General features: G+C 70.8%; 51 protein-coding genes (2 of these 51 cut by a window edge). 20 read left to right on the forward strand and 31 right to left on the reverse strand.

Annotation, left to right across the window (positions count from 1 at the left end; all coding sequences use genetic code 11):
- Nucleotides 1-416 carry the 3' portion of an AfsR/SARP family transcriptional regulator gene (locus tag ACZ470_RS26055; RefSeq protein WP_468430938.1) on the forward strand. 2869 nt of this gene lie to the left of the window's left edge, so only the last 416 of its 3285 coding nucleotides appear in the window; its start codon lies beyond the left edge, outside the window; its stop codon occupies nt 414-416.
- Here ACZ470_RS26055 and ACZ470_RS26060 read toward each other — a convergent pair whose 3' ends face one another.
- The 3 genes from ACZ470_RS26060 to panB all read right to left on the reverse strand — a co-directional run bounded on the left by ACZ470_RS26060 (nt 417) and on the right by panB (nt 3381).
- The gene (locus ACZ470_RS26060; RefSeq protein ID WP_468430940.1) at nt 417-1235 is read right to left on the reverse strand and encodes an ABC transporter permease; all 819 of its coding nucleotides are present in this window, start codon (nt 1233-1235) and stop codon (nt 417-419) included.
- Complete coding sequence (locus tag ACZ470_RS26065; protein ID WP_468430942.1) at nt 1232-2239, reverse strand: ATP-binding cassette domain-containing protein; 1008 nt, start codon at nt 2237-2239, stop codon at nt 1232-1234. Before ACZ470_RS26065 ends, ACZ470_RS26060 begins: the two co-directional genes overlap by 4 nt.
- 257 nt (nt 2240-2496) lie before the next feature.
- On the reverse strand, nt 2497-3381 hold the full coding sequence (panB, locus tag ACZ470_RS26070; protein WP_468430944.1) for a 3-methyl-2-oxobutanoate hydroxymethyltransferase: 885 nt from the start codon (nt 3379-3381) through the stop codon (nt 2497-2499).
- 209 nt (nt 3382-3590) lie between these two features.
- On the opposite strand from panB, the gene ACZ470_RS26075 reads away from it, so the two are divergent.
- The 4 genes from ACZ470_RS26075 (at nt 3591) to ACZ470_RS26090 (ending at nt 8454) form a co-directional block, all read left to right on the forward strand.
- Nucleotides 3591-5183 (forward strand): MFS transporter, encoded by a 1593-nt coding sequence (locus tag ACZ470_RS26075; RefSeq protein ID WP_468430946.1) that lies wholly within the window; start codon nt 3591-3593, stop codon nt 5181-5183.
- A 75-nt stretch (nt 5184-5258) separates the two neighbouring features.
- On the forward strand, nt 5259-5879 hold the full coding sequence (locus tag ACZ470_RS26080; protein WP_468430948.1) for a TetR/AcrR family transcriptional regulator: 621 nt from the start codon (nt 5259-5261) through the stop codon (nt 5877-5879).
- Between the two features lie 183 nt (nt 5880-6062).
- Complete coding sequence (locus tag ACZ470_RS26085) at nt 6063-7115, forward strand: endonuclease/exonuclease/phosphatase family protein (RefSeq protein ID WP_468430950.1); 1053 nt, start codon at nt 6063-6065, stop codon at nt 7113-7115.
- 112 nt (nt 7116-7227) lie between these two features.
- Nucleotides 7228-8454, forward strand: coding sequence for an MFS transporter (locus ACZ470_RS26090; RefSeq protein WP_468430952.1), 1227 nt, complete (start codon nt 7228-7230; stop codon nt 8452-8454).
- Between the two features lie 596 nt (nt 8455-9050).
- Here ACZ470_RS26090 and ACZ470_RS26095 read toward each other — a convergent pair.
- From ACZ470_RS26095 to ACZ470_RS26105, 3 genes are read right to left on the reverse strand one after another with little or no spacing between them, the layout of a single operon-like run.
- Nucleotides 9051-10838 (reverse strand): NAD+ synthase, encoded by a 1788-nt coding sequence (locus ACZ470_RS26095; RefSeq protein ID WP_468430954.1) that lies wholly within the window; start codon nt 10836-10838, stop codon nt 9051-9053.
- A 59-nt stretch (nt 10839-10897) separates the two neighbouring features.
- Nucleotides 10898-11527 carry a DUF305 domain-containing protein gene (locus tag ACZ470_RS26100; protein ID WP_468430956.1) on the reverse strand — a complete coding sequence of 210 codons (630 nt, stop codon included), beginning with the start codon at nt 11525-11527 and terminating at the stop codon, nt 10898-10900.
- Complete coding sequence (locus ACZ470_RS26105) at nt 11524-12186, reverse strand: DUF3105 domain-containing protein (protein WP_468430958.1); 663 nt, start codon at nt 12184-12186, stop codon at nt 11524-11526. Before ACZ470_RS26105 ends, ACZ470_RS26100 begins: the two co-directional genes overlap by 4 nt.
- 170 nt (nt 12187-12356) lie before the next feature.
- On the opposite strand from ACZ470_RS26105, the gene ACZ470_RS26110 reads away from it, so the two are divergent.
- From ACZ470_RS26110 to ACZ470_RS26120, 3 genes are all read left to right on the forward strand, one after another.
- The gene (locus ACZ470_RS26110; protein WP_468430959.1) at nt 12357-12800 is read left to right on the forward strand and encodes an RrF2 family transcriptional regulator; all 444 of its coding nucleotides are present in this window, start codon (nt 12357-12359) and stop codon (nt 12798-12800) included.
- Between the two features lie 306 nt (nt 12801-13106).
- Complete coding sequence (locus ACZ470_RS26115; RefSeq protein WP_468430960.1) at nt 13107-14468, forward strand: glutamine synthetase family protein; 1362 nt, start codon at nt 13107-13109, stop codon at nt 14466-14468.
- 586 nt (nt 14469-15054) lie between these two features.
- Nucleotides 15055-16620, forward strand: coding sequence for a pectate lyase family protein (locus ACZ470_RS26120; RefSeq protein WP_468430962.1), 1566 nt, complete (start codon nt 15055-15057; stop codon nt 16618-16620).
- Nucleotides 16621-16695: 75 nt separating this feature from the next.
- Here ACZ470_RS26120 and ACZ470_RS26125 read toward each other — a convergent pair whose 3' ends face one another.
- Genes ACZ470_RS26125 through ACZ470_RS26140 form a run of 4 tightly spaced genes read right to left on the reverse strand, consistent with a single transcriptional unit; the run spans nt 16696 to nt 18396 of the window.
- Nucleotides 16696-17130 carry a type II toxin-antitoxin system VapC family toxin gene (locus ACZ470_RS26125; protein WP_468430964.1) on the reverse strand — a complete coding sequence of 145 codons (435 nt, stop codon included), beginning with the start codon at nt 17128-17130 and terminating at the stop codon, nt 16696-16698.
- Nucleotides 17131-17382 (reverse strand): ribbon-helix-helix domain-containing protein, encoded by a 252-nt coding sequence (locus tag ACZ470_RS26130; RefSeq protein ID WP_468430966.1) that lies wholly within the window; start codon nt 17380-17382, stop codon nt 17131-17133.
- A 26-nt stretch (nt 17383-17408) separates the two neighbouring features.
- Entirely contained in the window at nt 17409-17849 is a 441-nt protein-coding gene (locus ACZ470_RS26135; RefSeq protein ID WP_468430967.1) for a VOC family protein, read from the reverse strand.
- A gap of 37 nt (nt 17850-17886) precedes the next feature.
- Complete coding sequence (locus ACZ470_RS26140; RefSeq protein WP_468430968.1) at nt 17887-18396, reverse strand: pyridoxamine 5'-phosphate oxidase family protein; 510 nt, start codon at nt 18394-18396, stop codon at nt 17887-17889.
- A 182-nt stretch (nt 18397-18578) separates the two neighbouring features.
- Between ACZ470_RS26140 and ACZ470_RS26145 the strand changes: the two genes are divergently transcribed.
- Nucleotides 18579-21578 carry a bifunctional [glutamine synthetase] adenylyltransferase/[glutamine synthetase]-adenylyl-L-tyrosine phosphorylase gene (locus ACZ470_RS26145; protein ID WP_468430970.1) on the forward strand — a complete coding sequence of 1000 codons (3000 nt, stop codon included), beginning with the start codon at nt 18579-18581 and terminating at the stop codon, nt 21576-21578.
- Nucleotides 21579-21588: 10 nt separating this feature from the next.
- On the opposite strand, the gene ACZ470_RS26150 is transcribed toward ACZ470_RS26145, so the two are convergent.
- Together ACZ470_RS26150 and ACZ470_RS26155 are read right to left on the reverse strand one after the other, a co-directional pair.
- Nucleotides 21589-22497: a phosphatase PAP2 family protein gene (locus ACZ470_RS26150; RefSeq protein WP_468430972.1), complete on the reverse strand. Its 909-nt coding sequence runs from the start codon at nt 22495-22497 to the stop codon at nt 21589-21591.
- Nucleotides 22498-22629: 132 nt separating this feature from the next.
- Nucleotides 22630-23664, reverse strand: coding sequence for a LacI family DNA-binding transcriptional regulator (locus tag ACZ470_RS26155; RefSeq protein ID WP_311644709.1), 1035 nt, complete (start codon nt 23662-23664; stop codon nt 22630-22632).
- Between the two features lie 419 nt (nt 23665-24083).
- Here ACZ470_RS26155 and ACZ470_RS26160 point away from each other — a divergent pair, with 419 nt between their 5' ends.
- From ACZ470_RS26160 to ACZ470_RS26190, 7 genes are all read left to right on the forward strand, one after another.
- Nucleotides 24084-25355 (forward strand): extracellular solute-binding protein, encoded by a 1272-nt coding sequence (locus ACZ470_RS26160; protein WP_468430974.1) that lies wholly within the window; start codon nt 24084-24086, stop codon nt 25353-25355.
- A 97-nt stretch (nt 25356-25452) separates the two neighbouring features.
- A complete protein-coding gene (locus ACZ470_RS26165; protein WP_468430976.1) occupies nt 25453-26457 on the forward strand; it encodes a carbohydrate ABC transporter permease in 1005 nt (334 codons plus the stop codon).
- 13 nt (nt 26458-26470) lie between these two features.
- On the forward strand, nt 26471-27382 hold the full coding sequence (locus ACZ470_RS26170; protein ID WP_468430978.1) for a sugar ABC transporter permease: 912 nt from the start codon (nt 26471-26473) through the stop codon (nt 27380-27382).
- A gap of 203 nt (nt 27383-27585) precedes the next feature.
- The gene (locus tag ACZ470_RS26175; protein WP_468430980.1) at nt 27586-29277 is read left to right on the forward strand and encodes a glycoside hydrolase family 13 protein; all 1692 of its coding nucleotides are present in this window, start codon (nt 27586-27588) and stop codon (nt 29275-29277) included.
- Nucleotides 29278-29445: 168 nt separating this feature from the next.
- On the forward strand, nt 29446-30819 hold the full coding sequence (locus ACZ470_RS26180) for an alpha-amylase (RefSeq protein WP_468430982.1): 1374 nt from the start codon (nt 29446-29448) through the stop codon (nt 30817-30819).
- 204 nt (nt 30820-31023) lie between these two features.
- Entirely contained in the window at nt 31024-36435 is a 5412-nt protein-coding gene (gene pulA, locus ACZ470_RS26185; RefSeq protein ID WP_468430984.1) for a pullulanase-type alpha-1,6-glucosidase, read from the forward strand.
- Nucleotides 36436-36490: 55 nt separating this feature from the next.
- Entirely contained in the window at nt 36491-36847 is a 357-nt protein-coding gene (locus ACZ470_RS26190; protein WP_468430986.1) for a 5-carboxymethyl-2-hydroxymuconate Delta-isomerase, read from the forward strand.
- Between the two features lie 5 nt (nt 36848-36852).
- On the opposite strand, the gene ACZ470_RS26195 is transcribed toward ACZ470_RS26190, so the two are convergent.
- The 3 genes from ACZ470_RS26195 to ACZ470_RS26205 all read right to left on the reverse strand — a co-directional run bounded on the left by ACZ470_RS26195 (nt 36853) and on the right by ACZ470_RS26205 (nt 40077).
- Nucleotides 36853-37548, reverse strand: coding sequence for a TetR/AcrR family transcriptional regulator (locus tag ACZ470_RS26195; protein WP_468430988.1), 696 nt, complete (start codon nt 37546-37548; stop codon nt 36853-36855).
- 65 nt (nt 37549-37613) lie between these two features.
- Complete coding sequence (locus ACZ470_RS26200) at nt 37614-39518, reverse strand: hypothetical protein (protein ID WP_468431045.1); 1905 nt, start codon at nt 39516-39518, stop codon at nt 37614-37616.
- Between the two features lie 46 nt (nt 39519-39564).
- A complete protein-coding gene (locus tag ACZ470_RS26205) occupies nt 39565-40077 on the reverse strand; it encodes a tetratricopeptide repeat protein (RefSeq protein ID WP_468430990.1) in 513 nt (170 codons plus the stop codon).
- Nucleotides 40078-40225: 148 nt separating this feature from the next.
- On the opposite strand from ACZ470_RS26205, the gene ACZ470_RS26210 reads away from it, so the two are divergent.
- A complete protein-coding gene (locus ACZ470_RS26210; protein ID WP_468430992.1) occupies nt 40226-40657 on the forward strand; it encodes a hypothetical protein in 432 nt (143 codons plus the stop codon).
- Nucleotides 40658-40733: 76 nt separating this feature from the next.
- On the opposite strand, the gene ACZ470_RS26215 is transcribed toward ACZ470_RS26210, so the two are convergent.
- The 9 genes from ACZ470_RS26215 to ACZ470_RS26255 form a co-directional block, all read right to left on the reverse strand.
- Complete coding sequence (locus ACZ470_RS26215) at nt 40734-42281, reverse strand: DUF1996 domain-containing protein (protein ID WP_468430993.1); 1548 nt, start codon at nt 42279-42281, stop codon at nt 40734-40736.
- A 218-nt stretch (nt 42282-42499) separates the two neighbouring features.
- A complete protein-coding gene (locus ACZ470_RS26220) occupies nt 42500-43153 on the reverse strand; it encodes a response regulator (protein ID WP_468430995.1) in 654 nt (217 codons plus the stop codon).
- On the reverse strand, nt 43138-44403 hold the full coding sequence (locus ACZ470_RS26225) for a sensor histidine kinase (RefSeq protein ID WP_468430997.1): 1266 nt from the start codon (nt 44401-44403) through the stop codon (nt 43138-43140). Before ACZ470_RS26225 ends, ACZ470_RS26220 begins: the two co-directional genes overlap by 16 nt.
- Nucleotides 44404-44480: 77 nt before the next feature.
- Nucleotides 44481-45482, reverse strand: coding sequence for an NAD-dependent epimerase/dehydratase family protein (locus tag ACZ470_RS26230; protein WP_468430998.1), 1002 nt, complete (start codon nt 45480-45482; stop codon nt 44481-44483).
- Nucleotides 45483-45554: 72 nt separating this feature from the next.
- Entirely contained in the window at nt 45555-46115 is a 561-nt protein-coding gene (locus ACZ470_RS26235) for a winged helix-turn-helix domain-containing protein (RefSeq protein WP_468431000.1), read from the reverse strand.
- 83 nt (nt 46116-46198) lie between these two features.
- Entirely contained in the window at nt 46199-46321 is a 123-nt protein-coding gene (locus ACZ470_RS26240) for a hypothetical protein (RefSeq protein WP_468431002.1), read from the reverse strand.
- Nucleotides 46322-46396: 75 nt separating this feature from the next.
- Nucleotides 46397-47425: a glutamine synthetase gene (glnII, locus tag ACZ470_RS26245; protein ID WP_468431004.1), complete on the reverse strand. Its 1029-nt coding sequence runs from the start codon at nt 47423-47425 to the stop codon at nt 46397-46399.
- A 265-nt stretch (nt 47426-47690) separates the two neighbouring features.
- The gene (locus ACZ470_RS26250) at nt 47691-48356 is read right to left on the reverse strand and encodes an RlpA-like double-psi beta-barrel domain-containing protein (protein WP_468431005.1); all 666 of its coding nucleotides are present in this window, start codon (nt 48354-48356) and stop codon (nt 47691-47693) included.
- 110 nt (nt 48357-48466) lie between these two features.
- Nucleotides 48467-48826, reverse strand: coding sequence for an arsenate reductase family protein (locus ACZ470_RS26255; protein WP_468431007.1), 360 nt, complete (start codon nt 48824-48826; stop codon nt 48467-48469).
- Between the two features lie 232 nt (nt 48827-49058).
- Here ACZ470_RS26255 and ACZ470_RS26260 point away from each other — a divergent pair, with 232 nt between their 5' ends.
- Nucleotides 49059-49373 (forward strand): hypothetical protein, encoded by a 315-nt coding sequence (locus ACZ470_RS26260; protein ID WP_468431009.1) that lies wholly within the window; start codon nt 49059-49061, stop codon nt 49371-49373.
- 25 nt (nt 49374-49398) lie between these two features.
- Here the strand turns inward: ACZ470_RS26260 and ACZ470_RS26265 are convergent, their stop codons facing one another.
- The 3 genes from ACZ470_RS26265 to glnA all read right to left on the reverse strand — a co-directional run bounded on the left by ACZ470_RS26265 (nt 49399) and on the right by glnA (nt 52657).
- On the reverse strand, nt 49399-50790 hold the full coding sequence (locus tag ACZ470_RS26265; RefSeq protein WP_468431011.1) for a HEAT repeat domain-containing protein: 1392 nt from the start codon (nt 50788-50790) through the stop codon (nt 49399-49401).
- Between the two features lie 69 nt (nt 50791-50859).
- Complete coding sequence (locus ACZ470_RS26270; protein ID WP_190162157.1) at nt 50860-51117, reverse strand: SCO2583/SCO2584 N-terminal domain-containing protein; 258 nt, start codon at nt 51115-51117, stop codon at nt 50860-50862.
- Between the two features lie 130 nt (nt 51118-51247).
- Entirely contained in the window at nt 51248-52657 is a 1410-nt protein-coding gene (gene glnA, locus ACZ470_RS26275; protein WP_468431013.1) for a type I glutamate--ammonia ligase, read from the reverse strand.
- Between the two features lie 210 nt (nt 52658-52867).
- Between glnA and ACZ470_RS26280 the strand changes: the two genes are divergently transcribed.
- Nucleotides 52868-53338: an RDD family protein gene (locus ACZ470_RS26280; RefSeq protein WP_468431015.1), complete on the forward strand. Its 471-nt coding sequence runs from the start codon at nt 52868-52870 to the stop codon at nt 53336-53338.
- Between the two features lie 81 nt (nt 53339-53419).
- Here the strand turns inward: ACZ470_RS26280 and ACZ470_RS26285 are convergent, their stop codons facing one another.
- The 4 genes from ACZ470_RS26285 to lipB form a co-directional block, all read right to left on the reverse strand.
- Nucleotides 53420-54124: a DUF4191 domain-containing protein gene (locus ACZ470_RS26285; protein WP_468431017.1), complete on the reverse strand. Its 705-nt coding sequence runs from the start codon at nt 54122-54124 to the stop codon at nt 53420-53422.
- 37 nt (nt 54125-54161) lie between these two features.
- Nucleotides 54162-54374 (reverse strand): SCO2195 family GlnR-regulated protein, encoded by a 213-nt coding sequence (locus ACZ470_RS26290; protein WP_468431018.1) that lies wholly within the window; start codon nt 54372-54374, stop codon nt 54162-54164.
- 292 nt (nt 54375-54666) lie between these two features.
- The gene (gene lipA, locus ACZ470_RS26295; protein ID WP_451837018.1) at nt 54667-55632 is read right to left on the reverse strand and encodes a lipoyl synthase; all 966 of its coding nucleotides are present in this window, start codon (nt 55630-55632) and stop codon (nt 54667-54669) included.
- A 166-nt stretch (nt 55633-55798) separates the two neighbouring features.
- On the reverse strand, nt 55799-56596 hold the full coding sequence (lipB, locus tag ACZ470_RS26300) for a lipoyl(octanoyl) transferase LipB (RefSeq protein WP_468431020.1): 798 nt from the start codon (nt 56594-56596) through the stop codon (nt 55799-55801).
- 288 nt (nt 56597-56884) lie between these two features.
- Between lipB and ACZ470_RS26305 the strand changes: the two genes are divergently transcribed.
- Nucleotides 56885-57671, forward strand: partial view of a regulator gene (locus tag ACZ470_RS26305; protein WP_468431022.1) — the 5' portion only. 680 nt of this gene lie beyond the right edge of the window; only the first 787 of its 1467 coding nucleotides appear in the window; the start codon lies at nt 56885-56887; its stop codon lies beyond the right edge, outside the window.

The following is a 57671-nucleotide window of genomic DNA, read 5'->3' on the forward strand; positions in this document are numbered from 1 at the left end:
TCGCGCACTACGTCGTCTTCGACGCGTTCATCCTCGGCGCCGAGGGCTGGCTGGAGGTGGCCGACGGCAACGACGAGCAGGCCATGGTCCTCATCCGCGAGGCGCTCCGGCAGGCGGGCGATCCGCTGTCCGCCGCCATCGCACCCCATATGCGCTCGGCGTACCTCACCCTGGGCGCCGCCGCGCTCGTCGGACTCGACGGCGGGCGGCACGCCCGGGACGCGGCCCGCTGCATCGGCGCCGCCGACTCCTGGCTGCCGCCCGAACACCACGCCGGGAGCGTGGAACGCGAGATGCGCCGGCGCGCCGAGGAGCGCACCCGGGCGGCACTCGGCGACACGGAGTACGAGACCGCGTACGCCGAGGGCGCCGGCCTCTCCCCGGACGAGGCCGCCGCCCTGCTCGGACCGGAGTGATCAGCTCTTCGTACGGAACTTGTGGATCGCGACCGGGGCCATCACCGCGGTGATGCCCACCGACCAGGCCAGCGTCATCCACAGGTCGTGGGCGACCGGGCCGCCCACCATCAGCCCGCGAGCCGCGTCCGCCAGCGCGGACAGCGGATTGACCTGGGTGAAGGACTCCAGCCAGCCCGGCATCGACTGCGTCGGCGCGAAGATCGACGAGCCGAACTGGAGCGGCATCAGCACCAGGAAGCCCATGGCCTGCACCGACTGCGCGTTCTTCATCACCACACCCAGCGTGAGGAAGATCCACATCAGCGCCGAACCGAACACGGCGGACAGTCCCACGGCGGCGAACAGCCCCGGCCAGTTGTTGATGTCGAAGCCGACGAGCACACCGACGACCATCAGGATCGCGGTGGCGATCAGCATCCGCACCATCTCGACCGAGATCTTCGCGAACAGCACCGAGCCACGCCCGATCGGCAGCGACCGGAAGCGGTCCATGACCCCGGTGTTGAAGTCCTGGTTGAACCCGGTGCCCACCCCTTGGGCCATGTTCATGCCCATCATGGCCATCAGGCCGGGCACGATGTACTGCACGTACGCCTCCTGCCCGCCGCCCAGCGACTGCCCGATCGAGCCGCCGAAGACGTAGACGAACAGCAGGGTGAAGACGATCGGGAACAGCACGGCGTCGAACATCGACTCCGGGTCCTGCCGGATCCACAGCAGATTCCGGCGCACCAGCGCCCCGGTGTGCCGCACATGGGCACGCAACGGGATGCGCGCGTCCGCGCGGAGGTCGGTGGTGACAGTGGTGGCAGTCATACGGTGACGACCTCCTCGTGGGTCTCGGCGGGCACGGCGTCCTGCGGGGCACTGGCGCGGTGGCCGGTGAGGGACAGGAACACCTCGTCGAGGCTGGGCAGTTCGGTGGTGATGGAGCTGAGGGTGATGCCGCGCGCGGTGACCGCGCCGACCACGGCGGTCAGCTGCTCGTCGCTGAGCACCGGCACGAGCACGGCACCCCGCTCGGTGTCCACGGTGGTCGTGGCGAGCCCGGTGATGCCCAGCTCGTCGAGGGCGCCGGCCAGCGGCCGCAGCTGGAGCGGGTCGGCCGGGCGGATCCGCAGCGTACGGCCGCCGACCTTGGCCTTGAGCTCCTCGATGCCGCCGCTCGCGATGACCTTGCCCCGGTCCACGACGGTCAGCTCGGAGGCGAGCTGCTCGGCCTCCTCCATGTACTGGGTGGTCAGCAGCACGGTCACCCCGTCCCCGACCAGCCGCTTGACCTCGTCCCACACCTCGTTGCGGGTACGGGGGTCCAGTCCCGTGGTCGGCTCGTCCAGGTACAGCACGGCCGGGCGGCCGATCATCGAGGCGGCCAGGTCCAGCCGCCGCCGCATACCACCGGAGTACGTGGCCGCGGGCCGCCGTGCCGCGTCGGTGAGGGAGAACCGCTCCAGCAGCTCGTCGGCGCGGGCCCGTGCCTCCTTGCGGGACAGGTCGAGCAGCCGCCCGATCAGATACAGGTTCTCCCAGCCCGGAAGCTTCTCGTCCACGGAGGCGTACTGCCCGGTCAGCCCGATCACCCGGCGCAGCTGCCGGGGCTGGCGGACCACGTCGTACCCGGCGACGGTGGCCTGCCCGGCGGTCGGCGTGAGAAGGGTGGACAGAATCCGTACGAGGGTGGTCTTCCCGGCCCCGTTCGGCCCGAGGACCCCCATCACGGTGCCCTCCCGCACATCCAGATCGACCCCGTCCAGCGCCTTGGTCCCGCCGTAGTGCTTGACCAGCCCCCGCACGGTGACGGCCATGTCATTTCGCGTCATGCCCCCGACTCTGCCGCCCCCCACCGACAAACCCCCGACATCCCACCGACACGGGCGCCACCGCGGGCAGCCGCATGCCGCGTCAGCCGCGGGCAGTCGTCCGCAGGGCGGCACGGGTGGGCGCGACGGCACCCCGTAAGCGCCGGGATGCGCGAACACCCCCCGTCCAGCCCGGACATGCGCCGGCCCCGCTGACGGGGGAAGATCAGCGGGGCCGGCAGGTGGTGCGGCAGTGGCTCAGCGGCAGCAAGAGCTGCTCAGTGCACGGAGTGCGCCTCCTCCGGGAAGGCGCCGCCCACCACATCCTCGGCGAACGCCTTGGCCGCCCCACTCATCACCGCACGCAGATCCGCGTACTGCTTGACGAACTTCGGCACACGCCCACCCGTCAGCCCCAGCATGTCGGTCCACACCAACACCTGCGCGTCCGTCCGGGGCCCGGCCCCGATCCCGACGGTCGGGATGTGCAGCACCCGCGTCACCTCGGCCGCCAGCTCCGCCGGCACCAGCTCCAGCACCACGGCGAACGCCCCCGCGTCCTGCACGGCCTTCGCGTCCCGCAGCAGTTGCTGGGCCGCCTCCTCGCCACGCCCCTGCACCCGGTACCCCATGGCGTTCACCGACTGCGGGGTCAGCCCGATGTGGGCCATCACCGGAATCCCGGACTCCACCAGCAGCTCGATCTGCCGGTGCGACCGTTCGCCGCCCTCCAGCTTCACGGCGCCGACACCGGCCTCCTTCACCAGCCGGGTCGCCGAGCGCAGCGCCTGCACCGGACCCTCCTGATAGGAGCCGAAGGGCAGGTCGCCCACGATCAGCGCGCGCGAGGTCCCGCGCACGACCGCCGCCGACAGCATGGTCATCTCGTCGAGGGTGACGGGCACGGTGGTCTCGTACCCGAGGTGGCAGTTGCCGGCCGAGTCACCGACGAGCATCACCGGGATACCGGCCTCGTCGAACACGGACGCGGTCATCGCGTCGTACGCGGTGAGCATGGGCCACTTCTCGCCGCGCTCCTTGGCGGCGGCGATGTCACGGACAGTGATACGGCGCGAGCCCTTGCCCCCGTACAGCGTCCTGCCGTCGGAGGAGGAGGAAGAACCGGATGCCGTCCCGGTCTGGGCAGCCGAAAGCTGCGTCATGGAACCGTCTCCCAACATGTCATCTCGAGGCGCCCTTACGGCGTCCCCGGACCACGTCCATGGTGGCACCTCGCCCGGACGAGGGCCAGAGGCCCCCTTGTGAGTTCCACCCCGCGAGCCCCCGACACCACACAAAGTCCCGGCAAGTTCTGGGCAAAGGATTTCCGATACGAGACGGTCTCGTATCGGAAATAGCTAGCCTGGGCCGCATGACTTCTCCTGCCGCCGCCCCTGCCCACCGGGTCCCGGAGGCCGTGCACCGGCGCCGCTGGGCGATCCTCGGCGTGCTGATGCTGAGCCTGCTGATCGTCGTACTCGACAACTCGATCCTGAACGTCGCCATCAAGACGATCTCCACCCCGGCCCCCACCGGCCTGGGCGCCACGCAGAGCGAGCTGGAGTGGGCGATCAACGCCTACACGCTCGTCTTCGCCGGGCTGCTCTTCAGCGCGGGGCTGCTGGGTGACCGGCTCGGCCGCAAGAAGGTGCTGATAGGCGGCCTGATCGTGTTCGGCATCGGCTCGGCGCTCGCCGCGTTCTCCGGCACCCCGGCCGAGCTGATCGGCTTCCGCGCGGTGATGGGTCTCGGCGCGGCCTTCGTCATGCCGGCCACCCTGGCCGTCCTGATGAACGTCTTCGAACGCGACGAGCAGCCGAAGGCCATCGGCATCTGGGCGGGCGGTGTGGGCCTCGCCATCGCCATCGGCCCGATCACCGGCGGAGTCCTCCTGGACCACTTCTGGTGGGGCTCGGTCTTCCTCATCAACGTGCCGATCGTCGTCCTCGCCGTGGCCCTGATGCTGTGGCTGGTCCCCGACTCCCGCGACCCCAGCCCCGGCCGGATCGACCCCGTCGGCGTCGTCCTGTCCGTGGCCGGTCTGGTCCTGCTGGTCTACGGCATCATCAAGGGCGGCCAGCTCGCCGACTTCACCGACGCCACCGTGCTGTCGACCATCGGCGCCGGTCTCGCCGTACTCGCCGCCTTCGTGGTGTTCGAGAAGCGCAGCGACCACCCGTCCATCGACATCACCTACTTCAGGAACAAGGTCTTCTCCGCCGCGATCGCCGCGATCGCGCTGGTCTTCTTCGCGCTGATGGGCGTGACGTTCTTCGCGGTGTTCTACACCCAGAGCGTGCGCGGCTACTCGCCGCTGGAGACCGGACTGCTGATGCTGCCGCTCGCCGCCGCGCAGATGATCTTCGCGCCACGGGCCCGACTCCTGGTGGACCGCTTCGGCAACAAGGCGACCACGACCGCCGGTCTGGTGGTGCTCGCCGCGATGCTGGCCGCGTTCGCCACCCTGGACGCGGACACGCCCATCTGGATCCTGGAGGTCGTCTTCTTCCTCATGGGCGCCGGTATGGCGCACGTCATGACGCCGGTCAGCGTCGTCGTCATGCAGGCGCTGCCGCGCGAGAAGGCGGGCTCGGCCTCCGCGCTGAGCAACACCTTCCGCCAGGTCGGCGGCGCGCTCGGCATCGCCGTACTCGGCTCGGTGCTGTCCACCGCCTACCGCACCGGCGTCGAGGACGAGCTCGGCCTGCTGCCGCCCGGCGCACGCCACGCCGCCGGCGAGTCCATCGAGGCCACCCTGGCCGTGGCGGACCGGCTGGGCGCGCGGGGCGAGCCCCTGGTCGGCGCGGCCAACGACGCGTTCCTGCACGCCATGCACGTCACAGCGTTGTGGGGAGCGGGCGTGGCGGTCCTGGGAGCGATCGTGGTCGCCGTGTTCCTGCCCGGCCGGGGACCCGCGTCCGAAGACGACGAGAAGGAACAGGAATTGGTGTCGGCGGCGGACTGAGAACCCCCGCGTGGTGGATCGTCCGCACCGCCCGACCGGGGAGAATCGTCCCAGCCGACCGGAAGGACCGACGACGTGAGCCTGGCCGACACCGACCCCCGGCAGGACGGTCCCGCGCGGGGCCGCCCCCGCAGCGAGGCGGTCGAACGCGCCATCATCGAGGGAGTGATGAAGCTCCTGGAGGACGGGGTGCCCCTCGCGGAGCTCTCCATCGAGCGCATCGCCCGCACCGCCGGTGTCGGCAAGGCCACCATCTACCGCCGCTGGAGCGGCAAGGAACAGCTCCTCGTCGACGTCCTGCGGGCCGCCGAGCCCCCGGACCCGGAACTCCCCGGCACGTCCATGCGCGACGACCTCGTCGTCCTGCTGGAGTCCCTGCGACGGCGCGGTCTGGCCGGGCGGACCTCCGCGATCCTGCACAACGTGCGCGCCCAGATGAAGAGCAGCCCGAACCTCTGGGCCGCGTACCACGACACCGTCATCCTGCCGCGCCGCCGGCTCGGCCTGGAGGTGCTGCGCCGGGGCCGGGAGAACGGCGAACTGCGCGCCGACGTGGACATCGAACTGCTCAACGACATCGTCGTGGGCCCGGTCCTCGTACGCACCGTCCTGCGCCCCGACTCCGAACTCCCGGACGACCTCGCCGAACAGGTCGTCGACACACTTCTCCAGGGCCTACGCCCCGTCAACGGCTGATCCCCGTGTGCGCGTTTCGTCACAGAGGACACTTTTCGCGCCCCCGTCCGGAACTCCCCGGGCGTCCCCGCACGTCCTCGCCCCCGTACGGCCGCCGAGGGGCGGCGGGAACGGAACCGATCATCCCCTAGTGTCTTACGGACACGGGGTGACGGTGTGCACGGCAGGTTGTGAGGCGACGGTATGGCGCAGCAGGCGTACATCACGGAGACGGACAACGGCGGCTCGGGGCCCGAGCGCCCGCCAACCCGGTTCCGGCGCCTGTCCGACCGCGTCACCAGGGGCTGGCGCGGCGACCGCGGCATCTGGCGCCGAGGGCTGGTCCTGGCCGCCTGCTCGGCCCTGACGGCCCTGGTCATGGCGGCCCATACCCACGTCCCGAACGCGATCGGCAACCTGGGCAGCCTGGTCGACACCTTCCTGCCCTGGCTGGGCCTGCTGATCCCGGTCCTGCTGGTCCTCGGCCTGATCCGGAAGTCGGCGACGGCACTGATCGCGACGATCCTGCCCGCGGCCGTCTGGCTGAACCTCTTCGGCGGCCTGCTCACCGACAAGACCGCGACGGGCGGCGACCTCACGGTGGCGACGCACAACGTCAACGCCGACAACCCGGACCCGTCCGCCACCGCCCGTGACGTGGCCGCCTCGGGCGCGGACGTGCTGGCCCTGGAGGAGCTGAAGGCGTCGGCGGTCCCGACGTACGAGCGGGCGCTGAAGTCGACGTACAAGCACCACGCGGTGGTCGGCACGGTGGGGCTGTGGAGCAAGTACCCGCTGAGCGATGTGAAGGCGGTCGACATCCGCCTCGGCTGGAAGCGTGCGATGCGCGCGACGGTGGCCGCTCCGGCGGGCGAGGTCGCTGTCTACGTGGCGCACCTTCCCTCGGTCCGGGTGAAGCTCGAGGCCGGGTTCACGGCTCGGCAGCGCGACAAGAGCGCGGACGCGCTGGGGGAGGCGATCGCGGAGGAACCCCTGCCGAACGTCGTCCTTCTGGGCGATCTCAACGGCACGATGAACGACCGCGCCCTGAAGGCGGTCACCTCCCAGATGCGCTCCACCCAGGGGGCCGTGGGCAGCGGGTTCGGCTTCAGCTGGCCGGCGTCGTTCCCGATGGCGCGGATCGACCAGATCATGGTCAAGGGCGCCGAACCGGAGAGCAGCTGGACCCTCCCGGCCACGGCGAGCGACCACCTCCCCATCGCCGCCCGTGTGAGGGTCACCACACCGGACGACTGAAAACCGCAGGTCAGCCGCCTTCTCGTCACTCACTCGTCACTCAATGGAATACCGGACCTGAGAGGCTTTGTTCCGACCGTGAACATATTGTCTTCGAAAGGTCCGCACTTCCATGCCCCTGGCCCTGCTCGCCCTTGCCGTGGGTGCCTTCGGCATCGGTACCACCGAGTTCGTGATGATGGGGCTGCTCCCCGACGTCGCTGACGACCTGGGCATATCCCTCCCCAGCGCGGGCCACCTGGTCTCGGCGTACGCCCTTGGCGTGGTCGTCGGCGCTCCGCTCCTGGCCGCCGCCACGGCGCGACTGCCCCGCCGCACGGTCCTGATCGCCCTCATGGCCCTCTTCGTGGCGGGCAACGCCCTCTCGGCGTTCGCGCCCGACCACCACTGGCTCCTGGCCGCCCGCTTCCTCAGCGGCCTGCCGCACGGCGCCTTCTTCGGCGTGGGAGCGGTGGTCGCCACGACCATGGCGGCCCCGGAACGCAAGGCCCGTTCGGTCTCCCTGATGTTCCTCGGCCTGACCATGGCCAACGTCGCGGGCGTCCCCGTGGCCACGCTGATGGGCCAGCACTTCGGCTGGCGCGCCACCTTCCTCGCGGTCAGCGCCATCGGCCTGGTGGCGATAGGGTCCCTGGCCCTCCTGATCCCCCGGGACCACACCCCCGCCCCCCGGTCCGCCCTCCGCGGCGAACTGGCCGCCCTGCGCTCGCTCCCGGTCTGGCTGGCCCTGGGGACGACGGTCGCGGGCTTCGGGGCGCTCTTCGCGGCGTACAGCTACATCACGCCGATGCTGACCGAGTCCGCGGGGTACGCCGACACGAGTGTGACGCTGCTGCTGGCGCTGTTCGGCGTGGGCGCGACGGCCGGCAACCTCCTGGGCGGCCGGCTGGCCGACCACTCCCTGCGCGGGACGCTGTTCGGCGGCCTGGCGTCGCTGACGGCGATCCTGGCGCTGTTCCCGCTGCTGATGCGGGCGGAGGCCGGTGCGGCTCTCGCGGTGACCGTGCTGGGCACGGCGGCGTTCGTGACGGGGTCGCCGTTGCAGCTGATGGTGATGGAGAAGGCGTCGGCGGCGCCGTCGCTGGCCTCGTCGGCCAATCAGGCGGCGTTCAACCTGGCGAACGCGGGCGGGGCGTGGATCGGGGGTCTGGCCCTGGCGGCCGGCTTCGGCGTGACGTCGCCGGCGGTCGCGGGGGCGGTGCTGGCCGCGTTCGGTGTGGGCGTGGCGGGGGTCGCGTACGCGGTGGACCGCAGGGCGGTGCCGGTGGGGGGCCGCGAGCGGGTGGTCGCGGGGCGCGTACCGGAACGTACGGCGGCGGACGCGGGGCGTGTGGGGTAACCCGGCGGGTGGTCTGCGCGGCCCGGCGCGTTATGCGGTGCTCCGCGTGGGCGTGGGCCGGGGGTGGGTTCGCGCGGCCCGGCGCCGTGCGGGGTGCTCCGCGTGGGTGTGGGCCGGGGGTGGGTTCGCGCGGCCCGGCGCTTCCGGGGTGCCGTCGCGCCCACCCGTGCCGCCCCAGCGGCACGACTGCCCGCGGAGAGCGCGGCATGCGACTGCCCGCGGAGGGCGCGGCGTGCGGCTGCCCGCGGCTGACGCGCCAGGCGGCTGACCGCGGAGAGTGGGGCAAGCGGCCGCCTGCCGAGAACGGCGGGCGACTGGCCGCGGAGGGTGGGGCAGGTGGCTGGTCGCGGTGAGCGGCATGCGGTCGGCCGCAGCCGGCGGAGACGGATGGTCGCCGACGGCGGGGAGGGGACGGGGCGGGGGTGGCCGCCCGCAGTGGCTGGCGCGTCCGCGCCCCGCACCCCTCCAAGAAACGTGATGCGCGCCAGTCCGAGGACGGACACCCCCGACCCGGCCCCGCCCCACCCACCGGGCCGGTGGCGCTCAGACGCGAACCCCGACGGCGCCCCCGCCCCGCCCACCGGGGCCGGGGCCGCTCAGACGCGGACCCCCTCGCGCCAGCCGTTCGTGATCGGTAGGCGGCGGTCCTTTCCGAAGCCCTTCGGGGAGATCTTCGTGCCCGGCGGATACTGCCGCCGCTTGTACTCCGCCCGGTCCACCATCCGCAGCGTCTTCTCGACCAGCTCCCGATCGAACCCGGCCGCGACGATCTCGTCGGCCCCCCGGTCCCGGTCCACGTACAGCGCCAGAATCGCGTCCAGCACCGGATAGTCCGGCAGCGAGTCCGTGTCCACCTGCCCCGGCCGCAACTCCGCACTCGGCGGCTTGGTGATCGAGTTCTCCGGGATCGGCGGGGTCTGCCCGCGCTCCCGAGCCGCCCGGTTCCGCCACTCAGCCAACCGGAACACCGACGTCTTGTACACGTCCTTGATCGGCCCGTACGCCCCCACGGAGTCCCCGTACAGCGTCGAGTACCCCACCGCCAGCTCCGACTTGTTCCCCGGCGCCAGCACGATGTGCCCCTCCTGGTTGGAGATCGCCATCAGCAGCGTCCCCCGCAACCGGGACTGGAGATTCTCCTCAGCCAGCCCCGTCAGCCCCAGAGCCCCCATATACGCATCGAACATCGGCTCGATCGACACCGTCCGATAGTTCAGCCCCGTCCGCCGCGCCAGCTCCGCCGCGTCGCCCTTCGAGTGCTCGGACGAGTACTTCGACGGCATCGACACGCCGTACACGTTCTCCGCCCCCACCGCGTCACACGCGATGGACGCCACCAGCGCCGAGTCGATCCCCCCGGACAACCCGATCAGCACCGACCGGAACCCGTTCTTCTGGACATACGCCCGCAGCCCCACCACCAGCGCGGAGTACACCTCTTCGTCATCGTCGAGCCGAGACGCGTACCCCCCGGCCAACTCGGCCAACTCGGCGGATTCGGCGGACTCGGCGTCGTACGCGGGCCCAGGAGCCTCCGACACGACCACCCGATCGATCCGCAGCCCGTCGTCGACGACCCCCACCGGCGCGTCCGCCTCCGCCGCCGGAAGCTCGAGGTCCAGCACCACGCACGCCTCGCTGAACTGCGGCGCGCGCGCCACCACCGCACCGTCGCGGTCGACGACGATCGAGTCCCCGTCGAAGACGAGCTCGTCCTGTCCGCCCATCATCGCGAGATACGCGGTGGTGCACCCGGCCTCCTGCGCCCGCTTGCGCACCAGCTCGAGCCGGGTGTCGTCCTTGTCCCGCTCGTACGGCGAGGCGTTGATCGAGACGAGCAGCCCGGCCTTCGCGGACCGGGCGGCCGGCACCCGCCCCCCGTCCTGCCACAGGTCCTCACAGATGGCCAGGGCGACATCGACCCCGCGCACCCGCACCACCGGCATGGAGTCGCCGGGCACGAAGTACCGGAACTCGTCGAAGACGCCGTAGTTCGGCAGGTGGTGCTTGGCGAAGCTGAGCACCACCTCACCCCCGTACAGCACGGCGCCCGCGTTCTGCGGCGCACCTGCGGGCTGCCCGTACTTCGGCTGGGCGGCGGCGCTGCGGTCGAGGTACCCGACGATCACCGGAAGATCCCCGAACCCCTCCTCGGCGAGCCGCGCGGCCAGCGAGTTCAGCGCCGCCCGGGACGCTTCCACGAACGACGACCGGAGGGCGAGGTCCTCGACGGGATACCCGGTCAGCGCCATCTCGGGGAACGCCACGAGGTGCGCTCCCTGCTCGGCGGAGTGCCGGGTCCAGCGGACAATCGTTTCGGCGTTACCGACGAGGTCACCGACACGCGAGTCGATCTGATTCAGGGCGAGACGTAGTTGAGGCACGGGCCCAGTGTAATCGTCAAAACGACACGATGCCCGGACGGGCCGTCCCGCACCCGGCGCTAGGCGCCCGGGTCGGCCCCCGCTCCCCGCTCCTCCAGCATCCCGGCCATCAGTTCGATCTCGGACTCCTGCCCCTCGACCATCCCCCGCGCGAGCCGCTTCTCGACCCCCACCTCACAGGCACGCACACACCCCTGGGCCATGTGCACCCCGCCCTTGTGATGAGCCGTCATGAGCTGGAGATAGAAGACCTCGGCCCGCTTCCCGTCCAGCTCTCCCAGCCGCTTCATCTCCGCGTTGGTCGCCATCCCCGGCATCAGCGCCCCGTCCTTGCCGGAGGCCATGTCACCCATGCCCATCCAGGTCATCGGCGGGTCCGAGGACACCTTGGGCAGCTCCCACAAGTCGAGCCAGCCCAACAGCATGCCCCGCTGGTTGGCCTGCGTCTGGGCGATGTCGTAGGCGAGCCGCCGGACCTCCTCGTCGTCCGTCCGGTCCCGCACGATGTACGACATCTCGACGGCCTGCTGATGGTGCACGGCCATGTCCCGGGCGAACCCGGCATCGGCGGAGTCGGCCGAGGGAACGGAGTCCGACGACCCCTCGTCCCCGGCGACCGCGTAAGTGATCGCCCCGGCCGCGACGAGTGCGGTCGCCGCGGCCCCCGCGATCAGCCCCACCTGCCTCACTTGGCCAGCCCGTTGGTGCAGGCGGCCCCCGGCTCCGGCGTCTGCTCCCCCTGGACGAACTTCTCGAGGAACGCGTCGAGATTCGGGTCGTCCGCCCCGGTCACCGTCCGCTGATGCCCCCACGCGGTCAGCGTGATCGGGTCCTTCTGGCCGTCCACCGGGCTCATCAGCGTGTACGGGGTCTTCTTCACCTTCGCCGCGAGCGCGTCGACGTCCGCCTTCTCGGCATCGGCGTTGTACGTGACCCACACGGCTCCGTGCTCCAGCGAGTGCACGGCGTTGGCGTTGTTGATCTCGTCGGTGTAGACGTCCCCGTTGCAGTTCATCCACACCGGGTGGTGGTCACCGCCCACCGGGGGTGAGACGGCATAGTTCACCGACTTGGTCACGTGGTTGCGCCCCAGCTCGCCCTCCCACTTCCGCACACCGTCCTTGCCCGTGACGAACTTGCCCGAGTTCTTCGAGTCGGCGGCCGCGCCGCCGTCGTCGTCGGACTGCGACTGGACGAGCACCACACCGCCGACGACGAGACCGGCGACGACCACCACACTGGCGGCGATGGTGAGGATCCGGGCGCGGCGCTCGCGGGCCTTCTCGGCGCGCCGCATCTCCTCTATGCGCGCCGTACGTGCCGCGCTGCTCTTCTTGGCGGAGCCCATGGGGAATGCCCTTCGGAGGGGGAAGTGGGACGAACGGGTGAGCTGATCGTAATGGGGAAGACGGGACGAGCCGTAGAGGGCGCCAAAAACAAGGCAACCGCCGAGAACGGCACCTCGACAACCGCCCCGAAAAGTTGAATCCAGGATGCGCATTAAATACCCTCTCGGCCATGCGGCTGCTCCGCTCCACAGACCTGGCCCTGCGCGTCCTCATGCGCCTCGCCGTGGCCGGCGACTCCACCCCCACGACGCGGGACGTCGCGCATGCCATGGACGTGCAGTACACGCACGCCGCGAAGGTCGTCTCCGAGTTGCAGCACATGGGCCTGCTCACGGCCCGCCGGGGCCGGGGAGGCGGTCTGGCCCTCACGGAGGACGGCCGCACCGCCTCGGTGGGCGCCGTGGTCCGGGCCTTCGAGGGCGAGGGCGACGTCGTCGACTGCGAGGGCACGCCCACCTCGTCACCGTGCCCGCTGAGCTCCGGCTGCCGACTGCGCGGCGCCCTGCGCCGGGCCCAGGAGGCGTTCTTCGCCACACTGGATCCGGTGACGATGGAGGACCTCGTCACCGACCCCACCGGCGCCCTGCTCCTGGGAATCCCCACGCGGCCGTAAGGTGACCCGCGATGACCCGCGATGGCCCGCGGGAAACCCGTAGAATCCCGCACAAATCCACCAAGACCCGCCCGCCCGAGGGCCGACCGTTACGGATCCCGACCCGAACAGGCAAGATGGGCCCCAGAGCGGTACACCTGTCGTGTGCGAGGCGTTCAGGCCATGGCCAGTCGGCCGATCGAGGTCGGCAACGCGTATGAAACGCTGGTGTGGTGGGATGCCCGTGTGACCGCTCGGTAGCCCGCCCGCCTCCCGTGGCGCGGGCGCGGACAGGCGGCCTGACCGGCAAGGATGGGGAAGCGGAAGATGGACAAGCAGCAGGAGTTCGTGCTCCGGACGTTGGAGGAGCGCGACATCCGGTTCGTGCGCCTGTGGTTCACCGACGTGCTGGGCTTCCTGAAGTCCGTGGCCGTCGCCCCCGCCGAGCTCGAGCAGGCGTTCGACGAGGGGATCGGCTTCGACGGCTCCGCCATCGAGGGCTTCGCCCGGGTGTACGAGTCCGACATGATCGCCAAGCCGGACCCGTCGACGTTCCAGATCCTCCCCTGGCGCGCCGAGGCCCCCGGCACGGCCCGTATGTTCTGCGACATCCTGATGCCGGACGGCTCCCCGTCCTTCGCGGACCCGCGCTACGTCCTCAAGCGGGCCCTCGCCCGCACCTCCGACCTGGGCTTCACCTTCTACACCCACCCGGAGATCGAGTTCTTCCTGCTGAAGGACAAGCCGCTCGACGGCAGCCGCCCGACCCCGGCCGACAACTCCGGCTACTTCGACCACACCCCGCAGAACGTCGGGATGGACTTCCGCCGCCAGGCGATCACGATGCTGGAGTCGATGGGCATCTCGGTGGAGTTCTCCCACCACGAGGGCGCCCCCGGCCAGCAGGAGATCGACCTCCGCTACGCGGACGCGCTCTCCACGGCGGACAACATCATGACGTTCCGCCTGGTGATGAAGCAGGTGGCCCTGGAACAGGGTGTTCAGGCGACCTTTATGCCGAAACCGTTCTCCGAGCACCCGGGCTCCGGCATGCACACCCATCTCTCCCTCTTCGAGGGCGACCGCAACGCGTTCTACGAGTCCGGCGCGGAGTACCAGCTCTCCAAGGTCGGCCGCTCCTTCATCGCGGGCCTGCTGCGGCACGCGGCGGAGATCTCGGCGGTGACCAACCAGTGGGTCAACTCGTACAAGCGCATCTGGGGCGGCACGGAGCGCACGGCGGGCGCCGGCGGCGAGGCCCCCTCGTACATCTGCTGGGGCCACAACAACCGCTCGGCCCTGGTCCGCGTGCCCATGTACAAGCCAGGCAAGACCGGCTCGGCCCGCGTCGAGGTCCGCTCGATCGACTCCGGCGCCAACCCGTACCTGACCTACGCCGTCCTCCTCGCCGCCGGCCTCAAGGGCATCGAGGAGGGCTACGAGCTCCCGCCGGGCGCCGAGGACGACGTGTGGGCCCTCTCGGACGCGGAGCGCCGCGCGCTCGGCATCGAGCCGCTGCCGCAGAACCTGGGCGAGGCGCTGACCCTGATGGAGCGCAGCGACCTGGTCGCCGAGACCCTCGGCGAGCACGTCTTCGACTTCTTCCTGCGCAACAAGAAGCAGGAGTGGGAGGAGTACCGCTCCGAGGTCACGGCCTTCGAACTCCGCAAGAACCTGCCGGTGCTGTAGGCGCAGGGCAGAACGTTTCATCGCTGGACCGGCTACGGGGGCCGACGGTCATGACCGTCGGCCCCCGTAGCGTCTCACTGCTCCCGGGCCGTCCGACGCCGGAGTGACCTGCTCACGTCGGCCGTCATCTGCCGGACGGCCATGAATGAGCGTCTGGACGTACTGCCGCTGATCATCGTCACGCGCGGACGCCACGAGTGGCTGTAAAGGCTGTCCACTGTCCACGGCTTTCCGGGCCCGAGGCGTCGATGCTCGGCATCAGGTGCGGTTACACCGCTGACGGTTCTCCGACTCCTGGCGCACAGTGCCCCGGGGGCAGACGGTCACTGACCGTCGGTCCCCGGCTGCCGTGCGCGTCCGCCCCGCACTAAACCGGCAGCTAACCGGAATCCAGATTTCCGTAACTGCGCAGAACCTTGCCAGCCCCTCGAACGTGGCTCTACTGTCGCGACGAACAAACAGAAAGCGCTTTCTCGCCGATGGGTCGGCCCACCCCGCCACCCCTCATCGGTCGTACTGACATGCCCATGACATGCGATGCCGGAGGCGGAACGCCCGGCACATGAGGACGAAAGGCGAGACGAGAATGAGACGATCAGTCGCAGTGCGGCTCTCCGCGCTATTGGCCACGGGAGCACTCGCGGCCGCGACCGGCGTGGCGCTGTCCACGTCCACGGCATCCGCCGCGACCGGCGGTGTCACCGGCTATGCGACGCAGAACGGCGGCACCACCGGCGGGGCGGGCGGGCAGACGGTCCGTGCCACCACCGGCACCGCGATCCACCAGGCGCTGTGCAGCCGGGCCAGCAGGTCGACCCCGATCGTCATCCAGGTCGAGGGCACCATCAACCACGGCAACACCAGCCAGGTGTCGGGCGGCAGTTGCAGCACCGCCGCCGACAAGATCGAGCTCAAGCAGATCAGCAACGTCACGATCGTCGGCGTGGGCAACGGCGCCGTCTTCGACCAGCTGGGCATCCACATCCGGGAGTCCAGCAACATCATCATCCAGAACGTGACCATCCGGAACGTCAAGAAGTCGGGCTCGCCCACGTCGAACGGCGGCGACGCCATCGGCATGGAAAGCGGTGTCCGCAACGTCTGGGTGGACCACACCACGCTGGAGGCGTCCGGCGGTGAGTCGGAGGGCTTCGACGGCCTCTTCGACATGAAGGACAACACCCAGTACGTGACGCTGTCCTACAGCACCCTGCGCAACTCCGGCCGCGGCGGTCTCATCGGCTCCAGCGAGAGCGACACCTCGAACGGCTACGTCACGTTCCACCACAACCTGTACGAGAACATCGACTCCCGTACGCCCCTGCTGCGCGGCGGCATCTCGCACATCTACAACAACCACTACAAGAACCTGAACGAGTCCGGCATCAACTCCCGTGCCGGCGCCCGCGCGAAGGTGGACAACAACTACTTCGAGGACTCCAAGGACGTCCTCGGCACCTTCTACACCGACGCGGCCGGCTACTGGCAGGTCAGCGGCAACATCTTCGACAACGTGACCTGGTCCTCGCGCAGCGGCGACAACAACCCCGCGGGCCCGAACCCCACGTCGAACACCTCGGTGAGCATCCCGTACGCGTACACCCTCGACGCGGCCAACTGCGTGCCGAGCGTCGTGAGCCAGACGGCGGGCGCCAACAAGGGCCTGAAGGTCTCCGACGGCAGCTGCACCCCGCAGACCCCGGACCCGACCGACCCCGACCCGACCGACCCGGACCCCACGGACCCCGACCCGGACCCGACCGACCCGGACCCCACTGACCCGCCCACCGGCACCAACCTCAGCCTCGGTGCGGGCTCCGACGGCACCTCCAAGGCGGACGGCACGAGCTACGGCAACGTCCGTGACGGCAACATGAGCACCTACTGGTCGCCGTCCGGCTCGACCGGATCCGTCTCGATCAAGTGGGGCTCCGCCACCACCGTCTCCAAGATCAACATCCGCCTCGCCTCGGGCTCCGGCACCATCGGCGCCTACCGCGTCATCAACCACGACACGGGCGCCGTCCTGGCCTCCGGCAGCGGAGCGGGCGTCATCGGCTTCTCGCCGACCTCCCTGAGCAAGATCACGTTCCAGATCACCAGCGCCTCGGGCACCCCGAGGATCGCCGAGTTCGAGACGTACGCGAGCTGACCCGCGGTCGGGGGTCGTCCTTTGGGACGGCCCCCGGACGCGGTTGGCCCCGCGCGTCGTCTCGGAACCGCGCCGTTACAGATCATCCGGCAGAAGCCGGAACGCCGTGTGTGCGGTGAGTGGGCGAATGGCGCGGAAGTCCTTCCGGTCGAGCGTGAGCACGGCGTCCGTCGCGTACTCGCGGGCCATGACCGCGATCACCGAGTCGGTCAGGTCGAGGGCGAGACCCCGGTACCTGCGCTGAACGATCCTGGCGTCCGCGAGCAGGTCGACATGCGCGTCACCGAGGACGTAGCGTCCAGTTTTGGCCTGTGCCACGACCGAGTCCATGACCTGTCCCGCGGCATCCTTGCCGAACCGGCGGCTCAGCAGGTGGTCCAGTTCGGCCAGCACGAGTTGGGGGATCACCAGCAGACCGGCGGTGTCCATCACATGGCGGGCCGTCTTGTGTTCGGGGCAGCTGCGATCGACGGAGGCGATGACCCCCGACGTGTCGGCGATGGCGATCACCTACGAGGCCTCGTTCCAGTGGCCGAAGCCCGTCTCGCCCAGTATTTCGTCACCTCGCTCCGCGAAAGTGGCGTCGCCGCTGTCGAAGACGGGAAGCCCCGCGGGCTCCTCCCAGACACGGTTGCGGGCGATGGCGAGGTGGACGCCCTCACGAATTAGCTCGGCTTCGCTGATCCCTCTCCGCGCAGCCGTGGCCTTGAGGTCGTGGAGGTCGTCTTCCTCGAGGTAGACCGTCGTTCGCTTGAGACCCATGACCGTATGGTACCCCTGCCATACGATTACGCGCCCGCCAGATCCCCCAGCACCCTGTGCAGCGGCTCCGTGGCCCGCCGCCGGTACTCCTGGACCGCCCAGCCGTTGCCGTCCGGGTCCGTGAAGTACATGAACGTGGCGCCGTCGGACTCCGCGTACCGGACCGGTTCGGAGACCTCCAAACCCCGTTCGACCAGTTCCGCGTGGGCCGCCTCGATGTCGGCGACACACAGCTGGAGCCCCTGGTAGGAACCGGGGGCCGGGGTGGGTCCCGGGGTCATCTCCCAGATGCGGTCGCCGAGGGCGATCGAGCAGCCGGAGCCGGGCGGGGTCAGCTGGACGATGCGCATGCCCGGCATGACCTCCTGGTCGATGTCGACGTGGAAGCCGACCTTGTCCCGGTAGAAGTCCCTGGCCCGGTCGATGTCGCTCACCGGCAGCGGGATCACTTCGAGGGTCACGTCCATGGAACTCCTCCGGCTCCTTCGTCGAGGACGGGCGGGGTCACGCGAACCGCCATCGGGTCTGGCTGAACGGCTCCCCCTTACCGAACCCGAATACGGTCCGCGGCGCCACCGAGAACACGACAGCGTGCCCCGGACCGTGATGGAAGTACCCGTCCCGGACCTCGAAGTGCCAGAAACTGCCGTACTTCGCCTCCCACTCCGCCGCCAGCTCGCGCAGCCGCGCGTCGTCGGCGACCCGCACCGCCTCGCCCTCCACCACCACGTCGTAGCCCTTGTTCCAGATGTTCGTGCCGGTCGTCAGCACGACGTGCGGGTTCTCCGCCAGGTTGCGGGCCTTGCGCTCGTCGGGGCCGGTGCAGAAGTGCAGCGCGCCGGCCGACCAGACCGCCGGGAGCGGGGTGACATGGGGGCGGCCGTCCGGGCGGACCGTGGAGATCCAGAACAGTTCCGCCCCGGCGAGCAGCCGCTCCGTCTCCGACCAGGGCGGCGCCTCGGCCTCCGGGGCGCTGTAACCCGGGTCGAGTCGGGTCTCGGGGGTGTCGCTCATCGGACCTCCATGTCCGGTCGTCCCGTACGTGCCGTCCTTCCATCAGACCCCGTCCGCCGCCGGAACTCATCGCGGGCCGTCCCGGGGCCGCGCACACGTACTCCGGATAGGCTCATGGCCGTACGACCCTGATCCGAGGCATGTGCACCAGGCACAGGCGCGAGGCACGAGGGAGGCCGGGGATGACGTCGGCGCCGGGGCGCAGGAGCAGTACCTTCACGCGGCTGCTGCGGCACGGCTTCACCGATCCGTCCGCCGCCGAGCGGCTCCTCGACAGCGCGGAACTGGCGCCCGTACGCAACGACCCCGTCCTGCTGGACGCCCTCGGCGCGACCGCCGACCCCGATCTCGCGCTGCACGGGCTGGTACGGCTGCTGGAGGCGCAGCACGGCGCCACCGCCCGCCAGGAGCTGCTGGACACCCTGATAGCCGCCAAGCCGCTGCGGGACCGGCTGCTTGGGGTGCTCGGCGCCTCCGCCGCGCTCGCCGACCACCTGGCCCGACACCCGAGCGACTGGCAGGCCCTCGTCACCTACGAGCCGCGCGACCTGCACCCGGGCATCGAGGAGTTCGAACGGGGTCTCGCCGACGCCACCGACCCGGTCTCGCTCCGCGTCGCCTACCGCCGCTGTCTGCTGTCCATCGCCGCGCGGGACGTCTGCGGCACGATCGAGGTCGCCCAGACCGCCGCCGAGCTCGCCGACCTCGCCACCGCCACCCTGCGCGCCGCCCTCGCCCTCGCCGGGGCCGCGGCGCCCGGGGACGCCGCCCTGTGCCGGCTCGCGGTGATCGCGATGGGCAAGTGCGGCGGACACGAGCTGAACTACGTCTCCGACGTCGACGTCATCTTCGTCGGCGAGGCGGCCGACGGCGCCGACGAGGACAAGGCGCTGCGCGCCGCGACCCGGCTGGCCTCGCACATGATGCGGATCTGCTCCGAGACCACCGTCGAGGGCTCCATCTGGCCCGTGGACGCCAATCTGCGGCCCGAGGGCCGCAACGGGCCGCTCGTCCGCACCCTCGCCTCCCACCTCGCCTACTACCAGCGCTGGGCGAAGACCTGGGAGTTCCAGGCGCTGCTAAAGGCCCGCCCGGTCGCCGGCGACCTCGCGCTCGGCGAGGAGTACGTCGCCGCGGTCCAGCCGCTGGTGTGGGGGGCCGCCGAGCGGGAGAACTTCGTCGCCGACGTGCAGAAGATGCGCCGCCGGGTGGTGGAGAACATCCCCGCCGCCGAGATCGACCGCCAGCTCAAGCTCGGGCCCGGCGGGCTGCGCGACGTCGAGTTCGCGGTGCAGCTGCTCCAGCTGGTGCACGGCCGCTCCGACGCCTCCCTGCGCAGCGGCACCACCCTCGACGCGCTGAAGGCCCTCGCCGCCGGCGGCTATGTCGGCCGCGCGGACGCCGCCCAGCTCGACGACGCCTACCGCTTCCTGCGCTCCCTGGAGCACCGCATCCAGCTCTACCGGCTGCGCCGCACCCACCTCGTCCCCGAGGACGAGGCCGACCTGCGCCGCCTGGGCCGCTCCCTGGAGCTGCGCACCGACCCGGTCGCCACCCTGACCCGGGAGTGGAAACGACATGCCTCCGTCGTCCGGCGGCTGCACGAGAAGCTGTTCTACCGGCCGCTGCTCGACGCCGTCGCCGCCCTGGCCCCCGGTGAGGCCCGGCTCAGCGCGGAGGCGGCGCGGGAACGCATGGTCGCCCTCGGCTACGCCGACCCGGCCGCCGCCCTGCGCCACCTGGAGGCGCTGGCCTCCGGCGTCACCCGCAAGGCCGCCATCCAGCGCACCCTGCTGCCCGTGCTGCTGGGCTGGTTCGCGGACTCCGCCGACCCGGACGCCGGACTGCTCAACTTCCGCAAGGTCTCCGACGCGCTCGGCAAGACCCCCTGGTACCTGCGGCTGCTGCGCGACGAGGGAGCCGCCGCCGAGAACCTGGCCCGGGTGCTGTCCGCCGGGCGGCTCGCCCCCGACCTGCTGATGCGCGCCCCCGAGGCGGTGGCGCTGCTCGGCGACGGCGGCGGGGGCCTCGAGCCGCGCTCCCGCGCCCATCTGGAGCAGGAGATGCTCGCCGCCGTCCGCCGCGCCGACAACGCCGTCCAGGGCGTCACGGCCGCCCGCGGGGTGCGCCGCCGTGAGCTGTTCCGCACGTCGGCCGCCGACATCGTCGGTTCCTACGGCACCGAGTCCCAGCCCGCCGAGGCCGACCAGGGCGCGCTGGTGGACCTGGTGGGCGGTGCGGTGTCCGATCTGACGGCCGCCACCCTGGCCGGCACCCTGCGCGCCGTGGTCCGCGAGGGCTGGGGGGACACGCTGCCCACCCGGTTCGCGATCATCGGCATGGGCCGCTTCGGCGGGCACGAGCTGGGCTACGGCTCCGACGCGGACGTCCTGTTCGTGCACGAGCCGCGCGACGGCGTGGACGAGCGGGAGGCCGGCGAGGCGGCCAACAAGGTGGTCGCCGAGATGCGCCGGCTGCTCCAGATACCCAGCGCCGACCCGCCCCTGCTGATCGACGCCGACCTGCGCCCGGAGGGCAAGTCGGGCCCGCTGGTGCGCACCCTGAAGTCGTACGAGGCGTACTACCGCCGCTGGTCACTGGTGTGGGAGCGGCACGCGCTGCTGCGCGCCGAGCACGTCGCCGGGGACGAGGACCTGGGCCGCCGCTTCATCGAGCTGATCGACCCGCTGCGCTACCCGGCCGACGGGCTCGACGAGGAGGCCGTCCGCGAGATACGGCGGCTGAAGGCCCGTATGGAGTCCGAGCGGCTGCCGCGCGGCGCCGACCCCAAGCTGCACGCCAAGCTCGGTCCGGGCGGGCTGTCCGACGTGGAGTGGACCGTGCAGCTGCTCCAGCTGCGGCACGGCGCGGGGGAGCCGGGCCTGCGCACGACCCGCACACGCGAGGCGCTGGCCGCCGCGCACGCGGCGGGGCTGATCTCCGGGGAGGACGCCGGCACCCTCGACGAGGCGTGGGTGCTGGCGAGCCGGGTGCGCAACGCGGTGATGCTGGTCCGTGGCCGCGCGGGGGACACCTTCCCCACGGCGCCCCGGGAACTGGGCGCCGTCGGCCGCTACCTGGGCTACGGCCCCGGGCACGCGGGCGACATGCTCGACGCGTACCGGCGTACGGCACGGCGGGCGCGGAGCGTGGTGGAGGAGCTGTTCTACGGGGGGTCGTGACCCCCCGGGCTCATCCCTGCTTCGGCACCGGGATGCGGTCCCGCTCCCGTTGCTCCCGCATCTGCTCCTGCTCCTGCTCCTTGTCCCGCTTTCTCCGCTCGGGCGCCGGCCTCGGCAGGGAGTACGGCAGGCAGCCGTACCAGACCAGGGCGATGCCGTAGCCGACGGCCAGGCAGACGACGCCGCCCACGGCGTCCAGCCAGAAGTGGTTGGCGGTGGCGACGATGACGACCAGCGTGGCGGCCGGGTACACCAGGCCCAGCACCCGCACCCACGGGACGCGGGCGAGCGCGAAGATCGTCAGCCCGCACCACACCGACCAGCCGATGTGCATCGACGGCATGGCGGCGTACTGGTTGGACATGTTCTTCAGATCGCCGGAGGCCATCGAACCCCAGGTCTCGTGGACCATGACGGTGTCGACGAAGTCCTGGCCGTTCATCAGCCGGGGCGGCGCGAGCGGATACAGGTAGTAGCCGACGAGGGCGATGCCCGTGGTGGTGAACAGGACCAGCCGGGTCGCCGCGTAGCGGCCGGGATGACTACGGTAGAGCCACACCAGGACACCCAGCGTCACCACGAAGTGCAGGGTGGCGTAGTAGTAGTTCATGCCCACGATGAGCCAAGTCACCGAGTTCACGGCGTGGTTGACGGACTCCTCGAAGGCGAGGCCGAGTTGCTCCTCCAGCCGCCAGATCCAGTCGGCGTTGCGCAGTGCCTCGGACCGCTGTTCGGGCACCGCGTTGCGGACGAGTGAGTACGTCCAGTAGCTCACCCCGATCAGCAGGATCTCGAACCACAGCCGGGGCCGGCGGGGGGCGCGCAGCCGGCGCAGGCGACCCTGCCCCGTCCGCTCCGCGACGGGGTGCGCTGCGGCCTCTTCGCGGCCTTCCAGCGTTGTCACCGTCGTGTCACCCATGGGCACAGAGTCTGCCAGAAAAGACCCTCCCCTCAGATCATCCCGCGGTCGGGCCCGACCCGCATGTTCTCCCCCGGGTACAGGCCCGCCCTCTCCTACCGTGGCAGTGCCCGAAAGGCCGTCGTCTCCGCCCTAAGGACGATTCCGGTCCCCAGGGGCCGAAGCGGTCGAACCGCGCACCACCAGTTCCGGCATGAACACGAACTCGCTGTGCGGGGCGGGCGTTCCGCCGATCTCCTCCAGCAGCGTCCGCACCGCGGCCTGGCCCATCGCCGGGACCGGCTTGCGGACCGTGGTCAGCGGCGGGTCGGTGAAGGCGATCAGCGGGGAGTCGTCGAAGCCGACCACCGAGATGTCCTTCGGCACGTCCAGACCGCGCTGACGGGCCGCCCGTATCGCGCCCAGCGCCATCATGTCGCTCGCGCACACCACCGCCGTGCAGTCGCGGTCCATCAGCGCGGTGGCGGCGGCCTGGCCGCCCTCCAGCGTGTACAGCGAGTGCTGGACCAGCTCCGTCTCGACCGTCTCGGCGCTCAGGCCCAGTTGTTCCTGCACGGTGCGCACGAAGCCCTCGATCTTGCGCTGCACCGGTACGAACCGCTTCGGTCCGAGCGCAAGACCGATGCGGGTGTGGCCCAGGGAGGCGAGGTGGGTGACGGCGAGCGCCATCGCGGCCCGGTCGTCGGGGGAGATGAACGGCGCCTGCACCTTCGGCGAGAAGCCGTCGACGAGCACGAACGGCACGCCCTGCGCCCGCAGTCGCTCGTAGCGCTGCATGTCGGCGGTGGTGTCCGCGTGCAGTCCGGAGACGTAGATGATGCCGGCCACCCCGCGGTCCACGAGCATCTCCGTCAGCTCGTCCTCCGTCGACCCGCCCGGGGTCTGGGTGGCGAGCACCGGGGTGTAGCCCTGGCGGGTCAGCGCCTGCCCGATGACCTGGGCCAGCGCCGGGAAGATCGGGTTCTCCAGCTCCGGGGTGATCAGACCGACCAGGCCCTCGCTGCGCTGCCGCAGCCGTACCGGGCGTTCGTAGCCGAGGACGTCGAGGGCGGCGAGCACGGACTGGCGGGTGGTGGCGGCGACTCCCGGCTTGCCGTTGAGGACGCGGCTGACGGTCGCCTCGCTCACCCCCGCCTGAGCAGCGATATCGGCAAGGCGTGTGGTCACAGGACTGGACTGTAGCTGCCGGTTCTCGCCTTGCACACCGATCGGACGCCTGGTGCGCGCCGTCGAACGGCCCGCTGCGGGCTGCTGGGTCATCGCGGTCCTCAAGTCGTGGTCGACGTCCGGTCCGCAAGGGATGATTCCCTCGGCGGCAACGGATGGCAAGTGCTTGCAGAGTCTTGCACAACAGTCCGAACCCTTGTCGTACGGGCGGAAACCCGGGTCGCGCGGTGGTGGAGGGGAGGTCACGGCGGGATAACTCTCCGCCCTCCTTGCAAAAGTTTTCTGCAAGGTCTTTCGGATCGCTTACATCGCTGTTACGTTCACCTCGCCCGGCGGCCGCAACGGCGCAGTCGGCAAGTTCGCAGGACGGCAGACGGGGCCGGACTGCACTCACGGGCTTTCACCCTCAAGGAGAACTCATGCGGCGTGGCATAGCGGCCACCGCGCTGGTGGCGTCCCTCGCCCTCGCGGCGACGGCCTGCGGCGGAGACAGCGACAGTGGCGACAAGGCCGGCGGCCCGGTCACCATCACCTGGTGGGACACCTCCAACGCGACGAACGAGGCGCCGACCTACCAGGCCTTGGTCAAGGAGTTCGAGGCCGCCAACAAGGACATCAAGGTCAAGTACGTCAACGTCCCCTTCGACCAGGCGCAGAACAAGTTCGACACCGCCGCCGGTTCCAAGGGCGCCCCCGACGTGCTGCGCTCCGAGGTCGGCTGGACCCCCGCCTTCGCCAAGAAGAGCTTCTTCCTGCCGCTGGACGGCACCGAGGCCCTCGCCGAGCAGGACAAGTTCAAGCCCAACCTGCTCGAGCAGGCCAAGTACGAGGGCAAGACCTACGGCGTCCCCTTCACCACGGACACCCTCGCCTTCGTATACAACAAGGAACTGTTCGAGAAGGCCGGCGTCGAGGCCCCCAAGACCTGGGACGACCTGAAGAAGGCCGCCGCCACCATCAAGGACAAGACCGGCGTCGACGGCTACTGGGGCTCCACCGCCGGCTACTACGCCCAGCCGTTCCTGTACGGCGAGGGCACCGACATGGTCGACGCCGACGCCAAGAAGGTCACCGTCAAGTCCCCCGAGGCCGAGAAGGCCTACGGCACCTGGCTGGACCTGTTCGACGGCAAGGGCCTGCACAAGGCCGACGTCACCGCCGACGCCTACGCCCACATCCAGGACGCGTTCGTCAACGGCAAGGTCGCCTCGATCATCCAGGGCCCGTGGGAGATCACCAACTTCTACAAGGGCTCCGCGTTCAAGGACAAGGCCAACCTCGGCATCGCCACCGTCCCGGCCGGCACCACCGGCAAGGCGGGCGCCCCGACCGGCGGCCACAACCTCTCCGTCTACGCCGGCTCCACCAAGGAGAAGCAGGAGGCCGCGCTGAAGTTCGTGAACTTCATGACCTCCGCCAAGGCGCAGGAGACCATCGCGCTGAAGAACTCCACGCTGCCCACCCGTGACGACGCCTACACCGACAAGGTCAAGGCCGACCCGGGCATCGCCGGCTACCAGACGGTCCTCGCCGCCGCCCAGCCGCGCCCGGCCCTGCCCGAGTACAGCTCGCTGTGGGGTCCGCTGGACGACGAGCTGCCGCAGATCGCGGGCGGCAAGGAGTCCCTGGACAAGGGCCTGGGCGACGCGGAGACCGCGATCGCCAAGCTGGTGCCGGACTTCAGCAAGTAACGCCCGTGTGGCCGCCGGACCCGCTTCCAGGAGGGGAGGGTCCGGCGGCCGCCGGCCTGTGTGCCGTACTCCTTGATCATCCAGAAGGTGCCGAACCATGACAGTCGCCATCGACCGCGCGACCGGCAAGCGCCGCGGTGACCGCGCGCCCCGCCCCGGGCTGGGGCAGCGCCTGAAGCACGCGTACCAGAAGCACTGGTACGCCTACGCCATGATCGCGCCGGTGGCCCTCGTGCTCGGCGTCATCGTGCTGTACCCGCTGGCCTACGGCTTCTACCTCACGCTCACCGACGCGGACAGCCTCAACTCGGCCCGCACCATCGGCGTCAACGAGATCGAGGCCACCTACAAGTTCGTCGGCATCGACAACTACGCCGACATCCTGTGGGGCGAGACGGCATACGACCGCTTCTGGTCGCACTTCATCTGGACGATCGTGTGGACGGCGGCCTGTGTCGCCCTGCACTACGGCATCGGCCTGGGCCTCGCCCTGCTGCTCAACCAGAAACTCCGCGGCCGCACCCTCTACCGGCTGATCCTGATCCTGCCGTGGGCCGTGCCGACCTTCGTCACCGTCTTCGGCTGGCGCTTCATGCTCGCCGACGCCGGCATCATCAACTCCGGCCTGGACTTCCTCGGCCTGCCCACCCCGGCATGGCTGGAGGACTCCTTCTGGCAGCGCGCCGCCGCCATCATGGTCAACACCTGGTGCGGTGTGCCCTTCATGATGATCTCCCTGCTCGGCGGACTCCAGTCCATCGACAGCAGCCTGTACGAGGCGGCCGAGATGGACGGCGCCAGTGCCTGGCAGCGCTTCCGCCACGTCACCCTGCCCGGCCTGCGCTCGGTCAGCTCCACCGTGGTCCTGCTCGGCGTGATCTGGACCTTCAACCAGTTCGCGGTCATCTTCCTGCTGTTCGGCAACACCGCCCCGGACGCACAGATCCTCGTGACCTGGGCCTACCAGCTCGGCTTCGGACAGCAGCCGCGCGAGTTCGCCGAGTCCGCGGCCTACGGCATGCTGCTGCTGGCCATCCTGATCGTCTTCACCTCCTTCTACCGCCGCTGGCTGAACCGCAATGAGCAGCAGCTCGCGATCTGAGGCAGGAGTCCCCATGAGCACCTCGACCGTCACCACCACTGCTCCGGCGGACCGGCCTGCCGACGACCCGCTGCCGCCCCGCAAGGTGCGCCGGCGCGGCGAGAGCGGCCCCCTGGCACGCCTCACCACCCACGGCATCCTGATCGTGGCCAGCCTGATCGCGCTGTTCCCGGTCGCCTGGCTGGTCTTCCTGTCCCTCGGCCCCGACAAGGACGACTATCTGCGTCCCGGCGGCATCTGGGGCAAGATGACGCTCGACAACTACACGTTCGTCCTCCAGAACACGAACTTCTTCGACTGGCTGAAGAGCTCGCTGATCGTCTCGCTCGGCACCACGGTCATCGGTGTCCTGGTCGCCGCCACCACCGGCTACGCCGTCTCCCGCATGCGCTTCCCGGGGTACAGGAAGTTCATGTGGGTGCTGCTGGTCACCCAGATGTTCCCGGTGGCCGTCCTGATGGTGCCGATGTACCAGATCCTCTCGGACCTCCAGCTCATCGACAGCTACCTCGGCCTGATCCTCGTCTACTGCTCGACGGCGGTGCCGTACTGCGCCTGGCTGATGAAGGGCTACTTCGACACCATCCCGTTCGAGATCGACGAGGCGGGACGCGTCGACGGGCTGACCCCCTTCGGCACCTTCGCGCGGCTGATCCTCCCGCTCGCCAAGCCGGGTCTGGCGGTCGCCGCGTTCTACAGCTTCATCACCGCGTTCGGCGAGGTCGCCTTCGCCACGACGTTCATGCTCGACGACGAGAAGTACACGCTCGCCGTCGGACTCCAGAGCTTCGTCAGCGAGCACGACGCACAGCGCAATCTCATGGCCGCGACCGCGGTCCTGATCGCGATTCCGGTGTCCGCGTTCTTCTATCTCGTGCAGAAGAACCTGGTTACCGGCCTGACCGCCGGCGGTACGAAGGGGTAAGCGCCGCTAGGGGGAACTGGTTTCGTTCGGCTGCAGCGACGTTGTGGCTGGTCGCGCAGTTCCCCGCGCCCCTGAGCGGCGTTGCCCTTCCCCTGACCCGAGGCGGCTGCGGTGTCCATCCGACCCCGCTGTCACCGCGGCCGCCTCGTCACTCGCCGCACGCCCATTGACCCGATGAATCCGTTACATCTCCCAAGGACACCATGAGCCAGCACTCCGCCGCCCCGGCCCCGACCTCCACGACCGACGCGGCCGTCGCCACCGTCGCGCGGTGTCGCGACTGGTGGCGGGACGCGGTGATCTACCAGGTGTACCCGCGCAGCTTCGCCGACAGCAACGGCGACGGCATGGGCGACCTGGAAGGCATCCGCTCCCGCCTGCCGTACCTGCGCGACCTCGGTGTGGACGCCGTGTGGCTCAGCCCCTTCTACGCCTCGCCGCAGGCCGACGCCGGCTACGACGTCGCCGACTACCGGGCCGTCGACCCCATGTTCGGCACCCTGCTCGACGCGGACGCGCTGATCCGTGACGCCCATGAACTGGGCCTGCGGATCATCGTCGACCTCGTGCCGAACCACTCCTCCGACCAGCACGAGTGGTTCAAGCGCGCCCTCGCCGAGGGCCCCGGCTCCCCGTCGCGGGACCGCTACCACTTCCGCCCCGGCAAGGGCGAGAACGGCGAACTGCCGCCCAACGACTGGGAGTCGATCTTCGGCGGCCCGGCCTGGACCCGGGTCACCGAGCCCGACGGCACGCCGGGGGAGTGGTACCTGCACCTGTTCGCGCCCGAGCAGCCCGACTTCAACTGGGAGCACCCGGCGGTCGGCGACGAGTTCCGCTCCATCCTGCGGTTCTGGCTCGACATGGGCGTGGACGGCTTCCGCATCGACGTCGCCCACGGCATGGTGAAGGCCGAGGGCCTGCCCGACCTGGGCTCCCATGAGCAGCTGAAACTGCTGGGCAACGATGTCATGCCGTTCTTCGACCAGGACGGCGTGCACGACATCTACCGGCAGTGGCGCCTGATCCTCGACGAGTACAGCGGCGAGCGCATCTTCGTCGCCGAGGCCTGGACCCCGACCGTCGAGCGCACCGCCAACTACGTCCGCCCCGACGAACTGCACCAGGCGTTCAACTTCCAGTACCTGGGCACCCACTGGGACGCCGAGGAGCTGCGCACGGTCATCGACCGCACCCTGGACGCCATGCGCCCGGTCGGCGCCCCCGCCACCTGGGTGCTGTCCAACCACGACGTCACCCGGCACGCCACCCGCTTCGCCAACCCGGCCGGCCTCGGCACCCAGATTCGCCTGGCCGGCGACCGGGAGCTGGGACTGCGGCGCGCGCGTGCGGCGACGCTGCTGATGCTGGCGCTGCCCGGTTCGGCGTACGTCTACCAGGGCGAGGAGCTGGGCCTGCCGGACGTCGTCGACCTGCCCGACGAGGTGCGCCAGGACCCGGCGTACTTCCGGGGCGCCGGCCAGGACGGCTTCCGCGACGGCTGCCGGGTGCCGATCCCGTGGACCCGTGAGGGTTCCTCGTACGGCTTCGGCGACGGCGGCAGCTGGCTGCCGCAGCCCGAGGGGTGGGGCGAGCTGAGCGTCGAGGCGCAGACCGGCGTGCCCGGCTCGACCCTGGAGCTGTACCGGTCCGCGCTCTCCGTGCGCCGGAGCCGGGCCGATCTGGGCGCGGGCGACGCGGTGGAGTGGCTGCCGGCACCCGAGGGCGTCCTCGCCTTCCGGCGCGGGGAGTTCGTGTGCGTCGCCAACACCACGGGGGAGTCGGTGACCACCCCGGTATACGGCCGTGTCCTGCTCGCCAGCGGTGAGGTGGACGAGACGGCGGGCGGGACGAAGGTCCCGGCCGACACCACCGTGTGGTGGACCACGGGCTGACGTCCCTCCGTCCCGCAACTTTTTCGTTCAAGTTGGTACGGCCCGCTGCCCTTTCGGGTGGCGGGCCTCTAACATCTGCGTTGCCGCAAGGTTGCTGAAGTTTTCTGCAAGAAGCTTCAAGCCGCTTCGGCGGTATCCCCACACCCTTCGATGAAGAAGGAACCCCACATGGCACGCAGAACCCTCTCCGGGGTCGTCGCGCTGGCGGCCGCCTCGATTGTCATGACCCCAACCGCCGCGGAGGCGTCCCCGCCGGGCACCAAGGACGTCACGGCCGTCCTCTTCGAGTGGAACTTCGCCTCGGTCGCCCGCGAGTGCACCACCACCCTCGGACCCGCCGGATACGGATACGTCCAGGTCTCCCCGCCCGCCGAGCACATACAGGGCTCGCAGTGGTGGACGTCGTACCAGCCCGTCAGCTACCGGATCGCGGGCCGGCTCGGTGACCGCACCGCGTTCAAGAACATGGTCGACACCTGCCACGCGGCCGGCGTCAAGGTCGTCGCGGACACCGTCATCAACCACATGTCGGCGGGCAACGGCACCGGCACCGGCGGCTCGTCGTACACCAAGTACAACTACCCCGGCCTGTACTCCTCGTACGACTTCGACAACTGCACCGCGCAGATCACCAACTACCAGGACCGCGGCAACGTCCAGAACTGTGAACTGGTCGGCCTCGCCGACCTCGACACCGGCGAGGACTACGTCCGCGGCGCCATCGCGAAGTACATGAACGACCTGCTCTCCCTGGGCGTGGACGGCTTCCGCATCGACGCCGCCAAGCACATGCCGGCCGCCGACCTGGCCAACATCAAGTCCCGGCTGAGCAATCCCTCCGCGTACTGGAAGCAGGAGGTCATCCACGGCGCCGGCGAGGCCGTCCAGCCCACCGAGTACACCGGCAACGGGGACGTCCAGGAGTTCCGCTACGCCTACGACCTCAAGCGGGTCTTCAACAACGAGAACCTCGCCTACCTGAAGAACTACGGCGAGGGCTGGGGCTACATGAGCAGCGGTGTCTCCGGCGTCTTCGTCGACAACCACGACACCGAGCGCAACGGGAGCACGCTCAGCTACAAGGACAACGCCACCTACACCCTGGCCAACGTCTTCATGCTGGCCTGGCCCTACGGCGCCCCCGACATCAACTCCGGCTACGAGTTCACCGACCATGACGCCGGACCGCCCAACGGGGGCCGGGTCGACGCCTGCTGGCAGAGCGGCTGGAAGTGCCAGCACGCCTGGCCGGAGATCAAGTCCATGGTCGGCTTCCGCAACGCGACCCGGGGCCAGTCGGTCACCAACTGGTGGGACAACGGCGGCGACGCCATCGCCTTCGGCCGGGGCAGCAAGGGCTTCGTGGCCATCAACCACGAGTCCGGCTCCCTGACCCGCACCTACCAGACCTCCCTCCCGGCGGGCACGTACTGCAACGTCCAGAACAACACCACGGTGACGGTGAACGGTTCGGGACAGCTGACCGCCACCCTGGGCGGCAACACCGCCCTCGCGGTGTACGCGGGCAAGTCGAGCTGCTGAACCCGCGCCGGGCGCGCCGTCGTTCACGGTGCCGGCGCGCCCGGCATTCCGGATGTAAGTCCTTACCGTTACTTTCACAACCCTTGCTGTAAAGCTTTCAACGGCGATACGGTCACGCCGACGCTCCGGTGACGTGGCCGAAACAGGCCGAGCCGTGGCGTGGGGTCGGACCCGAATGAGCCGTAAGCGCAAGGAGTTCACGCCTTGATACCCAGATGGCCCGCGCCCCCGGGGCGCCGCACCGCGCGCGGCAGACGCGTCGCCGCCGTCACCGTGGCCGCGCTCGCCGCCGCCCTGGTGCAGCCGCTCGCCGCCCGTGCCGACACCCCGCCCGCGCCTCCGTCGGACGCGAAGCTCGCCAAGTCCCCGGCGCGGCACGACCTGACCCGCGAGCAGTTCTACTTCGTCCTGCCGGACCGCTTCGCCAACGGCGACGCGAAGAACGACCGCGGCGGACTGACCGGTTCGCGCCTCACCACCGGCTACGACCCCACCGACAAGGGCTTCTACCAGGGCGGCGACCTCAAGGGCCTGACGCAGAAGCTCGACTACATCAAGGGGCTCGGCACCACCGCCATCTGGATGGCGCCCATCTTCAGGAACCAGCCCGTGCAGGGGACCGGGGAGAACGCCTCCGCCGGCTACCACGGCTACTGGATCACCGACTTCACCCAGGTCGACCCGCACTTCGGCACCAACGAGGACCTCGAGAACCTCATCGACAAGGCCCACGCCAAGGGCATGAAGGTCTTCTTCGACGTCATCACCAACCACACCGCCGACGTCGTCGACTACGAGGAGAAGTCCTACGACTACCTCTCCAAGGGCGCCTTCCCGTATCTGACCGAGGACGGCGAGCCCTTCGACGACGCCGACTACGCCGACGGCTCGCGCCGGTTCCCGCGCGTCGACGCGGACTCCTTCCCGCGCACCCCGGTCGTGCCCGACGCGAAGCAGCGGACCAAGGTCCCGTCCTGGCTCAACGACCCGGAGATGTACCACAACCGGGGCGACTCCACCTTCGCCGGGGAGTCCGCCGAGTACGGCGACTTCTCCGGCCTCGACGACCTGTGGACCGAGCGTCCCGAGGTCGTCGACGGCATGGAGAAGATCTACCAGCGGTGGGTGAGGGACTTCGACATCGACGGCTTCCGGATCGACACCGTGAAGCACGTCAACATGGAGTTCTGGACCCAGTGGGCCACCGCCCTGGACGCCTACGCGGCCAAGAAGGGCCGGGACGACTTCTTCATGTTCGGCGAGGTCTACTCGTCCGACACGGACATCACCGCCCCGTACGTCACCGAGGGCCGCCTCGACGCCACTCTCGACTTCCCCTTCCAGGAGGCGGCCCGCCAGTACGCCTCCCAGGGCGGCAGCGCCAAGAAGCTGGCCTCGGTCTTCGGTGACGACTACAAGTACACGACCGACAAGGCCAACGCGTACGAGCAGGTCAGCTTCCTCGGCAACCACGACATGGGCCGCATCGGGACGTTCCTGAAGCAGGACGACCCGAAGGCGTCCGACGCCGAGCTGCTGAAGAAGGACATGCTCGCCAACGAGCTGATGTTCCTCAGCCGCGGCAACCCGGTCGTCTACTACGGCGACGAGCAGGGCTTCACCGGCGCCGGAGGCGACAAGGACGCCCGCCAGACCCTGTTCGCCTCCCGCACCGCCGACTACCTCGACGACGACCTGATCGGCAGCGACCGCACCCACGCCGAGGACACCTACGACACCCGCTCGCCGCTCTACCGGCAGATCAGCGCCCTCGCGAAGCTCCGCAAGGCCCACCCGGCCCTCACCGACGGCATCCAGCAGGAGCGGTACGCGGCCGACGGCGCGGGCGTCTACGCCTTCTCCCGCACCGGCACCGGCAAGGACACCACCGAGTACGTCGTCGCCTTCAACAACTCCGGCGAGACCCAGAAGGCGACCTTCGCGACCGGCTCCGCCCGGATGACCTTCAAGGGCCTCTACGGCACCGGCGCCACCGTCACCAGCGACGCCGACAAGAAGATCACCGTCACCGTCCCGGCCGGTTCGGCGATCGTCCTCAAGGCGTCCGGCCCGCTCGCCGCGCCCGCCGCGAAGCCCACGGTCACCCTGAAGGCCCCGGAGGCCGGAGCCACCGGCACCGTCGAGCTCACCGCCGATGTCGACGGCGGACAGCTCAACCGGGTCGTCTTCGCCGCCCAGACCGGCAACGGCACCTGGCGGACCCTCGGCTCCGCCGACCACGCCCCCTACAAGGTCACCCACACCATCGGCGAGGACGTCCCCGCCGGGACCGCCCTGCGCTACAAGGCCGTCGTGATCGACTCGGCCGGCCGCACCGCGAGCGCCCTGGCCGCCTCCACCACCGGCACCCCGCCCGTCGAGGAGCCCCCCACCGCCGCCTCCCGCGACTACGCGATCGTCCACTACAAGCGCGCCGACGGCGACTACGACGACTGGGGCCTGTACGCCTGGGGCGACCTGGCGGACGGCGAGGCCACCGAGTGGCCGAACAGCCACCCCTTCACCGGCCGCGACGCCTACGGCGCCTTCGCCCACGTCAAGCTCAAGCCGGGCGCGTCCGACGTCGGCTTCCTGGTCATCGACAAGGACGGCAACAAGGACGTCGCCACCGACCGCACCATCGACGTCACCACGACCGGCGAGATCTGGATCGAGCAGGGCAAGGAGACCGTCACCACCGAACGGCCCGACTACCCGGCCCAGGACACCACCAAGGCCGTACTGCACTACCACCGCGCCGACGGCAACTACGACGGCTGGGGCCTGCACACCTGGACCGGCGCCGCGAACCCCACCGACTGGTCGAACCCCCTGGAGCCGGTGAAGACTGATGCCTATGGCGCTGTCTTCGAGGTGCCGCTCACCGAGGGTGCCACCAGCCTCAGCTACATCATCCACAAGGGCGACGAGAAGGACCTCCCCTCCGACCAGTCGCTCGACCTCAAGGCCAACGGCCACGAGGTGTGGCTGTTGAACGGCCAGGAGAAGTACCTGCTGCCGCAGCCGGCCGGCTCGGCGGCGGCGCTCGACCTGACCACCTCCAAGGCGGTCTGGATCGACCGGGACACCGTCGTCTGGGACGGCTCCGAGGCCGCCGCCTCCACCCAGCTCCTCGCCTCCCGCACCGGCTCCGTCAAGGTGGAGAACGGCACGCTGACCGGCGACGACGCACGGTGGCTGCGGCTGACGAAGACCAACCTCACCGACGCCCAGAAGGCGAAGTTCCCGCACCTGAAGGACGGCACCGCCTGGTCCGTCGACCCGCGCGACCGGGACCGGGTGCGCGAGGCCCTGCGCGGCCAGGTCGTCGCCACCCAGCGCGCCGCCAACGGCGCCGTGCTCGCCGCCACCGGCGTGCAGATCGCCGGCGTACTCGACGACCTCTACGCGGCCGACGCGACGAAGACGGAGCTCGGCCCGACGTTCCGCCACGGCCGGCCCACCCTCTCCGTATGGGCGCCGACCGCGCAGAACGTCTCCCTGGAGATCGGCGACCGCACCGTCCGGATGCGGCGGGACTCCGGCACCGGCGTCTGGTCCGTCACCGGCCCCGGCTCCTGGAAGGGCAAGCCCTACCGGTACGCCGTGACGGTGTGGGCGCCCAGCACCCGCGAGATCGTCACCAACAAGGTCACCGACCCCTACTCGGTCGCCCTGACGACCGACTCCGAGCGCAGCCTCGTCGTCGACCTGGCCGACCGGTCCCTGAAGCCGCGTGAGTGGTCGACGTACGACAAGCCGAAGGCCGTGCCGCTCAAGGACGCCCAGATCCAGGAGTTGCACATCCGCGACTTCTCCGTGGCGGACCGCACGGCGAAGAACCCCGGCACCTACCTCGCCTTCACCGACGAGGACAGCGACGGCCGCGAGCACCTGCGCGAGCTGGCCGAGGCCGGCACCTCGTACGTGCACCTGCTGCCCGCGTTCGACATCGCCACCATCCCGGAGAGGAAGTCCGACCAGCAGACCGTCGACTGCGACCTCGCGTCCTACCCGGCCGACTCCGACAAGCAGCAGGAGTGCGTGGCGAAGGCCGCCGCCAAGGACGCCTACAACTGGGGCTACGACCCGTACCACTACACGGTCCCCGAGGGCTCCTACGCCAGCGACCCGGACGGCACCCAGCGCACCGTCGAGTTCCGCGAGATGGTCAAGGCGCTCAACGAGGACGGCCTGCGGGTCGTGATGGACGTCGTCTACAACCACACCGCCGCGAGCGGCCAGGCCAAGACCTCCGTCCTGGACCGGATCGTCCCCGGCTACTACCAGCGGCTCCTCGCCGACGGCTCGGTCGCCAACAGCACCTGCTGCGCCAACACGGCACCCGAGAACGCCATGATGGGCAAGCTGGTCGTCGACTCGGTCGTCACCTGGGCCAAGGAGTACAAGGCCGACGGCTTCCGCTTCGACCTCATGGGCCACCACCCGAAGGCCAACATGCTGGCCGTGCGCAAGGCCCTCGACGAGCTCACCCTCGCCGAGGACGGCGTCGACGGCAAGAAGATCATCCTGTACGGCGAGGGCTGGAACTTCGGCGAGATCGCCGACGACGCCCGCTTCGAGCAGGCCACGCAGAAGAACATGGCCGGCACCGGCATCGCCACCTTCTCCGACCGGGCCCGTGACGCCGTGCGCGGCGGCGGCCCCTTCGACGAGGACCCCGGCGTGCAGGGCTTCGCCTCCGGTCTCTACACCGACCCCAACTCCTCGAAGAGCAACGGCACCGAGGCCGAGCAGAAGGCCCGCCTGCTGCACTACCAGGACCTCATCAAGGTGGGCCTGAGCGGCAACCTCGCCGACTACACCTTCACCGACACCAGCGGCAAGGAGGTCAAGGGCTCCCAGGTCGACTACAACGGCGCCCCCGCCGGATACGCCGACGCGCCCGGCGACGCCCTCGCCTACGCGGACGCGCACGACAACGAGTCCCTGTTCGACGCGCTCGCCTTCAAGCTGCCGAAGGACACGTCCGCCGGCGACCGGGCCCGTATGCAGGTCCTCGCCATGGCGACCGCCGCCCTCTCGCAGGGCCCGGCGCTCTCCCAGGCCGGCACCGACCTGCTGCGCTCCAAGTCCCTGGACCGCAACTCCTACAACAGCGGCGACTGGTTCAACGCCATCCACTGGAACTGCGCGGACGGCAACGGCTTCGGCCGCGGTCTGCCGCCGGCCGCCGACAACGAGGACAAGTGGCCCTACGCCAAGCCCTTGCTGGGCTCGGTACAGGTCGGCTGCCCGCAGATCCAGGGCACCTCGGCCGCGTACCGGGACCTGCTGAGGATCCGCTCGACGGAGAAGGACTTCTCCCTCGACACCGCGGGACAGGTGCAGTCCCGGCTCTCCTTCCCGCTGTCCGGCGAGGACGAGACGCCCGGCGTGATCACCATGAAGCTGGGTGACCTGGTCGTCGTCTTCAACGCCACGCCCGAGCGGCAGCAGCAGCGCGTCGCAGGGCTCGGCGGAACCGGCTACCGGCTGCACCCCGTGCAGGCGGCGGGCGGGGACGCGGTCGTGAAGACCTCGTCCTACGCGAAGGACACCGGCACGTTCACCGTTCCGGCGCGCACGGTCGCCGTGTTCACCACGGCCGGCTGACCCCGTAAGGCACTGCGGCTAGTGTGAGCCCTCCTGACCATGAACAGGAGGGCTCATGCCGCAGATCACCGTCGACTACTCCGAGCGGCTGGCGGACGGCTTCGACCGGCCCGCGTTCGCGCGGGACCTGCACACCGCCGTCGTGGAGATCGCGGCCGCCAAGCTACCGGCGTGCAAGACACGGTTCCGGCCCGTCGAGGACCTCGTGGTGGGCTCCGACAGCGAGGGGCACGTACTCGTCCATGTCGACATCGCGCTGCTGTTCGGCCGTACCGACCCCACCAAGACAGAGCTCACCAAGGCCGTACTGGAACTGCTGAGGAAGCATGTGAAGCCGGCCGAGGGCCTGGTGCTGCACGCCTCCGCCGAGGCGCGCGACCTCGAGGTCTCCTATCGGAAGTTCGAGGAGTAGCGGCGCTACGCAGCGGCCAGTGAGATCAGCCGGGTGGCGAGGTCGGTGAACGGCCCGTCGCCCGGCTCGTTCTTGAGCAGGCCGCGCAGCAGCGCCGCCAGGTCCTCGTCGCGGGCGGCGGCGACGGCGGCCAGCGCGGCGAAGTCCTGCACCAGCTGCGCCTCCAGCTCCTCGCGCGGCATCCGCCGCCCGTCGAGCCAGATCAGCGCCGTCGACTCGACGAGTGAGATCCAGGACCGCACGACCAGTTCCAGCCGCGCCGGCACCGGACCCACCACACCCATGTGCGACAGCATCTGGTCATACGCGGCCTGCCGTACGGAGTCGATCAGCGCGTTGGTGGCCGACGAGCCCACCGCCGGGCCGCCGCGCATCAGGGCGGCGAAACCGGGGCCGTGCTCGTCGACGAAGTCGAAGAACCGGGCCATCACCCGCCGCAGCCGGGACCCCAGCGGGCCCTCGTGCGGCTCCACGAACCGGGACGCCAGATCCTCCGCCGCCCGCCTCAACGCCGCTTCGTACAGGCTGAGTTTGCCGGGGAAGTAGTGATAGACCAGCGGGCGGGAGATGCCCGCCCGCGACGCTATCTCGTCGATGGAGACCTCGTCGGGGGAACGACGGCTGAACAGTTCGAGGGCCACGCCGATCAACTGCTGCCGACGCTCCTCGACTCCCATTCTGCGCCGCACCCCGGTAGTCATGCGAACACCTTACCGATCGTTTCCGGCCTTGAACGGTCCGGACCAGTCGGCGGTGTTCATCCGGGTCAGCGCAGTCCGTCGATCGACCGCCCGTCCTCGAGCGTCCCCTTGAGATCCGCCCGGGCGCCGTCCACCGCGCGGACGGTCAGCAGCGGGCCCCGTGCCGATCCCTTGACGCCGCCCGTCGCCCTGACGGACGCCGTGTCGCGACTGCCGGCGGCCAGCAGGTACCAGGTGCCCGCCCCGGACTTCCACAGCACCCCGGCGAGCACCCGGGGCTCGCGCTCCCCGCACGCCGGCACGTCCTCGGCCTTCGCCGCCACCGCCCCGGACCGCCCGCCCGGCGTGTGGAACTGCGCCAGCACCCGCGCGCCGCCACCCCGCCAGGTCTCGGCCCGCGTGCACACCCACGCCGCCTCCCCGCCCTCCTCGGGCAGCGGCTGCTCGGCGAACGCCCACGCGTTCACGCTCCGCACGCCCGCCGCGCGCAACGCGCCCAGCGAGCAGGCGTACGGCGCCCAGGTGCGCAGCGCCTCGGCACCGGAGGCCTCACGGACCGCGCCGGGACGCCCCGCGGTCAGCCGGGCCGGGACCAGCTCGCCGAGATCGGTCACCAGCCGGGTGCCGGTGCCGTCGGTCAGTTGCAGCACGTTCCACGAGGTGCACCGCCCCGGTCGCAGGGCGGAGCTGGCCAGCGGCGAGGTCAGCCCGTCGGTGAGGGTGAGGTCCATCGCGCCCGAGCCCGGCCTGCGCAGGTCCCGCTCACCCGCCTCCCGCACCCACGGCGCCAGCAGGTAGCGGACGTTGCCGTCGGCCCGGCTCACCACCACCGCGCCCGACCCGGCCCGCCCGGCGCCGTCGACTCGGGCGAAGTCGAGGACGGCGCCGTGTGCGCCCTCCGTCGGCTCGGCGTACCTGGCGAGGCGCAGACCGTCGTACAGCACCACCACGTGCGCGGTGTCGACCGTGCCCGCGTACAGCAGCTGGGGCGGTCCGGCGGGACCGCCGGAGGGTGTTCCGGGGGTCGCCGACACCTGGACGTTCTCCCCGGGCCGGGCCCATACGGCGAGGGCGCGGCGCAGCAGGGCCTTGTCGCCGGTGCGGTTGCCGCGGGCCGGCCAGACGGAGAAGTCGGTGCGCGCGGAGGTCTTCCAGGCGGTGGGGGAGACCCGGGTCAGCTTCCCCGGGTCCAGCGCGGCCTGCGCGGCCGGGTTGCGCGCGTACGGGGGCGCGGCGGCGCCGTCCGGGCCCCAGCCGTCGCCCGGCAGCCCGAGCAGCGTCCCGCACACCGCCAGTGCCGCCCCGGCGACCAGCGCGGCCTTCAGATGCCGGCGCCGGCGCAGCAGATCGGTGGGCCGGGCCTGGAGCGAGCAGGGATCGAACTCGGGGGAGCCGAGCAGCCGGTACGGGTCGGGGATCCGGTCGGCCTCCTCCAGCGCGGCGTCCACGTCGGTGACGCCCGCCGCCGCGAGGACCTGCCGTACGTCGCCGTCCGGGAGCCGTTCCAGACCGCGCAGGGCGTGCGCGGCGCGGGCCGGGCCGGACAGCGCGGACAGCCGCTGGTCCAGGGCGAACTCGTCGGCGCCGCCCGAGCGCGGGAACAGCCTCAGCCCCCACACCTGGGGGAGCAGCGGCGGCACCGTGGCCCGCCGCCCGCGCCGGTCCCCGCGCCTCAGCGCCGCACGCACCACCTGGAGGCGGACCAGCGCGTACCCCGCGTCGCCGTCACGTCCGGCCCGCTGGGCCGGGACCACCGGTGCCGGGGTGTCGTTCCGGGGCAGCGCCCGCTGGACCAGGGCGTGCGCGGTGAGCACCCGCCCGCTCCGGCCCGTTCCGGACGGCAGCACCAGATAGGCGAGCCGGACGAGCCGCGGATAGTGCTCGACGAGCGCGGCCTCGGCCTGCTCGACGTCCACGACCGGACCGGCTCCGGAGTCTCCGGAGGGCTGGGCGACATCCTGTGAATGCACGTTCAACTGAACGAGCGAACCGGCGGATGGTCACCGGCCCGCGGCGTCACTCGGGGGCGGGCTCGACGAGGAGACGCGCGTAGGCGGCCATCGACCGCTGGTAGCGCGGCAGATGAGGGGCGAGGGCGCCGAGGACCAGCGAAAGGCCCTCGCGGTCCCGCCCGACACTCGACAGACACAGGGCGAGGCAGGCCCGTACGGCGTCGTCCAACTCATCCGACTCCGCGACGAGTTCGGGAGTCAGCAGTCGCACGCCTTCCTCCGCCCGGCCGATGTTCCGCAGCGAGCTGGCCAGCTGGATCCTCGCACGTCGCGCCTTGTGGGCACTGACCTCCGCCAGACCGCCGTCGAGCGCCTGCCGGTAGAGAGGCACCGCCCGGTCCGAGTGGCCCGTGGAGTCCCAGGCGCAGGCCCGCTCGAACGGACCCAGCGGACTGTCCTCGGGCAGCTCGGCGACGAGCGCGTCGATCACGGCGCGGAAGGCCGGCGCGTCCTCTTCGGCGTAGTCCTCGAAGGTCGCCCAGGCGGCGGTCACACGGTCTTCCCAGTCGTTGTCCACCGGGTCACCCTCGCACGCGCGCACCCGGAATCGCACCGGGAATTGAGCGCTGGGGGCGTCGCGGCCGTATCGAAGGCCGAGGGCCCCGCGCCGGGGCTCCGTGCGGCGTGTCGCCGTCACGATGCCGCCGTCCAGACCGGAGGAACACATGAGGGTGACCCGACCGATGCTCGCGCTGACCGGAGCGGTGGCGGCCCTGGCGCTGACGGGCTGCGGATCAGGCGGCGGCGAGGAGGACCGGGTGCCGCCCACCGCGACCGGCAGCCTGGAGCACCTGGCCGCCGAGGCCCGGTGCGAGCCGAACATGCAGACCGACGCCGACACCATCCGCCAGGCCCTGTGCGAGAAGGGCGACGAGAAGTACGTCCTCGCCACCTTCGCCACCGACCGGGGCCAGCGCGAGTGGCTCAACACCGCCAAGGACTACGGCGGTTACTACCTGGTCGGCCGCAAGTGGGTCGCCGTCGGCGAGGAGAGGACCGTCACGGCGCTGCGGAGCACGCTCGGCGGGACCATGGAGGAGGGGTCCGAGCACATGAATCCCGGGGGCAGCCACAACAAGGGCGGTCACCACGGCTGACCGCGCGACCGGGGCGCAACGAGGAGGCCGGCGGTGGGAGTTCCCACCGCCGGCCTCCTCCCGCTACCGGGCCGGACTACTGGCAGTCCTGGCCGCTGTTGATGCAGTCGACCATCTCGTTCATCAGCTCCTCGTCGAAGAAGTTGATGAAGTCGTTGTGGTCGGTGATCGGCTTGTGGAGCTGCTCCGGGAAGGAGTCCACCGCGAACGGGTTCACCACCTGTCCGTTCTCGATCCGCGGGGCCGGGATGTTGTCGTAGACCAGGCGGACCTGGAGCTGGGGGATGGCCTGGAAGCCGTTCGAGCAGGTGCCGTCCGCCTCGACGAAGTCGACGTGGGTGCGGTGGTTGGCGCTGTCGATGTTCTGGCCGTCCCAGCAGCTCTGGAAGGCGGACGTCCGGACCACGCTGCTGCCCTCGGGGCAGATCGGGTACTTGTCCGTCACCTGCCGGTCCTCGAAGCCGGTGCAGCTCCAAGCGGTGTTGGCGTTGTTCAGGCCGTTGGTGAAGGCCTTCGCGTCACCGGTGATGATCCGCAGGGCCCTCGGCATCGCGACGACGTCGCTCGTCCGGTTGCCGACGAACTTCAGGTCCACCTCGGTGGGCGCGACGATCGTGCCGACGTTGCCGTCCTGACCGCCGCCCGGCTGGTCCTGGTCGATGTCCTGCGTACCGTCCTGGATCCGGAGGACCGGCCAGAAGTACGTCGACCTGTCGCCCTGGTTCTGGCAGGTCGTCTCCCCGTTGGCCAGGTCCTCGTCGCTCGCGAAGGCGGTGTTGGCCTGGTTGCCGACGTAGTCGTGCTGGTGCTGGGCACCGTTGCTGACGCCGGGGGCGACGATCACGTTGTCCGAGTTGCGCAGCTCGTTCTCGTTGGTGCCGCACTCGGTGGTGAAGCTGCCCGTCGAACCGCCGTCGCCGTTCGCGGCGAGACCGTTGGGCAGGTTGCGGGAGTTGGGCTGGACGTCCTCGATGTCGATGAAGTCGTCCGCCACGGGGCCGTTGCCGGCCTGGCCGCCGTTGCCCTGGTCCTGACCGTTGTCCTGACCGCCGTCACCCTGGTCCTGGCCGCCGCCGTCGTTCTGACCGCCGTCGCCCTGGTCCTGGTCGCCGTCGCCCTGGTCCTGACCGTCGCCGCCGCCGTCCGTCGGCTGTTCGACGGGAACACCCTGGCAGGGGGCGAACCGGCCGAGGTCGCGCGGCGCCTCGCCGCCCGCCCGGTCGATGTTGATGCCGATCCGGTCCAGGGTGGCCGTCCGCTTGGACTTCAGCGGCCCGAGAATGGCGTTGTCGACGTAGCTCTCGTCACCGGCCTGGGCCTGGCGCGTCTCCGCGAGACGCGTGTACGCGTCCGTGATCTGCCGGTCGAGCAACGCGAGTTCCCTCGCGACGCCCCTGCGGGCGTCCCGCGGCACCCGCGTCAGCTTCTGGCCGACGTCCGGGCAGTTGATCGTCGCGACCTGCGCGTTCCCCGATTTCGTCCGGTTGTGGTGTCCGTCCTCCTCGTGTGCCGAGGCATAGAAGTTGGCCCAGACCAGCCCGCCCCCACCGAGCGCCAGGGCCGCCGCCCCGGCTGTCACCTTGGTGGCCAGGGGCATACGGCGTTTTCTTGTGTTGCGTCCCATGGAACTCCTCTTGACCTTCCTTACGGGGGCATCCCTTTGCGGGGCATCGAGCGGCCCGACAGGAGTGAAGCGGCTCCCTTGAGTACGGGAACCGCTTCACGGGTGTTCACCCGTCCCGGAAATCGAAGAGAAGTCAGTACGACCACTCAGGTTTCAACAGCCCCTGGAACACCGGGAGTTGTTGATCACCCACCCGGTGTGAGGGGGCGGGTCCGGTTTCACCGGCCGTGGTCGAGATACGCGAGAACCGCCAGCACGCGCCGGTTGTCGTCGTCCGAGACCTCCAGCCCCAGTTTGGCGAAGATGTTCGCGGTGTGCTTCGCGATCGCCCGTTCCGTCACCACCAGCCGGGCCGCGATCGCCGCGTTGGTCCGCCCCTGCGCCATCAGCTCCAGCACCTCCAGCTCCCGGGGCGTCAGCCGCGCCAGCGGCCGGTCGTTCCCCGACTGCCGCGCCAGCAACTGCTGGATCACCTGCGGATCCATCGCCGTACCTCCCGCCGCCACCCGTCGCACCGCGTCCACGAACTGCTCCGCGTCGAACACCCGGTCCTTCAGCAGATAGCCCACCCCGCCGCTGCCGTCCGCCAGCAGCTCCCGCGCGTACAGCTGCTCCACGTGCTGCGAGAGCACCAGCACCGGCAGCCCCGGCCGCCTGCGACGGGCCTCCAGCGCGCACTGGAGACCCTCGTCGGTGTGCGTGGGCGGCAGCCGTACGTCGACGACCGCGACGTCGGGTTCCCGCTCGGCCAGCGCCCGGGCCAGCTCGGGCCCGGACTCCACGGCCGCCGCGATCTCGAAGTCATGGGCCTCGAGGAGCCGGACGAGCCCGTCGCGCAGCAGGAACAGGTCTTCGGCTAGGACAACGCGCAAGGGATCTCCATGGTGACCATGGTGGGACCGCCCGCGGGGCTGCTGACGGCCAGGACGCCGTCGAATGTACCGAGTCGCCGCTCCACCCCGGTGAGTCCCGAGCCGGCGCCGATCACCGCGCCGCCCCGCCCGTTGTCGGTGACCGTCACCCGCAGACACCCCTCGGCGTGGTGCAGGTCGACCCAGATCCGGTCCGCGCCCGAGTGCTTCACCGCGTTGGTGAGCACCTCGCTCACCGCGAAGTACGCGGCCGACTCCACCGGCGCCTCCGCCCGTCCGGGCAGCTCCACCTCCACCTCGGTGGCCACCGGCAGCCGCAGCGCCAGCGCCCGCACCGCGTCACCCAGCCCGCGCTCGGCCAGCACCGGCGGATGGATGCCCCGCACCAGCTCCCGCAGCTCGGTCAGCGCCTCGGCGGAGGACTGCCGGGCCTGCGCCAGCAGCTTACGCGCCTTCCCCGGGTCCTTCTCGATCAGCGCCTCGATCGTCCCCAGGTCCATGCCCATGGCGACCAGCCGCGCCTGCGCCCCGTCGTGCAGGTCCCGCTCGATGCGCCGCAGCTCGGCGGCGGAGGTGTCCACGGCGTCCCGGCGGGTCTCGGTCAGCACCCGCACCCGCTCGGTCAGCTCGCCCTGGTGGGAGCCGAGGACGGCCCGCGTGAGCAGGAAGTGGACGCGCAGCAGGCGCACGGAGAAGAAGTGGGCGAAGAACAGCAGCACGAGGGCGAGGGCCCCGGCGCCGAGCGCGGACGCCTGGCCGGAGACCCGCACGAAGCCGTACCAGTACCCGTCGGGCATCACCCGCCACAGGCCGGCCGCCAGCGCGAGCCCCTCCAGCGGGTAGACCAGCAGCGCGAAGGGCAGCAGCGCGGTGACGAAGCCCGCGGTCATGTCGACCGGCAGCCACCGCAGATCCCGCCACGTCGCCGGGTCGCCCAGCATCCCGAACGTCCGCCCCCACGGGTTGGCGTCCCGCGGAATCGGCCGGTACGACGGCGGGATCCGCACCCCGCCCCACTCGGCGGCCAGCACCCGCCGCCAGTTCGCGAACGTCCGCACCCCCGTCAGCACGTACGGGGTGGTGACGATGCCGATCCCGATCGGGATCAGCCCGATGGACACGACGGAGAGCACGAAGCACAGCACCGCCCCGGGCAGCGACACCAGGGTGAGTGCCAGCCCTCGTACCGCGGCGAGCCAGATGCCCCGCCCCCTGGCCCGCGTGTCGCCGTTCTTCGTATCGGTGGTCATGGCCACAGTCTGGCCGAGCGGGACGGACGGGGCACTGGGCCGGGGCCCCGTCTCCGGGGGTGGTGCTGGGTACACCCTCAGGCCGTTCCCAGCACCTTCGCCTCCACCTCCGGATCGAGCCCCTTGGCCGTCCGGTCCGGGCGCTGGGGCGCCGTGCCGCCGATCTCCCGCAGCCAGGTCCAGGTGTCGGCCACGGTCTCGGCGACCGGGCGGCAGCGCAGTCCCGTCGCGACCGCCCGGGAGACGTCCGCCGAGTGCAGCGCGTCGTGCAGATCGCTGCCCGGCGGAACCCACACCGGCAGCTGCGTCCACGGCTCGATGCCCGCCTCCAGGACCACCTCCGGGGCGGTCCACCGCAGCTCGGCCGCGCCCCCGGTCACGGCGACGCACGCCTCCAGCAGCTCGCCCATCGTCGTGTGCCCCGGCGGCGAGATCAGGTTGTAGGGCCCGCTCAGCTCCTGCTCGGCGGCCCCGAGGATCCACTCCGCGAGGTCACGGACGTCGGCGTACTGGAGCGGCAGATCACGCGGGCCCGGGGCGAGAACCGGGCCCCCGCGCGCCACCCGGGTCAGCCACCAGGGCAACCGGCCCACGTTCTCGTACGGGCCGAGGAGCAGCCCCGCCCGCACCAGCACCGACCGGTCCGCGCCGAAGGCGTCCACGGCGGCCAGCTCACCGCCTCGCTTGTCCCGCGCGTAGTCCGTGAGGTCCGCGTCGGCGGAGGCGCCCTCCACCACGGGAGCCTCCTCGGTGTAACCGGCGGGCGGCGCCCACTCGTAGACCGAGCAGCTCGACACGTACACGTACCGCCCGGCGCGGCCCCGCAGCAGCCGCGCCGAGTCCCGCACCGCGCGCGGGGCGGACGACCAGGTGTCGACGACGACGTCCCACTCCCCGGGGTCCTCGTCGAGCGCGGCCAGACCGTCGAGCGCGGTGCGGTCGCCCAGCAGCGTCCGTACCCCCTTAGGAGCCTCGTGCCGGCCCCGGTGGAAGACGGTCACCTCCCAGCCGCGGCCGAGGGCCGCCTCGACGACGGCCCGGCCCGCGAACTCCGTACCACCCAGCATCAGAAGTCTCATACCGGTGACTCTGCCCTGCCGGGCGGCGCGGGGGAACGGGAATCTGCTGTCGGCAGACCGGCCGGTGCGCGCTCAGCGCCCGGACGGCGGCACGTACTTGTAGCCGACGCGGCGCACCGTGCGGATCGTGTCGCGGTGCCCGGTGCCCAGCTTGCGGCGCAGCCGGGCGATGTGGACGTCGACGGTGCGGCCGTCGCCGACATGGCCGTAGCCCCACACCGTGCCGACCAGCTGATCCCGGGTGTGCACCCGGTTCGGGTGCGCCACGAGATGGGCGAGCAGCTCGAACTCCAGGTAGGTGAGGTCGAGTTGCCGCCCGTCCACCGTGGCGGTGCGCTGCCCGGTGTCGACCCGGATCAGCGGGTCGTCCTCGGGGAGCGCGGCCGGCTGCGGTGCCGCGGCGGGGAACGGCGGCTGCTGGTCGGCGGGGACCAGCACCAGGTAGCCGACCATCGGGGGCCGGCCGGGCAGGACGGGCAGGGCGTGCTGCGGGGCGGGCAGCCAGGTGGCGCCGGGCGGCAGCAGATCCGCGACCGTCACCACCTCGTCCCGGTCGACGGCACGCAGCCGGGGAGGGGCGGAAGGGGCGGAAGGGGCGGGGGATGCGGAGAACAGGGAACGGGTGGTCGCCATGAGACGTCAGCTCTTTCGCGCGAAGGGTTCGTCGAGGACGTACGCGGTGCGCGGGCGGCCGGAGGCCGGGAGAGATCCGGGCTTCAGCGGGCCGGCGCGGTCGTCGCGCGACAACACACCCGGTCGAAGTCGTGGTGCTGACGGGAGGGCCAGAACGGCTCGAGGTCACGGCGACCCGTCGCGTCGAACTTCCGGAAGCTGGCCATGAGTCCATTGAAGCAGACGACGCGAGGGGCGCCCACCACATCGGTGGGCGCCCCTCGCGTCGAGTGCGGTGCGGATCAGACCTGGCCGGCCTTCTCCAGCGCGGTGCAGCACGTGTCGACCAGCAGACGGGTCACCACGTACGGGTCGACGTTGGCGTTCGGACGGCGGTCCTCGATGTAGCCCTTGCCGTCCTTCTCGACCTGCCACGGGATACGGACCGAGGCGCCGCGGTTCGAGACGCCGTAGGAGTACTCGTTCCACGGGGCGGTCTCGTGCAGACCGGTGAGGCGGTCGTCGATGCCGGCGCCGTAGTTCTTCACGTGGTCCAGCGGCTTGGAGCCCTCACCGAGCGACTCGCACGCGGTGATGATCGCGTCGTAGCCCTCGCGCATCGCCTTGGTGGAGAAGTTGGTGTGCGCGCCCGCGCCGTTCCAGTCGCCCTTGACCGGCTTGGGGTCGAGGGTGGCGGAGACCTCGAAGTCCTCGGCGGTGCGGTAGAGCAGCCAGCGGGCCACCCACAGCTGGTCGGAGACCTCCAGCGGGGCCAGCGGGCCGACCTGGAACTCCCACTGGCCCGGCATGACCTCGGCGTTGATGCCGGAGATGCCCAGACCCGCCTTCAGGCAGTTCTCCAGGTGCGCCTCGACGACGTCACGGCCGAAGATCTCGTCCGAGCCGACACCGCAGTAGTAGCCGCCCTGCGCGGCCGGGAAGCCGCCCTCGGGGAAGCCGAGCGGGCGGGCGCCCTTGAAGAAGGTGTACTCCTGCTCGATGCCGAAGATCGGCTCCTGGGCGGCGAACTTCTCCGCGACCTCGGCCAGCGCGGCCCGGGTGTTGCTCGGGTGCGGCGTCATGTCCGTGTTCAGGACCTCGCACAGCACCAGGACGTCGTCGCCGCCGCGGATCGGGTCGGGACAGACGAAGACCGGCTTGAGCACGCAGTCGGAGGCGTGGCCCTCGGCCTGGTTGGTGGAGGAACCGTCGAAGCCCCAGATCGGCAGGTCCGCGCCCTTGGCGTCGTCGGCCAGGATCTTCGTCTTGGAACGCAGCTTGGCGGTCGGCTCGGTGCCGTCGATCCAGATGTACTCGGCCTTGAAGCTCACGGTCCACATCCTTCGGGGTGGGTCTGGCGCTTGTGCGGGTGCTGCGGCGCTGCGGCACTGGGGCGCCGCCGTCGATGCCACGCAGCCTGTCAACAGGCGATTTCCCGGCCATTGCCCGAATGTGAACCCCGTGTTACCTGACACCTCCGTGACCCGCCCCGCCGTGTGAGTACGCGCGCGGAGGGGCGGCCTGTATGCGATGGGACGGGCCCGCCGCCCCCGGAGGAGGAGCGGCGGGCCCTGGGAATCCCGACGAACCCGTGCCTCACCCCACCTTCTCGATCACCGCTCGGCGGATCAGGAACTTGCCGGCCTCCCGGACCTGCTCGAAGGCCGCGTTGTTGAGCAGCACACAGCTGCCCGACACCGAGGTGACCTCCACCGTCGTGGACTTGTTGTTGTCCAGGTTGGTGACCTTCAGCTTCGTACCGGCCGGGAACTGGTTGCTGGACGCGGCCGGGGCGCCGCCCTCACCGGAGAGGGTGACGGTGGAGCCGTTGCACACCTGCTCACCGGAGGCGGCGGCGCCCTCGCCGCCGGCCTGGCCGGCCTGTTCGTCCTCGGCGGGCTGCGACGGGGCGGGCTGCTCCGGCTGCGCGGCCTGGGAGTCCTGAGCCGACTCCCCCACCGTGCACCCGGACGCCTCCTGCTGGCGCTGGATCTGGGCGATGACCGCCTCGCGGTTGGCGATCCGCGCCTCGGACTGCGCGTCCGGGTTGGCCCGCTGGCCCTCGATGAAGCGTTCGTTGTTGCCGAGCGCGGTGGCGAGCCCCTGGCAGACCGTCGAGTCCGCCGCGGACTTGGTGGTGGCCGCGGGCGGGGTGGCGTTCGACGTCGTCGCCATGACGACGGCGCCGCCTCCCGCCACCGTTGCGGCGCTCAGCAGCAGCGCGAGCTTCTTCTTCGGACCGAGAGTTCTCCTGCGCGACATCCGCGCCTCCTGAAGAGGTAGGGGAGCGTACGCCGCTATGTACGAGATACCGAACGGAGTTACTCATCGGTCGGGTCAAGTCGCCGAAGTGGCCTGCGTCACAGGCGGGTTCAACGGGAGAGGGCGTCCCGTACGGCCTCCTCCGTGCGGCCCACGACCGCCGTCCCGTCGTCCGCCGTGATGATCGGCCGCTGGATCAGCCTGGGATGCGAGGCGAGGGCCGCGATCCAGCGGTCGCGCGTACCGGCGTCCCGCGCCCACTCCTTGAGCCCCAGCTCCGTCGCGACGGCCTCCTGCGTCCGGGTGATGTCCCACGGCTCCAGGTCCAGCCGCTCCAGCACCGCCCGGATCTCGTCCTCGCTCGGCACGTCCTCCAGATACCGGCGGACGGTGTACTCGGCCCCCTCGGCGTCGAGCAGGCTGATGGCGCTACGGCACTTGGAACAGGCCGGATTGATCCAGATCTCCATGTCGCACACGGTACGCCGCCGCCTCGCTGTTCGAATTTCTCGCCCCCTCGCGCGTGTCTCCCGGGGCTGCTGTGACACCACGACAAAACCCGTGTCCACCAGCGGATTTATGGCCTCTGGCAGGTCTGCTCGTTGTCAGTGGCGGGCAGTAGAATGGAAGCAGTGTTCGAGAGTGGGGCCGAGGTCGTCGGGGATCTCGGCGGACCGCTCCGACCGCGACAGGAGGATGCCCGTGCCCGCTGCCGCACTGAAGCCGAAGCCCCTGCCCACCCAGTCCACCGCGAAGCGTCCCGTGCTGCTCGAAATGCCGTGCGCCCCGGTGGAGAAGCGCCCGCTGCCGGCGGGCCGCCCGCGCGAGTGGTACGTCACGCACAACCGCCGGCTCAAGGCGATGCGGCTCGCCATCGCCCTGCTCGATTCCGGCGTCTACCTGCCCAACCAGGCCCGCAACGAGACGATCCGGAGCACGGCGGAGCTGATCGGCGTGCACCCGCCGTCGGACACCACCTGCCACATGGTGCGCGCGTTCATGCGCTACAACCGCTGAGACCCGGCCGGGAGGCGGGGCTGCCTCAACCGGGCAGCCCCGCCTCCCACTTGCGCCGCTTCAGGACGTAGTCGCTGAACAGACGCCCGGCCCGGTCCAGCAGTTCACCGACCTCCGGGTCCCCACGCGGTGTGTCCGCCCCCGGATGCCACCGCTGCACCGACTGCCCGGCCCAGGCTCGGAGCTTGTCGTCCCGGTCGTCCAGGAGGGCGACCCCGGCCCGCAGCGCCACGATCCCGCCACGCGCGTCGAGCAGCCGGAACACGGCGACCCGCACATGCCGGGCCCGCTCGGCGCCGAGGCGCGCCATCAGCGGGGCGTCGGGCAGCTGCCCGGCGGAAGGGAGCAGCGCGGTGGCCGCCTCCCGCACCACACCGGGTGCCGGGTCGTCGAGCAGCGGCAGCAGCCGTGCCGTGTCGGTCGCGTCCAGCGTGCGCAGCCCGGCCACCGCCCGCGCCCGTACCCTCGGTTCCGGGTGGGCGAGCAGCGGCCGCAGCAGGGCGGCGTCCGCCCGCTCCCCGCACTCCGCGAGCCCGATCACCGCACCGGGCGGCACCGCGGGGCCTGCGCACCGCTCCCGGTACCAGGGCAGCGGATCCGTACCGTGCTGCCGTACGACGTACCGCGCACAGGCCCGTACGACCGCGGACCGGTCGGCGAGGAACCCCACCGCCCGGTCGGGACGCCCGGCCCGCCGCAGCGCGGTGACCCCGGCCGCCCGCGCCCGCGGACTACGGGCGTCCAGCAGCGGCTCCAGTACGTCGTCCCAGTCGCCCTCGCCCGTCACGGCGGCAAGGGCGGCGTCGGCGCACAGGGTCTGGACGACCGCGTCGTCGTCCCAGGAGGCGCGGCGCGCCAGCTCGCCGGGGGAGAGCAGCCCCACCTCGACGGCCGACCGGAGAGCGAACCGGCGTACGGCGCGGTCGGTGTGGGTGTGCAGCGGCAGCAGCCGCTCACGCGGCGCCCGGCGCAGCACACCGTCCAGCAGCCCGACCCCGAAGGCGCCCCGCTCACGCCCGCCGACCCGCAGGATCACCGGCGCCAGGCGGACCGCCGTCCCCATGTCGAGCACCTCGCCCAGCAACCGCCGGGCCCGCTCACGCACGGGCGCCGCCCAGTCACCCGCCCGCACGACCAGCAGCGGCAGCAGCACGGGATGCCCGGCGATCCCGTCCAGCGCGGCCTCACGCACCCGCCCGTCCGGATGGCACATCGCGAGCGCGAGCCGGGCCTCCGCGTCGATGGCGGGGAGAACGTGAGCCGGCAGTGGCGCCCGCCGGTACTGGAGCATCTGCCGCACCCCGACGTCGAACGCGGTCCAGGCACCGGGATCACCGGTGTCCAGGGCCTCCGCCAGGGGCACGCCCCGCGCGACCCGGACCGCCGCCGTCCCACCGCTCCTGAAGTCGTCGTCCATGCCCGCCCCACCCCGCCGACCTGCCGTTCCGGGTGATCGTAGGGGCCGGGCGGCGGCCCGTCGCGGGAATTAGTACGGGCGGAAGTTGATGTAGCCGAGCAGCACGATCACCGCGACGACGCAGCCGAGCACCACGGCCGTCGACACCCACGACGAGCGGCCGGCCGACCCCCGGTGCTCCGGTTCACCGCGGAACGGGACCGGTCCGGGCGGGTTGTCCTTCCAGCGGGCGGCGAGCATCCGGGCCCGGGCCGACGGCTCCTTGTGCTCGGCGCCGTCCGCCCACTTGATGTCGAACTCCCGCTCCTCGTCGTCCCTCTCGGACATCCCCGTGACCTCTCTCGAACAACAGTGTCAGACCAAGGATCCCTCGCCGGACGTGGAGAGGGAAGGATTCCGGACACACGACGGCGCCCCCGCCCCCGGACGAACCGGGGACGGGGGCGCCGTGGGCCGATCACACGTCGAAGTAGAGCTCGAACTCGTGCGGGTGCGGGCGGAGCTGGAGCGGGGCGATCTCGTTCGCGCGCTTGAAGTCGATCCACGTCTCGATCAGGTCCGGCGTGAAGACGTCGCCCTGGAGGAGGAACTCGTGGTCGGACTCGAGGCGGTCGAGGACGGCGCCGAGGGAGGTCGGGACCTGGGCCACGTTGGCGTGCTCCTCGGGAGCCAGCTCGTAGAGGTCCTTGTCGATCGGCTCGGCCGGCTCGATCTTGTTCTTGATGCCGTCCAGACCGGCGAGGAGCAGCGCCGAGAACGCCAGGTACGGGTTGCCGGAGGCGTCCGGGGCGCGGAACTCGACGCGCTTGGCCTTCGGGTTCGAACCGGTGATCGGGATACGCATCGCGGCGGAGCGGTTGCGCTGCGAGTACACCAGGTTCACCGGGGCCTCGAAGCCCGGCACCAGACGGTGGTACGAGTTCACCGTCGGGTTGGTGAAGGCCAGCAGTGACGGGGCGTGCTTGAGGATGCCGCCGATGTAGTAGCGGGCCAGGTCCGACAGGCCGGCGTAGCCCTGCTCGTCGTAGAACAGCGGCTCGCCGCCCGCCCACAGGGACTGGTGGACGTGCATGCCCGAGCCGTTGTCACCGAAGATCGGCTTCGGCATGAAGGTCGCGGTCTTGCCGTTGCGCCAGGCCACGTTCTTCACGATGTACTTGAAGAGCTGGAGGTCGTCGGCGGCGGCGAGCAGCGTGTTGAACTTGTAGTTGATCTCCGCCTGGCCGGCGGTGCCCACCTCGTGGTGCTGGCGCTCGACCTTCAGGCCGGCCCGGTCCAGCTCCAGGGAGATCTCGGCGCGCAGGTCGGCGAAGTGGTCGACCGGCGGGACCGGGAAGTAGCCGCCCTTGTAACGGACCTTGTAACCGCGGTTGTCCTCCAGCGCGCCGGTGTTCCAGGCGCCCGCCTCGGAGTCGATGTGGTAGAAGGACTCGTTCTCGGACGTCTTGAAGCGGACGCTGTCGAAGACGTAGAACTCGGCCTCGGGGCCGAAGAACGCGGTGTCGGCGATGCCGGTGGAGGCGAGGTAGGCCTCGGCCTTCTTGGCCACGTTGCGCGGGTCGCGGGAGTACTGCTCGCCCGTGATCGGGTCGTGGATGAAGAAGTTGACGTTCAGCGTCTTGTCGCGGCGGAACGGGTCGACACGGGCGGTGGAGAGGTCCGCGCGCAGGGCCATGTCGGACTCGTGAATGGCCTGGAAACCACGGATCGAGGATCCGTCGAAGGCCAGCTCCTCGTCCGGGTCGAACGCGTCGACAGGCACCGTGAAGTGCTGCATCACACCCGGGAGGTCGCAGAACCGGACGTCGATGAACTTGACGTCCTCGTCCGCGATGAACTTCTTGGCCTCGTCGGCGTTCTGGAACATCCAGCTCCTCCTACTCCCGACCGTCCCGCCGGGGTGGTAGATCGTTCGTGCGGCCAGTGCGGGTGGCACACGCTGCACTCGACCCTAGGGACGGGTCATTTCTCGGGCGTGACCCATTTGTTTCGCACAAGTTAACCGGCCCATCTCCCACGGTAGCCCCGACGCACCCCGCCGTCCCCCGGTCATATACGGGCGCAGTACCGTGGACGGGTGGACAACAGGCAAGCAATCGGATCATGGCTCTCCGGGCCCCGCGCGGCCCTGGAGGACGCCGGTGCCGAGTTCGGTTACCGGGGTGAGCAACTGGGGCTGCCGGAGGACGGACCGGGCTCGATCGCACGCCCCGGCCGCAGGCTCGGCGCCCTCGCCGTGGACTGGGGCCTGTGCGTCCTGATCGCATACGGTCTGATCACCGACGGCTACGACGGACAGACGACCAGCAACTGGGCGCTGCTCGTGTTCCTCGCACTGAGCGTCCTCACCGTCGGCACGGTCGGCTTCACCCCCGGCAAGCGTCTCTTCGGTCTGCGGGTGGTCGCCCTCGACACCGGCCGGGTCCAGCCGCTGCGCGGGCTGCTGCGCTCCGCCCTGCTGTGTCTCGCCGTGCCCGCGCTGATCTGGGACCGCGACGGCCGCGGACTGCACGACCGGCTGGCCCGCACGGTCGAGGTGCGCGTCTGACGGCCGCCTCCCACGTGATACGACGACGGGGGCGCCGGAAGTGATTCCGGCGCCCCCGTCGTCGTAGGAGGAGGAGATGGGTCAGCGGCCCCTCGGGTTGCCGCCCTTCGGCAGTCTCATGCCCTTGGGCATCGGGCCCTTCGGCAGCGGCATGTTGCTCATCAGGTCGCCCAGGGCGCGCAGCCGGTCGTTGGTCGCGGTGACCTGGGGGCCGGTGAGCACGCGGGGCAGCTTGAGCATCGTCGTGCGCAGCTTCTTCAGCTCGACCTGGCCCTCGCCGGTGCCCACGATCAGGTCGTGCACCGGGACGTCCGCGACGATGCGGTTCATCTTCTTCTTCTCGGCGGCCAGCAGGCTCTTCACCCGGTTCGGGTTGCCCTCGGCGACCAGCACGATGCCGGCCTTGCCGACCGCGCGGTGCACCACGTCCTGGCTGCGGTTCATCGCCACCGCGGGGGTCGTCGTCCAGCCCCGGCCGATGTTGTCGAGCACGGCCGCGGCGGCGCCCGGCTGTCCCTCCATCTGGCCGAAGGCCGCCCGCTCGGCCCGGCGCCCGAACACGATCGCCGTCGCGAGGAAGGCGAGCAGGAGGCCCAGGATGCCGAGATAGATGGGGTGCCCGATCAAGAAACCGATCGCGAGGAAGACACCGAAGGTGACGATTCCGACAGCCGCGAGTACAAGACCGATCTTCTTGTCGGCCCTGCGGGTCATCTTGTAGGTCAGGGCGATCTGCTTCAGTCGCCCGGGGTTCGCAGCGTCCGCTGCGGTTTCCTTCCTCGCCATGCCATGAAGTCTACGTGTCCCCGCCGGGGGCGGACGGTCAGGGGCGGTTCGTCAGGGAAGGGGTGGTCGTGCGGTCGAGGACGCGCTGTGCCTCGACCCGGTCCTTGGCGCGACGGCGGTCCTCCAGCACCGACGTCCAGGCGTTGCGCCGGGCGGTGCGCTGGCCGCCGCTCATCAGCAGCGACTCGACGGCGCGCAGGGCGGTGGTGAAGGACGGGATGGCGGTGGCGCGGACGGGCGCGGCCTGCATGGTGGAGGTCTCCCTCGGAGCGGTCGGGCAGTGGTGTACGTGCTGTGATTCCAGACTCACTGACTGGTGTTACCAGGGCGTGACCGACCGGTCAAACAGGCATGAAGCCTGGTGGGAGGGGACCGGAACGCCGACGCGGTCCCGACCGGTGCCCTCATCTGCGAGGACGGTCGGGACCGCGTCGTCTCGGCCATTACTGGCGGGTAACGCCTTGTGCGTGAATTCACACGCGCTCGTCCTCAAACCCCGGACGGGCTGGGTGTCAGCTCCTCCGGCGTTTGAGGAGCGGGGGTCAGACGGCCTGCGAGGCCACGTACGCGCCCCGCTTCTCGATCGCCATCCGGTAGAGCCGGCCGGCGCGGTACGAGGAGCGGACCAGCGGGCCGGACATCACGCCGGAGAAGCCGATCTGCTCGGCCTCCTCCTTCAGCTCCACGAACTCCTGCGGCTTCACCCAGCGCTCCACGGGGTGGTGGCGCACGGAGGGACGCAGGTACTGCGTGATGGTGACCAGCTCGCAGCCGGCGTCGTGCAGCTGCTTCAGCGCGTCGCTGACCTCCTCGCGGGTCTCGCCCATGCCGAGGATCAGGTTCGACTTGGTGACCAGGCCGTAGTCGCGGGCCTCGGTGATGACCTTCAGGGAGCGGTCGTAGCGGAAGCCGGGGCGGATCCGCTTGAAGATCCGGGGCACGGTCTCGACGTTGTGCGCGAAGACCTCGGGGCGCGAGGAGAAGACCTCCTCCAGCTGCTCCGGGATCGCGTTGAAGTCCGGGGCGAGCAGCTCGACCTTGGTGCGGCCGTCCGCGCGCTCCGCCGTCTGTGCGTGGATCTGGCGCACGGTCTCGGCGTACAGCCAGGCGCCGCCGTCCTCCAGGTCGTCGCGGGCGACACCGGTGATCGTGGCGTAGTTCAGGTCCATCGTGACGACCGACTCGCCCACGCGGCGCGGCTCGTCGCGGTCCAGGGCCTCGGGCTTGCCGGTGTCGATCTGGCAGAAGTCGCAGCGCCGGGTGCACTGGTCGCCGCCGATGAGGAAGGTCGCCTCCCGGTCCTCCCAGCACTCGTAGATGTTCGGACAGCCGGCTTCCTGGCAGACCGTGTGCAGCCCCTCGCTCTTGACGAGGTTCTGCATCTTGGAGTATTCGGGGCCCATTTTCGCCCGGGTCTTGATCCACTCGGGCTTGCGCTCGATGGGGGTCTGGCTGTTGCGGACCTCCAGGCGCAGCATCTTGCGTCCGTCGGGTGCGACTGCGGACACGACCGGCTCCCTAGCGATTGATTCTTCGGCGCCCTCAAGCGTACGCCCGTTGATTTGAATGCCCGGCGAGGGTGTCGGCCTGCTGAGGGAAGCCGCCCCCGGTCCTCGCTCGGCCTGATCGATCAAACCTGACCGGCCGAGACGTTCAACGCCGGACGGACTGCTTTTATGCCGGTGTCTTCTCGATCACGCGCGGCTTGAGCTCAGCGTTCTCCAGGATGTCCCGGAGGTGGCGTTCCGCGACGGGGAGCACCTCGGCGATCGTGATGTCGCGGCCCAGCTCGTTCGCCAGGGAGGCGACGCCCGCGTCCCGGATGCCACACGGGATGATCTTGTCGAACCACTTGTTGTCGGGGTTCACGTTCAGCGCGAAGCCGTGCATCGTGACGCCCTTGGCCACGCGGATGCCGATCGCGGCGATCTTGCGGTCCTCGCGGCGCTGGCCGGCGTTGGAGGGCGCGTACTCCGGGCCGTTCAGGCGGGGGTCGAACTCGTCGTCGTGCAGCCGGGGGTCGAAGTCCAGGGAGAGGCCGCCGAGCGCGGGGCGCCGCTCGACCGGGTCGCCGAGGACCCACACCCCGCTGCGGCCCTCGACCCGGGTGGTCTCCAGGCCGAACTCCGCGCAGGTGCGGATCAGCGCCTCCTCCAGGCGCCGGACGTGCGCGACCACGTCCACCGGGCGGGGCAGCTTCTGGATCGGGTAGCCCACCAGCTGGCCGGGGCCGTGCCAGGTGATCTTGCCGCCGCGGTCCACGTCGATGACCGGGGTGCCGTCGAGGGGGCGCTCGCTGTCCGCGGTGCGCCGGCCGGCCGTGTAGACCGGGGGGTGCTCCAGGAGGATGACGGTGTCGGGCACCTCGTCGGCGAACCGGGCCGCGTGCACCCGGCGCTGCTCGTCCCAGGCCAGCTGGTAGTCCACGGCCTCGGCCCCGAAGCCCATCCGCACGAACCGCAACTCACTCACGGCAAGCGCCTCCCTAGAAGGTCGTCAGGCACGAAACGCGCCCACGCCACTGTACGACCGTTCGACCGGGGGCCGATCGGGGGCCGTGTGGCCGGTGTGGTCGTGGATGCCGCCCGGCCCGTACGTCAGCATCCGGGCCAATCCTCACACGATCGGATGAATGCCGATGGAAGTGTGCGATCAGGTGCTTACTCTCCGCTACATTCGCGCCGTCCACGAAGCCATAAGGGCTGCTCACAGGCAATCCGGGCACCTCGCTCAGCCGGAAGGCAGGAGACCGCACCGCAGATGACGGAACGACCCGCGCAGCGCACCCCCAACCGACAGCTCGCCGCGCTCATCGCAGAAGCGGGGTTCTCCAACGCGGGACTCGCCCGTCGCGTGGACCAGCTAGGTCTCGAACACGGGCTCGACCTGAGATACGACAAGACGTCCGTCACCCGCTGGCTGCGCGGGCAGCAGCCGAGGGGCACCACACCGGCGCTGATCGCCGAGGTCTTCACCCGGCGCCTGGGCCGCCGGCTCACCGCGCAGGACCTCGGGCTCGACGCCTGCGCGCCGGTCTACGCGGGACTCGAGTTCGCGGCCACGCCGGAGGAGGCCGTCGACATCGTCAGCGGGCTGTGGCGCAAGGACTCCGGCAGCCATGCCGAGCTGCGGAAGATCGCCTTCACCTCGGCGGGGCTGGTCGTCCCGAGCCGGGACTGGCTGATCGGGCGGGCCGACGAGAAGGTGGCCCGCGCGGAGCCGCCGGTGCGGGTTCCGGCACAGGGGCGGGCGCCGGTCCGTCCGGCGGCCGGGCCGGCCGAGCTGCTCGCGCGCCGGCGCGGTGCGGCCGAACGCGGGCCCGGTCACCGGGTCTCCGGCGGCGACATCGCCGCGCTGCGCTCGGTCGGTGAGCTGTTCCGCACGCTCGACGACGCGTACGGCGGCGGGCACGCCCGGCAGGCCCTCGTGCGGTACCTGGAGCACGAGTGCGAGCCGATGCTGCGGGGCACGTACGGCGAGCAGACGGGACGCAGGCTGTTCGCCGCCGCCGCGGATCTGACCCGGCTGGCCGGGTGGACGTCGTACG

It is taken from the genome of Streptomyces sp. NPDC031111 (genome assembly GCF_055570675.1).

Bases quoted from the DNA above. Each gene is read 5' to 3' on its own strand.
- ACZ470_RS26060 (WP_468430940.1), bottom strand. From the start codon at position 1,235: ATGACTGCCACCACTGTCACCACCGACCTCCGCGCGGACGCGCGCATC.
- ACZ470_RS26065 (WP_468430942.1), bottom strand. From the start codon at position 2,239: ATGACGCGAAATGACATGGCCGTCACCGTGCGGGGGCTGGTCAAGCAC.
- panB (WP_468430944.1), bottom strand. From the start codon at position 3,381: ATGACGCAGCTTTCGGCTGCCCAGACCGGGACGGCATCCGGTTCTTCC.
- ACZ470_RS26075 (WP_468430946.1), top strand. From the start codon at position 3,591: ATGACTTCTCCTGCCGCCGCCCCTGCCCACCGGGTCCCGGAGGCCGTG.
- ACZ470_RS26085 (WP_468430950.1), top strand. From the start codon at position 6,063: ATGGCGCAGCAGGCGTACATCACGGAGACGGACAACGGCGGCTCGGGG.
- ACZ470_RS26090 (WP_468430952.1), top strand. From the start codon at position 7,228: ATGCCCCTGGCCCTGCTCGCCCTTGCCGTGGGTGCCTTCGGCATCGGT.
- ACZ470_RS26105 (WP_468430958.1), bottom strand. From the start codon at position 12,186: ATGGGCTCCGCCAAGAAGAGCAGCGCGGCACGTACGGCGCGCATAGAG.
- ACZ470_RS26110 (WP_468430959.1), top strand. From the start codon at position 12,357: ATGCGGCTGCTCCGCTCCACAGACCTGGCCCTGCGCGTCCTCATGCGC.
- ACZ470_RS26115 (WP_468430960.1), top strand. From the start codon at position 13,107: ATGGACAAGCAGCAGGAGTTCGTGCTCCGGACGTTGGAGGAGCGCGAC.
- ACZ470_RS26120 (WP_468430962.1), top strand. From the start codon at position 15,055: ATGAGACGATCAGTCGCAGTGCGGCTCTCCGCGCTATTGGCCACGGGA.
- ACZ470_RS26130 (WP_468430966.1), bottom strand. From the start codon at position 17,382: ATGGGTCTCAAGCGAACGACGGTCTACCTCGAGGAAGACGACCTCCAC.
- ACZ470_RS26135 (WP_468430967.1), bottom strand. From the start codon at position 17,849: ATGGACGTGACCCTCGAAGTGATCCCGCTGCCGGTGAGCGACATCGAC.
- ACZ470_RS26140 (WP_468430968.1), bottom strand. From the start codon at position 18,396: ATGAGCGACACCCCCGAGACCCGACTCGACCCGGGTTACAGCGCCCCG.
- ACZ470_RS26145 (WP_468430970.1), top strand. From the start codon at position 18,579: ATGACGTCGGCGCCGGGGCGCAGGAGCAGTACCTTCACGCGGCTGCTG.
- ACZ470_RS26150 (WP_468430972.1), bottom strand. From the start codon at position 22,497: ATGGGTGACACGACGGTGACAACGCTGGAAGGCCGCGAAGAGGCCGCA.
- ACZ470_RS26160 (WP_468430974.1), top strand. From the start codon at position 24,084: ATGCGGCGTGGCATAGCGGCCACCGCGCTGGTGGCGTCCCTCGCCCTC.
- ACZ470_RS26165 (WP_468430976.1), top strand. From the start codon at position 25,453: ATGACAGTCGCCATCGACCGCGCGACCGGCAAGCGCCGCGGTGACCGC.
- ACZ470_RS26170 (WP_468430978.1), top strand. From the start codon at position 26,471: ATGAGCACCTCGACCGTCACCACCACTGCTCCGGCGGACCGGCCTGCC.
- ACZ470_RS26175 (WP_468430980.1), top strand. From the start codon at position 27,586: ATGAGCCAGCACTCCGCCGCCCCGGCCCCGACCTCCACGACCGACGCG.
- ACZ470_RS26180 (WP_468430982.1), top strand. From the start codon at position 29,446: ATGGCACGCAGAACCCTCTCCGGGGTCGTCGCGCTGGCGGCCGCCTCG.
- ACZ470_RS26190 (WP_468430986.1), top strand. From the start codon at position 36,491: ATGCCGCAGATCACCGTCGACTACTCCGAGCGGCTGGCGGACGGCTTC.
- ACZ470_RS26195 (WP_468430988.1), bottom strand. From the start codon at position 37,548: ATGACTACCGGGGTGCGGCGCAGAATGGGAGTCGAGGAGCGTCGGCAG.
- ACZ470_RS26210 (WP_468430992.1), top strand. From the start codon at position 40,226: ATGAGGGTGACCCGACCGATGCTCGCGCTGACCGGAGCGGTGGCGGCC.
- ACZ470_RS26215 (WP_468430993.1), bottom strand. From the start codon at position 42,281: ATGGGACGCAACACAAGAAAACGCCGTATGCCCCTGGCCACCAAGGTG.
- ACZ470_RS26225 (WP_468430997.1), bottom strand. From the start codon at position 44,403: ATGACCACCGATACGAAGAACGGCGACACGCGGGCCAGGGGGCGGGGC.
- ACZ470_RS26230 (WP_468430998.1), bottom strand. From the start codon at position 45,482: ATGAGACTTCTGATGCTGGGTGGTACGGAGTTCGCGGGCCGGGCCGTC.
- ACZ470_RS26235 (WP_468431000.1), bottom strand. From the start codon at position 46,115: ATGGCGACCACCCGTTCCCTGTTCTCCGCATCCCCCGCCCCTTCCGCC.
- ACZ470_RS26240 (WP_468431002.1), bottom strand. From the start codon at position 46,321: ATGGCCAGCTTCCGGAAGTTCGACGCGACGGGTCGCCGTGACCTCGAG.
- ACZ470_RS26250 (WP_468431005.1), bottom strand. From the start codon at position 48,356: ATGTCGCGCAGGAGAACTCTCGGTCCGAAGAAGAAGCTCGCGCTGCTG.
- ACZ470_RS26255 (WP_468431007.1), bottom strand. From the start codon at position 48,826: ATGGAGATCTGGATCAATCCGGCCTGTTCCAAGTGCCGTAGCGCCATC.
- ACZ470_RS26265 (WP_468431011.1), bottom strand. From the start codon at position 50,790: ATGGACGACGACTTCAGGAGCGGTGGGACGGCGGCGGTCCGGGTCGCG.
- ACZ470_RS26270 (WP_190162157.1), bottom strand. From the start codon at position 51,117: ATGTCCGAGAGGGACGACGAGGAGCGGGAGTTCGACATCAAGTGGGCG.
- glnA (WP_468431013.1), bottom strand. From the start codon at position 52,657: ATGTTCCAGAACGCCGACGAGGCCAAGAAGTTCATCGCGGACGAGGAC.
- ACZ470_RS26285 (WP_468431017.1), bottom strand. From the start codon at position 54,124: ATGGCGAGGAAGGAAACCGCAGCGGACGCTGCGAACCCCGGGCGACTG.
- ACZ470_RS26290 (WP_468431018.1), bottom strand. From the start codon at position 54,374: ATGCAGGCCGCGCCCGTCCGCGCCACCGCCATCCCGTCCTTCACCACC.